Below are 57,671 nucleotides of genomic sequence, written 5' to 3'. Positions count from 1 at the left end.
TCGGTCTGCTGGGCGATCTGCGCCGCGCCCTGGACGCCGGCGACGTCGAACTGCACTACCAGCCCAAGGTCGGTTTCGACGGGCATGTCGCCGGGCTGGAGGCACTGGTCCGCTGGGTGCACCCGGACCGGGGGAGAGTGCCACCGGACGAGTTCATCGCCATCGCCGAGTCCTCGGGGCTGATGCCGCGGCTGACGGAGTACGTCCTGGAGACCGCCCTCGCCCAAGTGGCGCGCTGGCGCGCGATGGGCCTGGAGGTCCCGGTCGCCGTCAACGTCTCGCCGCGCGATGTGCACTCGCCGGGCTTCGCCGGAGCCGTCGCGGCCCGGCTCGCCCGGCACGGCGTCCCACCGGGCGCGCTCCAACTGGAGATAACCGAGCACGTCCTGCTGGAGGACCCGCAGCGGGCCGCCGACACACTCGCCGGACTGACCGCCCACGGGGTGAAGATGTCCCTGGACGACTTCGGCACCGGGTACTCCTCCCTCGTCCATCTGCGGCGCCTCCCGGTCAGCGAACTCAAGATCGACCGCTCCTTCGTCGCGCGGCTGGCGGTCGACAACGAGGACGCCGAGATCGTCCGCTGCACCCTCGACCTGGCCCACTCCCTCGGCCTCCTGGTCGTCGCCGAGGGCGTCGAGGACGACGAGACCTGGGAGCGGCTGCGCGACCTGGGCTGCGACGCCGTACAGGGCTGGCTGGTGGCGGCCGCGATGCCACCGGACGAAACCACGGCCTGGCTACGGGCCCGCGGTGAGCACGGCTGGCACCGCGCATCGGAGACGGCCGCCCTGGCGGCGGAGAAGGCAGCCAACAGCCCTTCGGGACAGGTCTTGAACTGACCCGGCCACCGGCCGTCCCGTGTCCCCGCTCCGATCAGTCAGACCAGCCGGACCAGCCGGACCAGCCGGACCAGCCCGATCGGTCCGATGAGCCCGATCAGTCCGAACGAGCTCCGCAGCCCGATCCGGCAGCACAGCCCGGTCAGCCCGCACCGCTCGGTCAGCCCGGACGAGCCGTCCGGCCCGATCAGGCGCCCGCGGCGCCGGCCGGCGTGTCCGGCGCGCCCGTCAACCACGCCGCGCCCGCCCCGTCCGACGCGCCGGACGACGGCCCCGCCGTGCCGTCCGCTCCCCTCGCACCCGCCGCGCCGGCCCCGTCCGCGCTCCCGGAGGCCGTACCGCAGGACGCCGAGCCGCCGTCCGCCGGTCCGCCGCCGTCCGCCGGTCCGCCGCCGGCCGCTCCGCAGGTGTAGCCGGGCCCGGCGGCGGCCCGTCCGCCGGTGCCCCGGCCGCCCGTCCGTACCACCGGGCGGGGTGCCGGCCAACGGGTGACGGGTCACGGGTGACGGATGACGGATGACGACGGCCGGGGACGGGTGGCGGCCGCGCGGAGCCGGAGGTCCGCAGTCCGTCCCGCGAGGGCGGACCCGGCGGCCGTTTCCGGGCCCGCCCCGAGGCCGTTTCCGGGTCCGTCCCGGGGCGGCTTCCGGGCCCGGCCCCGTAACGGTTTCGCGGGAGCTCTCGCCTACGCCATAGGATTGGGCCGAAAAGTTCATCGGGAACCCATCCGATTCATCGAGAACCCACTCCGCCAAGAACACCAGAGGATCGCTGCATGCCTGGCATCACGCGCGAGGAGGTCGCTCACCTCGCCCGGCTGGCACGTCTGGAGCTGAAGGACGAAGAGCTCGACCACTTCGCCGGACAGCTCGACGACATCATCGGCGCGGTCGCCCGCGTCTCCGAGGTCGCCGACCAAGACGTACCGCCGACCTCCCACCCGCTGCCCCTGACCAATGTCATGCGGGCGGACGAGGTCCGTCCGTCGCTGACCCCCGAGCAGGCGCTCTCCGGCGCCCCGGCCCAGGAGCAGCAGCGTTTCAAGGTGCCGCAGATCCTGGGGGAGGAGTGACCGACATGGCTGACCTGATCAAGCTCACCGCCGCCGAGATCGCCGCGAAGATCGCCTCCGGCGAGGTCACGGCCGTCGAGGTGACCGAGGCCCACCTGGCCCGCATCGAGGCCGTCGACGAGAAGGTGCACGCCTTCCTGCACGTCGACCGCGAGGGCGCGCTCGCCCAGGCCCGTGCCGTGGACGAGAAGAAGGCCCGCGGCGAGAAGCTCGGCCCGCTGGCCGGCGTCCCGCTCGCGCTCAAGGACATCTTCACGACGGAGGGCATGCCCACCACCGTCGGCTCGAAGATCCTGGAGGGCTGGATTCCGCCCTACGACGCGACGCTGACCAAGCGGCTCAAGGCCGCCGACGTCGTCATTCTCGGCAAGACCAACATGGACGAGTTCGCCATGGGGTCCTCGACGGAGAACAGCGCCTACGGCCCGACCGGCAACCCCTGGGACCTCACCCGTATCCCCGGCGGCTCCGGCGGCGGCTCCTCGGCCGCCCTCGCGGCGTACGAGGCCCCGCTCGCCATCGGCACGGACACCGGCGGTTCCATCCGCCAGCCCGCCGCCGTCACCGGCACCGTCGGCGTCAAGCCCACCTACGGCGCGGTCTCCCGCTACGGCATGGTCGCCTTCTCGTCCTCGCTGGACCAGGGCGGGCCGTGCGCCCGTACGGTCCTGGACGCGGCGCTGCTGCACGAGGCCATCGCCGGCCACGACGAGCTGGACTCCACCTCCATCGACGCGCCGGTCCCGGCCGTCGTCGAGGCGGCCCGCAACGGCGATGTGCGCGGGATGCGCATCGGCGTCGTGAAGGAGTTCGCGGGCGAGGGCTACCAGGCCGGCGTCATGCAGCGGTTCAACGAGTCCGTCGAGGTGCTGCGCGAGCTGGGCGCCGAGATCGTCGAGATCTCCTGCCCGTCCTTCGACAAGGCGCTGGCGGCGTACTACCTGATCGCGCCGTCCGAGTGCTCCTCCAACCTGGCCCGCTTCGACGCCATGCGCTACGGCCTGCGGGTCGGCGACGACGGTACGAAGTCCGCCGAGGACGTCACGGCCCTGACCCGTGAGGCCGGTTTCGGCGACGAGGTCAAGCGCCGCATCATCCTCGGTACGTACGCGCTCAGCTCCGGCTACTACGACGCGTACTACGGCTCCGCGCAGAAGGTGCGGACGCTGATCACCCGCGACTTCGAGAAGGCGTTCGAGCAGGTCGAGGTGCTCATCTCGCCGACCACGCCGACCACCGCCTTCCCGATCGGCGAGCGCGCCGACGACCCGATGGCGATGTACCTCGCCGACCTGTGCACGATCCCCACCAACCTGGCAGGCAACGCAGCCATGTCGCTGCCCTGTGGACTGGCTCCCGAGGACGGGCTGCCGGTGGGTCTGCAGATCATCGCCCCTGCCATGGCCGACGACCGGCTCTACAAGGTCGGTGCCGCGGTCGAGGCCGCGTTCACCGCCCGGTGGGGTCACCCGCTGCTTGAGGAGGCACCCGCACTATGAGTGGAAAGCTTGCCAAGGCGAAGAACTTCAAGAAGTCCAAGCCCGGCACGTATCTGTCCATCGGGACCACGCTGTTCGGCGCGGTGAGCGTCGTCAAGCAGGCGAAGAAGGCCAAGGGGGAGCACGACACGCTCCAGCTGGTCGACGCCATCGTCTCCGCCGCCGCCATCGCCACCGGCGTCGCCCTGCTCATCCGCGAACTGCGTCGTCTCAGCGACGACGACGTCCTCGCGGACTGATCGGCGCCGGATCTGAGAGGTTAGTTTTCCGTGACCGTCACTGAACTGGTGTCGTACGAGGACGCGTTGGCCACCTATGACCCCGTGATGGGTCTTGAGGTGCACGTCGAACTCGGCACCAAGACCAAGATGTTCTGCGGGTGTGCCACCACCCTGGGGGCCGACGCCAACTCGCAGACCTGCCCCACCTGCCTGGGCCTGCCCGGCTCGCTGCCGGTCGTCAACGCGATCGGCATCGAGTCCGCCATCAAGATCGGCCTGGCCCTGAACTGCTCGATCGCCGAGTGGTGCCGCTTCGCCCGGAAGAACTACTTCTATCCGGACATGCCGAAGAACTTCCAGACCTCCCAGTACGACGAGCCGATCGCCTTCGATGGCTACCTCGACGTACAGCTGGAGGACGGGGAGGTCTTCCGGGTGCAGATCGAGCGCGCCCACATGGAGGAGGACACCGGCAAGTCCACGCACGTCGGCGGCGCGACGGGCCGTATCCACGGCGCCTCGCACTCGCTGCTGGACTACAACCGCGCCGGTATCCCGCTCATCGAGATCGTCACCAAGCCGATCGAGGGCGCGGGCGAGCGGGCCCCCGAGGTCGCCAAGGCGTACGTCGCCGAGCTGCGCGAGCTGATCAAGGCGCTGAACGTCTCCGAGGCCCGGATGGAGATGGGCCAGATGCGCTGCGACGTGAACCTGTCGCTGCGGCCCAAGGGCGTCGAGAAGTTCGGCACCCGCTCGGAGACCAAGAACGTCAACTCGCTCCGCTCCGTGGAGCGCGCGGCCCGTTTCGAGATCCAGCGCCACGCGGCGGTGCTCTCCGCCGGCGGCACGATCATCCAGGAGACCCGGCACTTCCACGAGGAGGACGGCTCCACCACGGCCGGCCGCATCAAGGACAACGCCGAGGACTACCGCTACTTCCCCGAGCCGGACCTGGTGCCGGTGGCCCCCGCGCGCGAGTGGGTCGAGGAACTGCGGGCGGCCCTGCCCGAGCTGCCGCGCGTCCGCCGCAACCGGCTGCGCGAGGAGTGGGGCATCTCCGCGCACGACATGCAGTCGATCCTCAACGCGGGCGCGGTCGACCTGATCACCGCCACTGTCGACGCCGGCGCGGACTCCGCCTCGGCCCGTAAGTGGTGGATGGGCGAGCTGGCCCGCCGCGCCAACGAGGACGGCGTGGAGCCGGCCGCCCTGCCGATCACCCCCGAGCAGGTCGCCCGGATCACCGTGCTCGTCGCCGAGGGCTCCCTCAACGACAAGCTGGCCCGCCAGACCATCGAGGGCGTGCTCGCGGGCGAGGGCGACCCGGACACCGTCGTCGACAAGCGCGGTCTGAAGGTCGTCTCCGACGAGGGCGCGCTCGGCACGGCCGTCGACGAGGCCATCGAGGCCAACGCGGCCATCGCCGACAAGATCCGCGGCGGCAAGGTCGCGGCGGCCGGTGCGCTGGTCGGCGCGGTCATGAAGGCGACGCGCGGCCAGGCGGACGCGGCGCGGGTGCGTGAGCTGATCCTGGAGAAGCTGGGCGTCGAGGGCTGACGACCGGCAGGCGCAGGTACGCCGTTGTTGATGCGGTCCCCGGGCTTCCGGGGGCCGCATCGCGGCTTTCCGGGGTCCGGGCGGGGGGCTTTCGCACCCTGCGCACCCCGGCGAGGGCGGTCTTCGCGGTCGGCATCCGGCAGGGTGCTCTTCCGGGGGATGCCCCCGGTCGGAAGCGCGAGGGGCCTTGCTCGCCGGGTGCCCGGGTACCGGATACTGGGGCCATGCAGACACTTTCCCTGGACGCGCAGGCCCGTGAGCACCTGGAACGCGCGGCGGCGGCCTCCTCCGGCCGCAGTGCCGCAACCGTCTACGGCGGTTCGGAGCACACGCTGCGCCAGACCATTCTCGCGCTGACCGCCGGTTCCGAACTCGCGGAGCACGACAACCCCGGTGACGCGACCCTGCTGGTCCTGCGCGGACACGTACGGCTCACCAGTGGCGAAAGTGCCTGGGAGGGCCGGACCGGCGACCTGATCGCCATTCCGCCCGCCCGCCACAGCCTCCACGCGATCGAGGACGCGGCGGTTCTGCTCACCATCGCCAAGCGCGGCTGACCGGCGCATACGAGCAGGCGTCGGCGCACCGCGCGGGAGCCGACGCCGCGATGAGGCGACACCGCTGCTCCGCCAGGTACGTCCGCGGCGGAATCCGCGCCGAACGTTGACGGGCCCCGCCGCACGACGGGGCCCGTCAGTCTGTGCGGCCCGGTGCGGGTGGTGCGGCGCTCGGGAGGGGGCGCGGTGCGGCGCGGGTGTGGTGGAGGCCCGGCACGTCCTCGTGCACCGGGCCGGCCCGCGCGGCCTGCCGTGCCAGGTGAGACGGTCGTCCCTCCGGCGCGACGCGGCCGTTCCAGGACCGGAGCCGGCCGCGGTTGCCGCCTTCGCCGCCTCGGAGCGGTCAGGCCACCGCAGCGCGCATACAAGCATGTCAAGGATTGTTGACTGGATTTGCTCTCGGCAACAAATGCTGCCAATGTCGCGTCATGTCAAGGATTCACGATCCGGCACGGGCTTCCCGCACACTCACCGAGGACGAGTACGAGCGGGCGTACGGCCGTCTCACCACCGCGACCCGGCGGCAGGGTGGTTGGCTCGGTACCGACGCCGCACACGAGGCCCTGACGGAAGCGCTGGCCGCCGTCGGCCTGGCCGTCCCGGCTCCCGAGCCCGGACCGGACACGTGTGCCGCGCCGCGGACGGCCGACACCGTGACATGGCTGCTGACCGGCGACGAGGGGGCCCGGCACGGCGGGTTCGTCCTCGGCCGCCTCGCCGACGGCACGGTGCCCACCCACCGCTCGGGGCGCGCGCTGTACGAGCGTCAGTTCGCCGACTCCCCCACGGGACAGGGCGGTACATGGGCCGGTCCCGCGAATGGCGCCCCCGCCGAGGCGCCCGCCGCTCTCCTCCCCGCGTGCGCGTGCGGATGGCGTGGTCCGGATCTGCCCTACGACCCCGCGGGCGGCTTGTGCGGGAGCGGTACGTGCCACGACGGGCAGGCCGTCGGCGCCCACCGGGTGTGGAAGGCGCATGCGACGGCCGCCCTGTCCGCCGCGGTCCCCGACGGCTGTCGCGACCGCCTGGCCGCCCTGACCGCGGCGCTCGGCGAACTCGCCGACGAGCGGCCCCGGGCCGCCCTCGCCGTCGCTCGCCAGTTGCGGGAGATCGCGGGGCTGATCGAGCCGCTGGCCGTGGCCGAGGCGCTCGCCCACAGCGTCCCGTGGGAGACCATCGGCACCGACCTGGGGCAGACGAAGCAGGCCGTCAACCGCCGCTACACCAACCCTTCACGCACACTGTCCGCCCGTGTGGCACAGCTCGCCGGCACCGACGTGGAGACGCTGCTGGCCACCGCCCGCAACCGGGTCCCCGGCGCCCGGCCCGCGGGGATCGACTGGGCCTCCGCCGCCCGCCGCGTGGTGGACACCGACTCCGGCCGGGCGGAATGACGGCTTCGCGCACCCTGGCCGAGCCGCGTACGAGCACCTGTCGCGGTGGACGCGCGAGGCGGTCCCGGGCTCGGTGACCATCGGGCGACGCGTGCTGCGCGTGCACGACGAACGGGCCGTGGCGGCAGGGCGCGTATGACCACGGCCGCCAGGCCGCTGCCGCGGCTTGGCGGCCGGTGTCCGGGCCAGGAGTTCGCAGCCGGGGAGGGCGACCTGCCCCGCCGCCTGCGACCCGCCCCGCCGCCCACGGCGCGTCACCCGGACCCGGCCCAGGTGACCGCCGTCGAGTATCCGGCCGCTCTCCCGTCCGGTGCCTCCGTTCCCCAGGGCCGTTCGGGGGCGTTCCCGGCCCGTTCAGGAATGCCGGGCCCCCGGCCGGTGCTGACGGAAGAAGATCAAGCACAGCGTCACGACGCACCCGCCGGACACCGCAAGTGGAGGAACGATGCTGGATGACACTCTCGCCGCACGACTGGGCCGGGTCGGGGTGTGGCACGGCGGACTCGGCGCGGCGCCGACCGCCGTCGCCCGCGAGGCGGCGCAGGAGATCGAGGAACTCGGCTACGGCGCCCTCTGGTTCGGCGAAGGCCCCGCCTCCAAGGAGGCCCTGAGCCACGCCGGTCTCCTCCTGGCCGCGACCCGCCGCCTCCCCGTCGCCACCGGCATCGCCAACATCTGGGTACGGGACGCCACGGCCATGAACGCCGGGGCCAACACGCTGGCCGAGGCGTATCCGGGCCGTTTCGTCCTCGGCCTGGGTGCCAGTCACGCCCCGCTGGTCGACGGCCGCGGCCATGCCTACGCGAAGCCGCTCGCCGCGATGCGTACCTATCTCGACGGGATGGACGCGGCGGCGTACGAGGCGCCGCTGCCGGACGGTCCGCCCGCCCGGGTGCTGGCCGCGCTCGGCCCCAAGATGCTGGAGCTCTCCGCGACCCGGGCCGCCGGCGCGCACTCGTACTTCGTGACGCCCGAGCACACCGCACAGGCCCGCGAGGTCCTCGGCGACGGCCCGCTCCTCGCCCCCGAACAGGCCGTCCTCCTGGAGAGCGACCCCGCGGCGGCCCGCGCACTGGCCCGCGACCACATGGGTGTCTACCTGGCCCTGCCCAACTACGTGAACAACCTGCGCCGACTCGGTTTCGAGGACGACGACTTCACGGGCGGCGGGAGCGACCGGCTGGTCGACGCGATCGTGGCGTGGGGCGACGCGGACGCGATCCGCGCACGGATCCGCGCCCACCACGACGCCGGCGCCGACCACGTGGCGATCCAGCCGCTCGCGCCGCACCGGGGCCTGGGCCTCGACCAACTGCGGGAGCTGGCCCCCGTGTTGCTCGCCGGGTGAGCCCGGGGCCGGGCGCCGTGAGCGGCCCGGCCCCTGAGCCCACCCTCTGAGCTGGTAAATCGCCGGCGAATTCGACTACGTTGCCGCCATCTCACCCGCTGCGCACGAGGGAGCGACAGGGATGATCCGGCAGCAGAAGACGTTCCGCGCCATCGAGGTCGGCGACGGTGGCGACGGGCGATGGGCCGCTCAGGCGCCGGCCCTCGCCCAGGCCGCGGAGGGGTGGGTGAGTAAGGAGGGGCGGACGCCGGAGGGCGCGGCCGGGGCGCGGGAGCTGTTCGAGAGGCATATGCCGGAGCTGGTTCCGGTGCTCGACCGGCTCGCCGGGCAGCTGGACTCGCCCCGGGGCGAGACGCTCCTCACCTTCGCGGCGCTGCGGCCGTTCTTCTCCAGCTGTACCCAGGCCGGCGCCGCGGGCGTCCTGGTGCGGAACTACGACTTCCGTCCCGACGAGTGCGAAGGCACCCTCGTGTCCTCCTGCTTCCTGCGCCCCGTGATCGGGATGCAGGAGCTGGGGTGGGGGCTGCTGGACGGGATGAACGACGCGGGGCTCGCGGTCTCGCTCACCTTCGGCGGGCGGTTCGTCCACGGGCCGGGCTTCTCCGTCCTCCTCGTGCTGCGCTACCTGCTGGAGACCTGCGCCACCGTGGACGAGGCGCTCGGCAGGCTGCGGTCGGTACCCGTCGCCATCCCGCAGAACGTCACCCTCGTCGATCCCGGCCGGGCCGTGACGGTCTTCGTGGGGCCCGACATCCCGCCGACCGTGGCACCGGACGCCTGCGCCGCCAACCACCAGCATCTGCCGGTGGCCGAGGGGCACGAGCGGGCGACCCGGACCCAGGAACGGCTGGTCGCCGTCCGTACGGCGGGCCCGGATGTCGCGGCGATGCTGCGGCCGCCGCTGTATCAGCTCGCGTACGACGAGGGGCTGGGCACCGTCTACACGGCCGACTACCGGCCGGCGGAGGGCCGGGTGACCTGCCACTGGCCCGGCGAGAGCTGGACGCAGTCCTTCGCCGACTTCGTTCCGGGGACACGCACCGTGACGCTCGGCCGGGGCGCGTAGCCGCGGGCCGCCGCCGCGACGACCGCCGGCCGGCGCCGGCTGCCGCCGGGGCCGGCGAACCGGAGTCCGCTGTTCCCATAGATGTCACCCCGATACCTATCGCCCGTCACGGCGCTCTACTACCGTCCCCGTCGCACCATCTCAATGGGCTGCAAGATGACCATTGACTGACGACTGGGAGGTCGGACGTGGCACCGGAGGTATCTCGTAGGCGGGTACTGGCAGTTGGGGCGGCAGCGGCGGGAGTCGCGGCGACCGGATCGCTGCTGCCGCCGTCGTTGCAGCAGGCGATGGCGGCGGAGGCGGCGCGGCCCGCACACGGAAAGGGCGGGCTCCGGGACATCAGACATGTCGTCGTGCTGATGCAGGAGAACCGTTCCTTCGATCACTACTTCGGGATGCTGCGCGGCGTCCGCGGCTACGCCGACCGGAACGCGGTGGAGCTGCCCGGCGGCAAGAGCGTCTACGAGCAGCCGGGACCGCTCGGCGTCGGGACCGTCCTGCCGTTCTCGGTCCGCGAGGCCGCCGCGGCGCAGAAGAAGGACCTCCAGTACATCGGGGCGCTCGACCACGGCTGGGACGGCGGGTCCAAGGCGTGGAACGGCGGGTGGATGAACAACTGGGTCACCGCCAAGACCGCCGCCACGATGGCGCACTACGACCGGCAGGACGTCCCGCTGCACTACGAGCTGGCCGACACCTTCACCATCTGTGACGCCTACCACTCCTCCATCCACTCCTCCACCAGCCCCAACCGCAACCACCTCGTCAGCGGCTGGACCGGTTTCGAACCGGGCACCGGCAAGCGCGCGGTGGGCAATGACGCGTACGACGAGGACCGGCACCCCGGCTACGCCTGGACCACGTACCCCGAGCGGCTGGAGAAGGCCGGGCGCAGCTGGCGGGTCTACCAGGAGTGGGACAACTTCACCGACAACAACCTGGAGTTCTACGCGAGCTTCAAGGCGGTCGGGAAGAAGGCCCTCGCCAAGGTGGACGGCGTACAGAACATGACCGCCTTCTACGGGAAGGTGGCGAGCGCGAACGACGCCGAACGGAAGCGGTTGCAGGGGCTGCTGGACGAGGGGGTCAAGGCGCTGAGCCGCGCGGAGCGGAGCCTGTTCGAGCGGGCGCTGCGGCGCGGCGAACCGACCACGACGGCCACCGCCTTCGCCGCCGACGTCGCGAGCGGCAAGCTGCCCGAGGTCTCCTACATCGTCCCGTCGGCCGTGGACTCCGAGCACCCCGGCTCGTCCTCACCGGTCGCCAGCGCCACCATCGTCTACAAGGTGCTGGACGCGCTGGGCAAGAACCCGGACGTCTGGCGGCACACCGCGCTCTTCCTGACGTACGACGAGAACGACGGGTTCTTCGACCACGTACCGCCGCCGGTGCCGCCCGCCGGGACGGCCGGGGAGTTCTGGGACGGCCGGCCCACCGGCCTGGGCATGCGCGTCCCGATGATCGTCATCTCGCCGTGGACGGTCGGCGGCTACGCCTGCTCGCAGGTCTTCGACCACACCTCGATCACCCGCTTCCTGGAGAAGTGGACCGGGATCCGGGAGCCGAACATCAGCGCCTGGCGGCGGACCGTCTGCGGCGATCTGACCGGCGCCTTCGATTTCTCGCGCGGGCGCCGGCAGCCGTCGGTGGAGCGGCCCGGCGCGATACCGGCGTTCAGCGGGCGCTGGGCGCCGCGGCCGCCGGCCCGCCAGGCGCTGCCCCAGCAGGAGAGCGGCAGCCGGCCGGCCCGCCCGCTGCCGTACCAGCCGGACGCCGACGGCGGCTTCGATGCCAGGGCCTCGGTCTTCCGGCTGGCGGTGCGCAACGCGGGCAAGTCGGCGGCGCATCTGGCGCTGTATCCGTACGCCAAGGAGTACGAGGCTCCGCAGCACCGCGATGTGCTGGGGAAGTCGGAGTGGGACGTACCGGTCAAGGGTGGCGCGTACCGCTTCACGGTGACCGGGCCGAACGGGTTCCGGCGGGAGTTCGCGGGGACGGCGCAGGGCGCGGCGGCGGCCACCAAGGTGCGCACGCACCTGGAGGCCGGGCGGCGGGAGCTCCACCTGACGGTCGTCAACGGCGGCCGCACCGACCTCACCATCACGCTCAAACCGCTGGCGTACGCGGACACCGCGCCGCGCACGGTGCGGGTGCGGGCGGGCAGCACCCGCACCCTCGCGCATCCGACGGCCGGTGCGCACGGCTGGTACGACCTCGATCTCACGGCCGCCGAGGACCCCTCCTTCCACCGCCGCCTGATGGGGCACGTGGAGAACGGGCGGGAGTCGGTCACCGGCTGATACCGGGGTGAGTTCCGCAGCAGGGCCCCTTCGCGGGGAAGTCCGCGAAGGGGCCCGTGGATCTTTTCGGGCCGCCACGCGGTACGAGGCGCCGCGCCGTACGAGGCCCCATGCCGTACGGAGGGGGCCGCCGCGGCCGGAGGGCGGCCCTCCCGATGGCGGGAGGCGTACCGGACGGAGCCGGGGCGGGCCCGACCCGCCCCGGTACGTCCGGACTCGGCCCCATCCGCCTCGCCCGCGTGCCGTCCCGTCACCCGGCGGCTCTCATAGGTCTCTCAGACGCGGCCCCTACGGTCGCGGCCATGGGAACGAGCAGCACGAACAGGACCAGCGGCACGAGCACGACGACCGACGAACGGACCGGTGACGAGGCCGCGCCGGTCCGGGCGGCAACGGGGGACACGGGGGGCAAGGGAGACACGGGCCCGGAGACGGCGGCTGCGGCTGCGGAGACGACGGCCGAGCCCAAGGAGAGCGCTGAGCCCAAGGAGGGCGCCGAGGCGAAGGAGGGCGCCGGGGCCGAAGCGACCGGCAAGACCGCCCCCGCGGCGGACAAGGATGCCGCCGCCGCGGATGCCGCCGTCGCCGCCGAGGACGGCTCCGACGATCCCGAGGACCTGGACGACCTCGACGAGGACGCCGTCCCGGAACGCGCGGCCACCGGTGTCGCCGCGGGGGCGGGCGCCGTCGTCGCGGCGGGGCTGGGTCTCGCCTCCGTCACCGGCACCTGGCTCGGCACCCTGCTGGCCGAGCGGCAGACGCTGGTGGGCCAGATCAAGCTCCAGTCGGGCAAGGCCACCGACCAGATCGCCACCGTCTACGGCACCCCGTGGCACACCACCGCCCTCGTCAACGGCGTCTTCGCGCTGCTCGCCGTGCTCGTCGCCGCGGTGGCCCTGACCAACCCGCGCGCCACGTGGGTGCGAGCCGTGGCCTGGGGCGGTCTGGCGCTCGGCGTGCTGGGGCTGCTCATCTCCGTGGGCATGTATTTCGACCTGTTCGCGGCGCTGCCCAGCATCCCTAAGGGGGCCGGGGCCGGTTCCTGAGCACCCCGCGGGGGCCGGCGCCGGCGCCTAAGGAGCGCGGCGGCGCGGGCTCCGGTTTCTAAGGCCCGCGCGGGCGGGGGCTCGGGCACTCTCCCGATGTGGCGGACCCCCCTTGGCGAGGAGGCTGGGGGTATCTCGACGGACGGTCGAGGTACCAGTCACCGACGCCAGGGGAGAGACCATGTTCCACTCCGAGCTCCAGATCCGGGTCCGCCACGAGGAGCTGCGCCGCGAGGCCGACCACCAGCGCCTGGTGCGCCAGGCGGCCGAGGGGGCGCGCGCCGAGGAACGGGCCGTGGCCCGTTCCGGTGCGGACGAATCCGGAGGGCGGGTGAGCGGACGGCGGGGGCGGCGGGTGCGCGTACGCCGCGCCGCCGCCTGACCCCGGGAGATCCCGTGCCGCCCCACGCGCCGACCCGGACACCGGACCGGGCGCCCTCACGGACGCCGGTCCGCAGCCCGGCTCACGTCCCGGACGGTCAGCTGTCCGCTCTGCTGTCCACCCCGCCGTCCGCCCGGCCGCAGGTGCGCTCCGCACCCGGCCGGGCATTTCACGTGCCGGAACACGGTGCCGGATTGTCAGACCCCTGTGCGATGCTCGGCAGCGTGGAGACCAGGTCAGTCAGTCCCGTGTTCGTCGGCCGCGCGGCCGAGCTCGCCGCGCTGGGCGACGCGCTCGCGCACGTCGCCGTCTCCGGCGAGCCGCAGGCCCTGCTGATCGGGGGCGAGGCCGGTGTCGGCAAGACCCGGCTCATCGAGGAGTTCACCGGGACCGCCCGCGACCGGGGCGCGCTCGTCTCGCTCGGCGGCTGCATAGAGATCGGCTCCGAAGGCCTGCCCTTCGCCCCCTTCTCCGCGATCCTGCACAGCCTCAACTGGCACCTGCGCGACGAACTCGCCGCCGCCGTCGCCGGCCAGGAGGGGGAGCTCGCCCGCATCCTGCCCGAGCTCGGGGAGTTCGCCGGCGGGATGCACGACGAGGAGACCGGCCGCGCGCGCCTCTTCGAGCTGACCGCCCGCCTCCTGGAGCGGCTCGCCGCCCACCGCACCCTCGTCATCGTCATCGAGGACCTCCACTGGGCCGACCGCTCCACCCGCGAGCTGCTCGCCTACCTCCTGCGGGCGCTGCACGACGCCGGCATCCTCCTCGTCGCCACCTACCGCTCCGACGACATCCACCGCCGCCACCCGCTGCGCCCCTTCCTCGCCGAGATCGACCGGATGCGCACCGTCCGGCGCGTCGAGCTGGCCCGCTTCAACCGCGCCGAGGTCCGCTGCCAGATCGCCGGGATCAACGGCGCCGACCCCGCGGAAACCACCGTCGACCGGGTCTTCGAGCGCTCCGAGGGCAACGCCTTCTTCGTCGAGGAGCTGGCCCGCAGCATCGCCGACGGCTGTGTGTACGGCCTCAGCGACCCGCTGCGCGATCTGCTGCTGGTCCGCGTCGAGGCGCTGCCCGAGGATGCCCAGCGGGTGGTGCGCACGGCCGCCGAAGGCGGCTCCACCGTCGAACACGAACTCCTCGCCGCCGTCTGCCGGATGTCCGAGGACGACCTCATCGAGGCACTGCGGGCCGCCGTCGGCAGCAACACCCTCGTCCCCACCGAGGACGGCACGGGCTACCGCTTCCGGCACGCCCTGGTCCGCGAGGCCGTCGTCGACGATCTGCTGCCCGGCGAGCGCACCCGCCTCAACCGCCGGTACGCCGAGGCCCTGGAGGGCGACCCGGCACTGGTCCGCTCCGACGTCTGCGCCGCCCGCCTGGCGAGCTACTGGTACAACGCCCACGACGCCGCCAAGGCGCTGCCCGCCGTCCTCGCCGCCTCCGTCCAGGCCCGCCGCCGTCACGCCTACGCCGAACAGCTGCGGCTGCTGGACCGCGCCCTGGAGCTGTGGGACGACGCGCCCAAGGAGGTCCGCCGGACCATCCGCGCGGTCGACTGCGCCGAGGCGTATCCGGCCTGCGGCTCCGAGGACGACGCGCTGCGCTTCATGGACCTGCTCGCCGAGATCGCGGTGGCCGCCCGGCTCTCCGGCGACGGCGAGCGGGCCTTCACGATCACCAGGCGTGCCCTGCGGTCGCTGCGCGACAGCGATGAACCGCTGCGCACGGCGTGGTTCCTGCTGCAGCGCTCCCGGATCGTCCAGGGCACCGGCCGCGGGGACGGCTGGGCGGATCTGGGCGCCGCGCAGGAGCTGATGCGCGGTCTGCCGCCGTCCTCCGTGCACGCCGCCGTGATGGCGGGCGTCGCCAGCTGGGAGGTGCTGTACCGTCCGGGTCCCGGCACGTTCGCGACGGCCGAACGGGCCGTGGAGCTCGCCCGGTTGGTCGGCGACGAGGAAGCCGAGCTGAACTCCCGGGTGACCCTGGCGGGCCTGCGGGTCGACGCCGGGGACGTCGACGACGGCCTCGCCGCGTTCCGCGCGGCGCTGGACCGCGCCGTCGACCGCGGCTACTACGCCGTCATCGGCCGCGGTCATATCAACCTCCCGTCCGCCCTCGAAGGCGTCGGCCGCTCCCGCGAGGCCGTCGAGGTGACCGAGCAGGGCGTCGAACTGACCACCCACTACGGCCTCATGGACAGCACCAGCTGGGTGACGGGCAACCGCGCCGAATCGCTCCAGTCGCTCGGCCGCTGGGAGGAAGCCGCCCAGGCCGCCGCCGAGGCCCGCCGCCTCGCCCGGAGCCCCCGGTCGATCGCGCTGGCCGCCAACCGCCTCACCGGCCTCGCCCTGGACAAGGGCGAGCCGGCCACCGCCGAGCGGGAACTGACCGTCGCCAGGGAGCACTACGGCGCCCACGACCCGCAGCCGCAGCACACCATCCCCATGGCGCGGCACGCCCTGCGGATCGCCGCGGACCAAGGCCGCGTCCTCGACGCCCGCTCCATCCTCCAGCAGACCCTGGACGCCGGGTTCCCGCCCGGCACCCAGCGCTACGCCTGGCCGCTGCTGTGGTCGGCCACCGCCGCCGAGTCGGACGCCCGCGGTCTGCCCGCCGCCGAGCCGGGCCGCGCCGCGATCCTCGACCGCGTCCGGGCCGCCGCCAAGAGACTGCCCCGCCTCACCCCGGTATGGGAGGCGTACGGCCGCGCGGTCGACGCCGAACTCCGGCGCGCCGAGGGCCATGGGGTACCGGACGCCTGGGCCGGGGTGGTCGCCGCCTTCGAGCCGCTCGACCGCCCACGCGAACTCGCCTGGGCCTGCTACCGCTGGGCCGAAGCGCTGCTGCACGGCAGCGAGCGGGCGAGCGCCGGGCTCGACGGCCGCACCCCCCGGGAGGCAGCCGTGCTGCTCCTGGCCCAGGCGCACACCGCCGCCACCCGGATGGGCGCCCGCCCGCTGGCCGAAGAGCTCGAACTCCTCGCCCAGCGCGCCCGCATACCGCTCCCGGGCCGCGCCGCGGCCCCCGCACCGGAGCCGGCCCGCGACGGCGCCCGGGACGCAGCGACAGCCGGCGCCGTGCCCGCCGAATCGCTCGGCCTGACGCCCCGTGAACGCGATGTCCTGCGGCTGGTCGCGGACGGCCGCAGCAACCGCCAGATAGCCGACGCCCTGTTCATCTCACCGAAGACCGCCAGCGTCCACGTCTCCAACATCCTCGCCAAGCTCGGTGTCTCGGGCCGCGGCGAGGCGGCGGCGCTCGCCCACCGGCTGCGGCTCTTCAGCGAGCCGGCGGCGAGCTGAGCCCGGCCGGGCCCGGCATCAGGGGGTGCCGCCCGGATCCCGCGGGCCCCGCCGGTCCGGGATCTTGACGACGACCTTGCCCGACGAGAGATCTATCGGCCCCTTGCCGGGATCGCCGTTGCCCACCTCGTCCAGGACGAGCGCCATCTTCTGCCGCTCCTCCTCGGTGTGCTTGCTGCCGGGTGCGAACAGCTCTTCCACGACGTTGAACACCGTGCCCCCTGTCGACGTGTCCCGCTCCGTGGCCCCGAGTGTAGGCAGCCCGCCACAAAAAGGGTCAGGTCACCTTCAGCCGCAGAATCCGGTCATCCCCCTTGCGCGGGGTACCGCGCCCGTCGGTGTTGCTGGTGACCAGCCACAACCCGCCGTCGTCGGTCGCCACGACGGTCCGCAGCCGCCCGTACTCGCCCTTGAGGAACTCCTGCGGGGCCGCCGCCGGTTTCGTACCGTTCAGCGGGATCCGCCACAGCCGCTCACCGCGCAGCGCCGCCATCCACAGCGAGCCCTTGGCGTACGCGAGACCGCTGGGGGAGGCGTCCGCGGGCTTCCACTGGACCACCGGATCGGTGAACCCGGAACGGGCCGCGCCGCCGTCGCCCTTGCCCTCCACTTCGGGCCAGCCGTAGTTCCGGCCCGACTCGATGAGGTTGAGCTCGTCCCACTTGTCCTGCCCGAACTCCGAGGCCCACAGCCGGTTGTCGCCGTCCCAGGCCAGCCCCTCCACATTGCGGTGGCCGTAGGTGTACACCACCGAATCCGCCTCGGGGTTGCCGTACGCCGGGGCGCCGTCCGGCGTCATCCGCAGGATCTTGCCGGCGAGGGACGTCTTGTCCTGGGCGAGACTCTTGTCGCCGGTCTCGCCCGTACCGGCGTAGAGCATCTTGTCCGGGCCGAACGCGATCCGCCCGCCGTTGTGGATCTGCCCCTTGGGAATGCCCCGGAGGATCGTGTGCGGCGCACCCAGCTGATTGCGGGCCGGCCGCTTCTCGTTGTAGATCATGCGCGCGATGCGGTTGTCGGACTCGGTGGTGAAGTACGCGTACACCTGGTGGTCCGTGCCGAACTTCGAGGACACCGCGAGCCCCAGCAGACCGCCCTCGCCGGCCGCCGCCACGCCCGGCACCGAGCCCAGTTCGGTCCGTTTCCCGCCGTCGGCCGCGATGCGGAAGATCTTTCCGGTGTCGCGGGAGCCGACCAGCAGATCGCCGCCCGGCAGCGGGGCGAGGCCCCACGGCGAGTTCAGTCCGGTGGCCAGGGTCCCGGTCACCTGGACGGACCCCTTGGCGGGCGGCGCGGACGCCGGGCTCGGGTGCGCGGAGGCGGCGGCGCCGGACCCCGGGCGCTGGGCCGTCGCGGCGCCGGAGCCGCCCTCCGCGGCCGGTCCGCCGCCGGGGGAACAGCCCGCGGCCAGCAGCAGCGAGACGGCGGCCAACACGGTCGGCAGGGAGCGGCGTTGCACGGCAGGGTCCTCTCGTCGGCAGGCGTGCACAAGGACACCACATCACCTGCCCGTCCGCCGGGCCCGCCGCCTCCCGGGCGAGCCGGTACGGGAACGGGGGAGCGGCCGGGCGCGCCGTACGGGGCGGCGGACCGGCCGGGGCCTCAGGGCCTGTCGTGTCGTCACCTTCCCGTCCGCCCCGCGGGCACGCACGCTCGCCGCACCGGGCGAAAGCCCCGGTACTCCAGTACAAGGACTTCCGCCCGGCACGCCGAGAAGCACGCACCGGACGCCGCGGGGCCGCCCTTCGGGCGACGACGGGAAGGTGACGACAGGCCCTAGTACCAGGACTCCCGGGCCGGCGGCAGCGCGGCGATCTCGGCCAGCTCCTCGCGGCTCAGCACCAGCTCCGCGGCGCGGGCGTTCTGCACGGCCCAGCCCTCCTTCTTGGTCCCCGGCACCGGGACGACATGGCGGCCCTGCGCCAGTACCCACGCCAGTGCCACCTGCCCCGGCGTCGCGCCGTGCCGGGCGCCGATCCGCCGCAGCCCCGCCACCACCGGCTGGTTGGCCGCCATCATCTCGGCGGTGAACCGGGGGTGGCGGGCCCGGATGTCCTCCCGTTCGAAGCCCTGCCCCGGGGTGAGGGTGCCGGTCAGGAAGCCGTTGCCCAGCGGCATCGCCGCCAGGAAGCCGACACCGCGCGATTCACACCACGGGAGCAGCGCCTCCAGCGCCTGCACCGACCACACCGACAGCTCGGCCTGCACACTGCTGACCGGGAACACCTGCTGAATACGCTCCAGTTGACGCAGCGTGCCGTCGTGCAGCCGGGACCGGGGGACGGCGTGCGCGCCACCGGCCGCCTGGCGCTCCCGGCGGGCCGCCCGGGTCGGCCGTACCGCCCGCGCGTCCACCGCGCACAGCCCCAGCGACCGCACCTTTCCGGCCGCCACCAGCTCCGCCATCGCCCCCCAGGTCTCCTCGATGGGCACCTCGGGATCGGGCCGGTGCAGCTGGTAGAGGTCGATGCAGTCGGTCTGGAGGCGTCGCAGCGAGGCGTCGCAGGCCCGCTTCACATAGCCGGGCCGCCCGTTGGCGACGATGTGCTGGTCGCCGACGAGCAGTCCGCACTTGGTCGAGACGAAGGCGTCCGCACGCCGCTCCTTCAGCGCCCGCCCCACCAGCAGCTCGTTGGTGAACGGTCCGTACATGTCGGCGGTGTCCAGCAGACTGCACCCCCGGTCGAGCGCGGCGTGCACGGTCCGCAGTGAACTCTCCCCGTTCCGCTGCGACTCGGTGTACCCCCAGTTCATCGGCATACAGCCGAGCCCGATAGCACCCACTTCGAGGGCTGCCGCACCGATTGTCCTGCGCTCCACCTGGTCGTGCCTCCGTCCCTCGCCCCCGGTCAAGGGCCAGACCAAACTAACGTCTGAACGGAATGCTGTTTCGCATAGCCTCTGGCCATGGCTTCCGCAGACCAGCACCCCGGTGCCCACGACGTATGGCTCCCGATTCCGCCCGACGAGATCGAGGGCCTGCCCGACGGTCTCGACTATGTCCACTGGGACGCCGGCCCGGACTTTCCGGCCGACCCCGCCCGGTGTGTCTTCTACGCCGTCCCCTACATGAAGGACCCGGCCACCGTCCTGCGGCCGCTGCCCCTGATGAGCCGGGTGCGGGTGGTGCAGACGCTGACCGCCGGGACCGAGCACATGCTGCCCGCGCTGCCCGGTCTGCCGGCCGGTGCCCGGCTGTGCAACGCCCGCGGACTGCACGACGCCAGCACCGCCGAGCTCGCGCTCACCCTGACGCTGGCCGCACTGCGCGGCATCCCCGGCTTCGTCCGGGGGCAGGACCAAGGGGAATGGCGGCCGAGCGTGCGTCCGGCGCTCGCCGACAAGTCGGTCCTCATCGTGGGTTACGGGTCGATCGGCAGTGCCATCGAAGACCGGCTCACGCCCTTTGAGTGCGCGCGGGTGGCGCGCATCGCGCGCACCGCGCGTGAAACAGTGCGCGGTCCTGTGCATCCACTCTCTGCCCTGTCCGCCCTCCTGCCCGACGCGGACGTGATCGTACTGGCCACTCCGCTCACCGAGGACACCCGTGGCCTGGTAGGACGCGATTTCCTGGCGCGTATGAAAGACGGCGCACTCCTCGTGAACGTCGCCCGCGGCGCGATCGTCGACACCGAGGCGCTGCTCGTCGAATTGACGTCCGGCCGGCTGCGCGCGGCGCTCGACGTCACCGATCCGGAACCCCTGCCCGCCGCTCATCCGTTGTGGCACGCTCCCGGCGTGCTCATCACTCCACATGTCGGTGGCCCCAGCTCTGCCTTCCTGCCCCGCGCGAAGCGGCTTCTGCGGGACCAGTTGACGCTTTTCGCGGCCGGCGAACCCGTGCGGCACGTGGTCGCCACCGCCGGCTGACACCGTTGTGGATCGCTCTACGGGTCCGTACGAATGCACTGGGTATCCATAATCCGGGTGTCAGTCACGCTGCGTAGAGACACTATGTCGCTGAGTGACGGAACTGGTGTATCGTCCCGAGCGGGGACGGCACCGGGGTGAATGCGGCGCGGTGCGAAGGACCGGAACCGAGGGGGGCGACGGGCGATGTACAGCCGACGGACCATCCGCGAGAGGCGCGATCCACGAGCGCCCGCGGGGAAGCTGCTGAAGTCCCGGGTGCGCGGGCCGCGGGGATGTCGCGCACGGTTCAACGGGAGAGTGCGGTGAGCGCCCCGGGGGCGGTGCTCGCCAGGCCGCCGGTGCAGTCCGGAGGCCCGCCGAGCGTGGTGCCCCAGATCCTCCTGTCCGGTGTCTGCGGCGGCTACGCCATCGGCGCCGCCCTCGACTGGGGATCACCCGAAGTGGCCGTGTTCATGGGCGACTTCGGACTCAGCCTCGCCGCCCTGGTGGCGGCCGTCTCCTGTGGTCTGTACGCCCGCAGGTCCCAGAGCCGGTTCCGGCCCGCCTGGATCCTGTTCGCGGTCTCCTCCGCGATGGCCGGCCTCGGCAACGCCATATGGGGCTGGTACGAGGTCGTTCAGGGGGCCAGGGTGCCCAGCCCCTCGCTCGCCGACTTCTGCTTCCTGCTGTTCGCACCGCCCGCCATCGTCGGCCTGCTGGTGCTCGCCAAGCGTCCGGTGACCAGGGCCGGATGGGTCTGCCTGGGCCTGGATGCCTGGCTGATCGGCGGCTCGCTGCTCACCCTCTCCTGGAGCCTCGCGCTCGCGCACACCACCCATTTCCAGGGCCGCACGGTGGCCCAGGGCGCGCTGGCGCTGGCCTATCCGCTGCTGGACATCGTGCTGGTGAGCATGGTGCTCGCGCTGCATTTCAAGCGCTCCTCGGTGCAGCGCTCCGCCGTCAACACCGCCGTCGTCGCACTGGCGCTGACGGTCCTGTGCGACGCGCTGTTCAGTTCGCCGCTGCTGCGCGAGCACTACCGCTCCGGGCAGATCCTGGACGCCGGCTGGTTCGCCGGGTCGATACTCCTCGCCTACGCACCGTGGGTCGCCCGGCGCTCGGCCGGCGAAGCCGCCGGCGGGGGCCTCCCGCGCGCCGCGCGCTGCCCCCAGCCTCCGATCAGCCGCCCCATCGCGGGCTCGCTGGCCATGCTGACGCCGTATCTCGCCGCCGCCGTCTGCACCCTGGGCATCCTCACCAACGTCCTGGACGGGCGGCGGATCGACCGCGTGGTGCTCTTCACCGGCTGCACGGTCGTCCTTGCGCTCGTCGTCCGCCAGGGCATCATGCTGCTCGACAACATCAGCCTCACCCAGGAGCTGGCCCAGAAGGAGAACCACTTCAGGTCCCTGGTCCAGGGGTCCAGCGACGTCATCATGATCGCCGCCCCGACCGGTGTGCTCCGCTATGTGAGCCCCGCCGCCTCGGGCGTCTACGGCCGTGACGCGGAGGAGCTGGTCGGCTCCGAACTGGCCTCGCTGATCCACCCGGAGGACCTCGGACGGGTGGTGCACGAGGTGCGCAGGTTCCTCGCCGCCGCGCCCGAGGCCGAACCGACCATGCGCATCGAATGCCGCTTCCGTGCCGGTAAGCAGCGGGCCGGCGGCGACGGCTGGCTGAACGTCGAGTCCACGGTCAACCGCCACCACGGCGGCCTGATCTTCAACTCCCGCGATGTCACCGAACGCGTCCGGCTCCAGGCCCAGCTCCAGCACAACGCCTCGCACGACGCGCTCACCGACCTGCCCAACCGCGCCCTGTTCACCGAACGGGTCAGCAAGGCCGTCACCGGCCGCCGCGCCAGCGACCACGACACCGCCGTGCTCTACATCGACCTGGACGGCTTCAAGCAGGTCAACGACACCATCGGGCACCAGGCGGGGGACGAGCTGCTGGTGCAGGCCGCCCGCCGGCTCGGTGACTCGGTGCGCTCCGGGGACATAGCGGCGCGGCTGGGCGGCGACGAGTTCGCCGCGCTCATCACGGGCGACGGCACCCGCGACCCCGCCGCCCGCGAGTTCCGCGTCCACGAGATCGCCGACCGGCTGCGCATCAAGCTCTCCGAGCCCTACCGCATCGACGGCCGGGACGTCCGCGTCGCGGCCAGCATCGGGGTCGCCTTCGCCGATCCGGGCATCACCCCGGCGGGACTGCTGCGCAACGCCGACCTCGCGATGTACCGCGCCAAGAAGGCCGGCAAGGGCCGCGTGGAGATGTACGCCCCGCAGATGCAGGCCGAGGTCGTACACCGCGCCGAACTCGCCACGAAACTCCGTACGGCCCTGCACGACGGCGAGTTCACGCTGCTGCACCAGCCGGTGGTGGAGCTGGCCGGCGGCCGGGTCGCCGCCGTCGCCGCACAGGCCCGCTGGCGCTCCACCCAGGGCATCCTCTTCACCCCCGCCGAGTTCCTGCGGGTCGGCGAGCGCGGCCGGCTCACCGAGGAGGGCGATCGCACCGCGGAGCTGGGCCGCTGGCAGCTGGAGGAGGCCGTCGCGCAGGCCGCGGCGCGGCACCGGGCCGGGCATCCGGTCCCGGTCGTCGTCCGGGTCTCCGCCCGTCGGCTGCTGGACCGCGGGCTGCCCGCCAAGAGCGTCGAGGCCCTGCTCGCCCGGCACGGTCTGCCCTCGGGCGGGCTCATCCTGGAGCTGACCGACGCCGATCCGCGGATGCCGCTGGAGGAGCTGGAGGGCCGGCTGGTCGCGCTGCGGCGGCTGGGCGTACGGATCGGGCTGGACGGCTTCGGGGGCGGGCACGCCGCCGTCGGCGCGCTGCGCCGGCTCCCCATCGACTTCCTGCGGCTGGACCGCGGCCTGGTCGACGGTGTCGCGGAGTCCGTCCGGCTGCACAAGATCACCGCCGGGATGCTGCGGATCGCCGCCGACCTCGGCCTGCAGTGCGTCGCGGACGGCGTCGAGCTGCCCGAGCAGGTCCACGCGCTGCGCGCCATGGGCTGTACGCACGGCCAGGGGCCGGTCTTCTCCGGGCCGCTCGACGAACCGCGGCTGCGGTGCGCGCTGACGCTCGGCGGGTATCCGCTGCCGGACCGTGCGGACCTGCCGGGTGCGGGCCGCGAGGCCGTCCTCACCGGGGGCGGTCTGCCGGTGCGGCGCGGCGGGGCGGCCGGTCCGGACGCGCTCGTCCCTCCGCCATTGCGCTCAAATAGTGAGACGCCCGTCCCACCCACTTGACACTCCCGGCGCGCCGGGGGGAGGGTCTGTTTCATGCGCACCCGAATTCTCGTACTTGGAAAGCGCGTCGGCTGAAGCTGGGCCCCTGACACACCCCAGCGAACCGCACCGACGCGCTCCCCTCGCTTGCCTCACGGCACGAGGGGTTTTTTGTTGCACAGCTACCTCACAAATCCCGTCAAAACCCTCAGCTCCGAGAAGAGACGCAGATGACCGAGCAGGCCGGGGCCCACCATCCGCAGCCGCGGGCCCGTCACTCCGGCGGTACGCAGCAGCCCGCCACCGTCGAGCACGTCACGGGCGCGCAGTCCCTCATCCGTTCGCTGGAGGAGGTCGGGGCCGACACCGTGTTCGGCATTCCCGGCGGTGCGATCCTCCCCGCGTACGACCCGATGATGGACTCGTCGAGGGTCCGGCACGTCCTGGTGCGCCATGAGCAGGGCGCCGGGCACGCCGCCACGGGATACGCGCAGGCCACCGGCAAGGTCGGCGTGTGCATGGCGACCTCGGGTCCGGGGGCCACCAACCTCGTCACGCCGATCGCCGACGCCCATATGGACTCCGTCCCGCTGGTCGCGATCACCGGTCAGGTCGCCTCCCACACCATCGGCACGGACGCCTTCCAGGAGGCGGACATCTGCGGCATCACGATGCCGATCACCAAGCACAACTTCCTGATCACCGACGCGGCCGAGATCCCGCGCACGATCGCCGAGGCGTTCCACATCGCCTCCACCGGCCGCCCGGGGCCCGTCCTGGTGGACATCGCCAAGGACGCCCTCCAGGCGAAGACCACCTTCGCCTGGCCGCCGCACACCGAACTTCCCGGCTACCGTCCGGTGACCAAGCCGCACGCCAAGCAGATCCGCGAGGCCGCCCGGCTGATCGTCGAGTCGAAGCGCCCGGTGCTCTACGTCGGCGGCGGGGTGCTGAAGGCCGGCGCCACCGCCGAGCTGAAGGTGCTGGCGGAGCTGACCGGCGCCCCGGTCACCACGACCCTGATGGCCCTGGGCGCGTTCCCCGACAGCCACCCGCAGCACGTCGGCATGCCCGGTATGCACGGCGCCGTCACGGCCGTCACCGCCCTCCAGAAGTCGGACCTGCTGATCACCCTCGGCGCCCGCTTCGACGACCGCGTCACCGGCAAGCTGGACTCCTTCGCGCCGTACGCCAAGGTCGTGCACGCGGACATCGACCCGGCGGAGATCGGCAAGAACCGGATGGCGGATGTGCCGATCGTCGGCGACGCCCGCGAGGTCATCGCGGATCTGATCGTCGCCGTCCAGGCCGAGCACGCGGCCGGGCACAAGGGCGACCACAGCGCCTGGTGGCGGGACCTCGACCGCTGGCGCGAGACCTACCCGCTGGGCTACGACCTGCCCGAAGACGGCAGCCTCTCCCCGCAGCAGGTCATCGAGCGGATCGGCCGGCTCGCCCCCGCCGACACCATCTACGCCGCGGGCGTCGGCCAGCACCAGATGTGGGCCGCCCACTTCATCCACTACGAGCAGCCCTCGACCTGGCTGAACTCCGGTGGCGCCGGCACGATGGGCTACGCCGTGCCGGCCGCGATGGGCGCCAAGGCCGGCCGGCCGGACCGCACGGTCTGGGCGATCGACGGCGACGGCTGCTTCCAGATGACCAACCAGGAGCTGGTCACCTGCGCGCTGAACAACATCCCGATCAAGGTCGCGATCATCAACAACGGCGCGCTGGGCATGGTCCGCCAGTGGCAGACCCTCTTCTACAACCAGCGCTACTCCAACACCGTGCTGCACAGCGGCCCCGAGGACGGCGTCGCGGTGGACGGCAAGGGCAGCGGCGGCACCCGCGTCCCGGACTTCGTGAAGCTGGCCGAGGCGATGGGCTGCGTCGCGATGCGCTGCGAGGACCCGGCCGACCTGGACGCCGTCATCGCGCAGGCCAACGCCATCAACGACCGCCCGGTCGTGGTCGACTTCATCGTCCACGAGGACGCGCAGGTCTGGCCGATGGTCGCCGCCGGCACCTCCAACGACGAGGTCATGGCCGCCCGGGGCGTGCGTCCCGACTTCGGCGACAACGAAGACGACTGAGCCCAGGACGTCACGGACGCACGGAAGAAGAGAGAAGACCGACCATGTCCAAGCACACCCTCTCCGTCCTGGTGGAGAACACCCCCGGCATCCTGGCCCGGATCGCCGCCCTGTTCTCCCGCCGCGGCTTCAACATCGACTCCCTCGCGGTCGGCGTCACCGAGCACGCCGACATCTCCCGCATCACCATCGTGGTGAGCGTCGAGTCGCTCCCCCTCGAACAGGTCACCAAGCAGCTCAACAAGCTCGTCAACGTCCTGAAGATCGTCGAGCTGGAGCCCGGCTCCGCGATCCAGCGCGAACTGGTCCTCGCCAAGGTCCGCGCCGACAACGAGACCCGCTCGCAGGTCGTCGAGATCGTGCAGCTCTTCCGCGCCAAGACCGTGGACGTCTCCCCGGAGGCCGTCACCATCGAAGCCACCGGATCCAGCGACAAGCTGGAGGCGATGCTCAAGATGCTGGAGCCGTTCGGCATCAAGGAGTTGGTGCAGTCCGGCACCATCGCCATCGGCCGCGGCGCCCGGTCCATCACCGACCGCTCGCTGCGCGCACTGGACCGTACGGCCTGATCCCGCGCGGTCCCCGGACCGCGCGCCGTACCCGCCCGGTACGGCACCGCCCCCGCCGCTCGCATCGCGAGACTCGCGGACCCGCCCCGCCCCGCCCGACGTACTGTGTGGGCAACCAGCTAGATCCAAGGAGATACCCGAAGTGGCCGAGCTGTTCTACGACGACGATGCCGACCTGTCCCTCATCCAGAACCGCAAGGTCGCGGTCATCGGCTACGGAAGCCAGGGCCACGCCCACGCGCTGTCCCTGCGCGACTCGGGCGTCGACGTGCGCGTCGGTCTGCACGAGGGCTCCACGTCCAAGGCCAAGGCCGAGGAGCAGGGCCTGCGCGTGGTGACCCCCGCCGAGGCGGCCGCCGAGGCCGACGTCATCATGATCCTGGTGCCGGACCCGATCCAGGCCAAGGTCTACGAGGAGTCCATCAAGGACAACCTCAAGGACGGCGACGCGCTGTTCTTCGGCCACGGCCTCAACATCCGCTACGGCTTCATCAAGGCTCCGGCCGGCGTGGACGTCTGCATGGTCGCCCCCAAGGGCCCCGGCCACCTCGTGCGCCGCCAGTACGAGGAAGGCCGCGGCGTGCCCTGCATCGCGGCCGTCGAGCAGGACGCCTCCGGTACGGCGTTCGCGCTGACCCTCTCGTACGCCAAGGCCATCGGCGGCACCCGCGCCGGCGTCATCAAGACCACCTTCACCGAGGAGACCGAGACCGACCTGTTCGGTGAGCAGGCCGTTCTGTGCGGTGGCGCCTCGGCGCTGGTCAAGGCCGGTTTCGAGACCCTGGTCGAGGCGGGCTACCAGCCCGAGATCGCCTACTTCGAGTGCCTCCACGAGCTGAAGCTGATCGTGGACCTCATGTACGAGGGCGGCCTGGAGAAGATGCGCTGGTCGGTCTCCGAGACCGCCGAGTGGGGCGACTACATCACCGGCCCGCGGATCGTGAACGAGAACACCAAGGCCGAGATGAAGAAGGTGCTCGCCGAGATCCAGGACGGCACCTTCGCCAACAACTGGATGGCGGAGTACAACGCCGGTCTGCCGAAGTACAACGAGTACAAGAAGGCCGACGAGGACCACCTCCTGGAGACCACGGGCAAGAAGCTGCGCAAGCTGATGAGCTGGGTCGACGACGAGGCGTAAGCCCGTGGGGCAAGGGGGTCGCGACGCCGGTCGCGACCCCCTCGTCCGTGCGGCGCGGCCCGGCCGCCCAGCCGGCGGGACCGCTTTGGCCACCGCGTCGAAGTGCGCATAGGTGACCTTTCCGCTTTGGCTCCCGGCGCGCCGCGAACCGCCACTACACTGCCAACCACAAGCGCGTCAGGCTCACAACGTCGTGCGTCTTCCACGCGGCTGCCCCCTTCACCGCCTTCGGCCGTCGGGACGGCCGTCCGCGAAGGACTAGTGAGGATGAAGACCACGTGAGCCCGAAACCTGTCGTACTGATCGCCGAAGAACTGTCGCCCGCCACCGTCGACGCGCTGGGGCCGGACTTCGAGATCCGGCACTGCAACGGCGCGGACCGCGCCGAACTGCTCCCCGCCATCGCCGATGTCGACGCCGTCCTCGTGCGCAGCGCGACGAAGGTCGACGCCGAGGCCATCGCCGCCGCGAAGAAGCTGCGGGTCGTCGCCCGCGCCGGGGTGGGCCTGGACAATGTCGACGTCTCCGCCGCCACCAAGGCCGGTGTGATGGTCGTCAACGCGCCGACCTCCAACATCGTCACCGCCGCCGAGCTCGCCTGCGGTCTGCTGGTCGCCACCGCCCGCAACATCCCGCAGGCCAACACCGCGCTCAAGAACGGCGAGTGGAAGCGGAGCAAGTACACCGGCGTCGAGCTCAGCGAGAAGACCCTCGGCGTGGTCGGCCTCGGCCGGATCGGCGTGCTGGTCGCCCAGCGCATGTCGGCCTTCGGCATGAAGATCGTCGCCTACGACCCCTATGTGCAGCCGGCCCGCGCCGCGCAGATGGGCGTCAAGCTCCTCACCCTGGACGAACTGCTGGAGGTCGCGGACTTCATCACCGTCCACCTCCCCAAGACGCCCGAGACGGTCGGCCTGATCGGCGACGACGCGCTGCACAAGGTCAAGCCGACGGTCCGGATCGTGAACGCCGCGCGCGGCGGGATCGTGGACGAGGCGGCGCTGGCCACCGCGCTCCAGGAGGGCCGGGTGGCCGGCGCGGGCCTGGACGTCTACTCCTCCGAGCCCTGCACCGACTCCCCGCTCTTCGCGTTCGACCAGGTCGTCGCCACTCCGCACCTCGGTGCCTCGACGGGCGAGGCGCAGGAGAAGGCCGGTATCTCGGTCGCCCGGTCGGTGCGGCTCGCGCTCGCCGGTGAGCTGGTGCCGGACGCGGTCAACGTCCAGGGCGGAGTGATCGCCGAGGACGTCAAGCCGGGGCTGCCGCTGGCCGAGCGGCTGGGCCGGATCTTCACCGCGCTGGCCGGCGAGGTCGCGCTGCGGCTCGATGTCGAGGTGTACGGCGAGATCACCCAGTACGACGTCAAGGTGCTCGAACTCTCCGCGCTCAAGGGCGTGTTCGAGGATGTCGTGGCCGAGACGGTGTCGTACGTCAACGCCCCGCTCTTCGCACAGGAGCGCGGTGTCGAGGTGCGGCTGACGACCAGCAGCGAGTCGCCCGAGCACCGCAATGTGGTGACCGTGCGTGGCACCCTCGCGGGCGGCGCCGAGATCTCGATCTCCGGCACCCTGGCCGGCAACAAGAACATCCAGAAGATCGTCGCGGTCGGTGAGCACTCCATCGACCTCGCGCTCGCCGACCACATGGTCTTCCTGCGCTACGGCGACCGCCCCGGTGTCGTCGGCACCGTCGGCCGGATCCTGGGCGAGGCGGGCATCAACATCGGCAACATGCAGGTCTCGCGGGCCGACGTCGGTGGCGAGGCGCTGGTCGCCCTCACCGTCGACGACACGATCCCGCCGGGCGTGCTGGCCGAGATCGGCGAGGAGATCGGCGCGACCTCCGTGCGCGCGGTCGACCTCAGCGGCTGACCGGCGGACGGCCGGACCGTAGGGCGCACCGGGCCCGGACTCCCGCTTCGGCGGGGTCCGGGCCCGGTCGCGTTCGCGGGGTGTGCGTGCTGTGCGGGCACCGCAGGGGTGCGTACGGTCCGCCGTGCCGTACGGCGGTGCCCCGGGTGCGCCGGCTATGCCTGATGTGTCAACTATTCACCCGAATGGAGTATCGGGTGCCGAAGGCGCGGGGCCGCTCACCACGGTCCCGGTGCCGCCGCGGCCCGGTACGCCTGGTCTCCCCGACTCGCAGCGCGGGTGTTCGCGACGCGCAATGGGAAGTGCGCGTGCCCCTGCCGGCGCGTGCGGAAGGAGACGAGACGCCATGAATGCACCCCTGGGTGACAACCCTCAGGCTCTGACCGGGTTGACCGTGGTCGACGCGGCGGGCGCCAAGGTGGGCGTGGTCCAGCAGGTCTACCGGGACGATGCCACCAACGCCCCCGAGTGGATCACCGTACGTACCGGGCTGTTCGGAATGAAGGAGACGTTCGTGCCGCTCGCCGGGGCCCGGCAGCAGGGCGGCGAACTGCATGTGCCGCACACCAAGGAAACGATCAAGGATGCTCCGCGGATCGACGCCGACGGCCATCTCGAACCGCTGGAGGAGGACGAGCTCTACCGTCACTACGGGCTGACCCGTCCGGGTGCCGCGACCCGGATGACGACCGGTACGGCGGGCTCCGGCAGGGCCGCGGGCACCGCTGCGGCCGGTACCGCCGCGGCCGCTGCGGCGGGCCGCCCGACGGGCGACACCGCGCGGCAGACCCGGATGCCGGACGCCGGCCGGCAGCAGGCGACGGGCGGCCGCCCGGAGCCCAGGACCCGCGCGGAGCGGCAGCCGGCGGGCGCCGGAGCCGGTGCGATGGCCATGTCCCGCGGCCGGGACGAGGAGGACACCGCGCGTACCAAGGAGCAGATCCCCGAGATCCTCCTCTCCGAGGAGCAGTTGCAGATCGCCACCGAGGAGCGCGTCAGCGGCCGGGCCCATCTGCGCAAGCACGTGGTCACCGAGGACGTGCACCGGACGGTCCCGGTGAGCCACGAGGAGGTGCGCCTGGTCCGGGAGAAGATCACCGACGACGAGCGCGCACTGGGCCGGACCGCCCCGCGGATCGGCGACGGCCAGGTCGAGGTCGTCCTGCACGAGGAGCGGGCGGTGGTCAGCAAGCGGACCGTGCCCGTCGAGCGGGTGCGGCTGGAGACCGAGCGGGTCACCGAGCAGCGGCAGGTCGACGCCGAAGTCCGCAAGGAGGAGCTGGAGTTCGACGACGGCCGGGGATTCAAGGGCGACCGGAAGGGACCGGGGCCGGAGCGGCGCCGGTGACGGTGCGGTAAGAGTGCGGGTAAGCCCGGGTAAGCGCAGATGAGGCCGCCGAGGGGCGTGCGGCGTCCCGGCCGGCTGCCCCCTCTCACAGCCGCGCCGCCTTCAGCGCCATGTGCAGGAGCAGCCGGTCCTCGCCCTCGTCGAGGTCGAGGCCGGTCAGTTTCTCCACCCGGCCGAGCCGGTAGTAGAGCGTCTGGCGGTGGATGCCCAGGACCTGGGCGGTACGGCTCGCCTGGCCGGCGCAGTCGAGGAACGCCTCGGCGGTACGGACCAGTTCGGCGTGGGCGGGGGCCAGCAGGGGGCGGACGGCCGGGTCGGTGCCGGTGTCCGGCAGGGTGGTGAGCAGGCGGTAGGCGCCGATGGTGTCCCACTGGGCGATCCGGCCGAGGCGGGGTTCGGCGCGGGCCGCGCGGGCTGCGTCCAGCGCCTCGTGCCAGGCGGCCGGCAGCTCCGTCAACTCTCTTGTCCCGGTGCCTATTCCGGCGGTGGCGACCGGTCCGGCGGCGTGGGCCGGGCCGTGCGGCGCCCGCGGCGGCCGCCCCGCGCCGCCGCCCGTGACGGACGGACCGGCACCCGCCCGGGGGGAGCGCAGCAGGTGCTCGGCCGCCGTGTGCGCGGGGCCGAGCGAACCGGCCGAGCGGAGCCGGACGAGGGCGGCCAGGGACGGGGGCGCGGGCGGTGCGGGATGCGGGCGGACGGGCGGCAGGGGCGCGCCGCCGTCCCGGGCGGCGGTGGCAGGGCCGGGTGCCGCAGCGCCGTCGGGCGGGCCGCCGCCACCGGGCAGCGCACAGGCCGCGAGGAGTCCGGGCAGGCTCGGCAGCGGCACCGCGTCGGCGTCCGTGGTGTCCCAGGGCAGCACCGCGACGAGGGTGAGCGGGCCGCCCGGTGTGAAGCGCAGGGTCTCCCGCAGCGCGACCCGCAGCGCGGCCGCCGCGGCCGGCCGGTCCGCGGGCCCGCAGAGCAGCAACTCCCGCAGCAGATCGCCCAGTTCGGATCCGGCGCGGGCCTCGTCCGCCAGCAGTGCGCCGATCCGGTCGGCGGTCTCCATCGCCTGCGCTATCCGGGGGTCGGGCGGTTCGCCGTGGCCGCCCAGCGCGAGGTCGGTCAGATGCCCGTCGTCCAGCAGCCAGACATAGCCGTGCGCGATCCCGCGGTGGCGTACGGGCAGGCAGATCCGGCCTCGGAAGACGCCTGCCGCCGGGTCCGGGGGGATGCGCAGCGCCGCCTTGGCGCGGGCGATGCCGAACGCCTCGAACCAGGCCCGTACCGCCGCCGAGGACCGGCGCTGGAGGATCGACCGGGTGCGGACCGGGTCCATGACCTCGTCGTCGTCGCCCTCGTGCGCGCCGAACGCGATCAGCCCGAAGTCGCGGTCCTCCAGGGTCGCCGGTGCCCCGAGCGCCGCCGAGATCTCGTCCACGAGCTGCTGGTAGTCGCCCCGCATCCGTCGCCCGGCCCCTCTTCCGTCGCCACTGCCACCACGGCCGTGGACCGTGGTCGCTCGCGTTACTTCCGTAACGCCTTCCTTCACCATTCTCATACAAGTGTCTGAGATCCCGGCCACGAAGGTGTGGCAGCTGTCGATGGCCGGAAGATGGCGCGATCCTTAAGTTTCAGGTGGCTCATCTTGCCGCCGCGCCCGCCCATCCGGCGCCCGCCCGGCATTTGTCATCCTGAATCGTGGAGGTGCCCCCATGCTGGGTCCCGTGCTCCTCGCCGCAGCGCGCAGCGACAGCATCCGCCGTGTCGTCGCGTCCGCTCCGGTCACCCGTCCCGTGGTGGACCGTTTCATCGCCGGTGAGCGGCTGGACGAGTCCATGGCGGCGGTGCGGTCGCTGGCCGCGCGCGGTATGGAGGTCACCCTCGACCACCTCGGCGAGGACATCACCGATCCGGCCGAGGCGCTGCGCAACCGCGACGCCTACCTCCAGCTGGCCGAGGCCCTCAAGGAGCAGCGGCTCGGCGCCAGGGCCGAGATGTCGGTCAAGCTCTCCGCCTTCGGGCAGGCGCTGTCCGGCGGCCACGAGCTGGCGCTGAAGAACGTCACGCCGGTGGTCGAGGCCGCCGCCGAGGCCGGTACGACGGTGACCCTCGACATGGAGGACCACACCACGGCCGACTCCACCCTCGCCATCCTCGCCGAGCTGCGCACGCGCTTTCCCCAGACGGGCGCCGTGGTGCAGTCCTATCTCTTCCGCACCGAGGACGACTGCCACACGCTCGCCGGTGAGGGCTCCCGGGTCCGGCTGGTCAAGGGCGCGTACAAGGAGCCCGCGACCGTCGCCTTCCAGGACAAGCGGGAGGTCGACAAGGCGTATGTCCGCTGCCTGAAGATCCTGATGGCCGGGAAGGGCTACCCCATGATCGGGTCGCACGACCCGCGGATGGTCGCCATCGGCCAGGAGCTCGCGCACCGCTACGGCCGTAAACCGGCCGAGTTCGAATTCCAGATGCTGTACGGCATCCGCGAGGCCGAGCAGGAGCGGCTGGTCACCGAGGGCCACCGGATGCGCGTGTACATCCCGTACGGCACCGACTGGTACGGATACTTCATGCGGCGCCTCGCCGAGCGCCCCGCCAACCTGGGGTTCTTCCTGCGGTCGCTGGCCGGCCGGGGCTGACGGCCCGGGGCGCACGGGCCGCCGGCCCCACGGCGGCCGGCGCGGGTGGATGCTGGAAGCCCGGGATGATGCCCGGACGGCACCCTCCGCGCCCGCCCACCACCCGCGGCCGCGGCCGCCGCTTCACCACGTACGACAACCGACGATTGAAGGAGACACGGCCACCATGGACGCTGTGACCCAGGTCCCCGTGCCGGTTAACGAGCCGGTCCACACCTACGCACCGGGCTCGCCGGAGCGCACCCGCCTGGAGGCCAAGCTCAAGGAGCTGGCCGACAACCCGATCGACCTGCCGATGACCATCGGCGGCGAGCGGCGGCTGGGCGGCGGCGAGCGCTTCGACGTCGTGCAGCCCCACCGCCACGCCGCCAAGCTCGGCACCTACGGCAACGCCACGGTCCAGGACGCCCAGGACGCGGTGGACGCCGCGCTGGCCGCCGCCCCGGCCTGGCGCGCGATGTCCTTCGACGACCGTGCCGCGATCATCCTCAAGGCCGCCGACCTGCTCTCCGGCCCCTGGCGCGAGACCCTGGCCGCCGCCACCATGCTCGGCCAGTCCAAGACCGTGCAGCAGGCCGAGATCGACACCCCCTGCGAACTCGTCGACTTCTGGCGCTTCAATGTGCACTTCGCGCGCCAGATCCTGGCCGAGCAGCCCCCGGTGAACTCGCCCGGTGTGTGGAACCGCTCGGACCACCGGCCCCTCGAAGGCTTCGTCTACGCGATCACGCCCTTCAACTTCACCGCCATCGCCGGCAACCTGCCGACCGCGCCCGCGCTGATGGGCAATGTCGTCGTCTGGAAGCCGTCCCCGACCCAGACGCTGGCCGCCGTGCTGCTGATGCAGCTGCTGGAGGAGGCCGGGCTGCCCAAGGGCGTCATCAACCTCGTCACCGGCGACGGCAAGGACGTCTCCGAGGTGGCCCTGAACCACCCCGAGCTGGCGGGCATCCACTTCACCGGTTCGACCAAGACCTTCCAGTACCTGTGGAAGACGGTCGGCACCAACATCGAGAAGTACAAGACCTACCCGCGGCTGGTCGGCGAGACCGGCGGCAAGGACTTCATCGTCGCCCACCCCACGGCCGACCGCGCCGTGCTGAAGACCGCCATGACCCGTGGCGCCTTCGAGTTCCAGGGCCAGAAGTGCTCCGCCGCCTCGCGCGCCTACGTCCCGGCGTCGCTGTGGAACTCCGGGTTCAAGGAGGAGTTCGCGGCCGAGGTCGACGGGCTGACCATGGGCGACCCGGCCGACCTGACGAACTTCATGTCCGCCGTCATCGACGACCGCTCCTTCGCCAAGAACAAGGCGGCCATCGAGCGCGCCAAGGCCGACCCGACCGTCGAGGTGGTGGCCGGCGGCACGTACGACGACAGCGAGGGCTTCTTCGTCCGCCCGACGGTCCTGGTCTCCACCGACCCGGAGAACGAGATCTTCAAGGACGAGTACTTCGGCCCGATCCTGGGTGTGTACGTCTACGAGGATGCCGAGTACGACGCGATGCTGGAGCAGATGGAGTCGGCGTCGGCCTACGGCCTGACCGGCTGCGTCATCGCCCAGGACCGCGCCGCGGCCGCCGCGACGGCCGAGAAGCTGCGCTTCGCGGCGGGCAACTTCTACATCAACGACAAGCCCACCGGCGCCGTCGTCGGCCAGCAGCCCTTCGGCGGCGGCCGCGCCTCCGGCACCAACGACAAGGCCGGTGCCAAGCAGAACCTGATGCGCTGGACCTCCACCCGCTCCATCAAGGAGACGCTGGTCCCGCCGACGGACTACCGCTACCCGCACATGGGCTGACCGCCCCCCCGCGGACGGGCCGCCGCCCGCCGCCCGCACCACACGGACCGCCCCTGGCTCACCGACTGGGGGCGGTTTGTCGTGCGTGTGGGCGAAGCCGGGCAGCGCAGGAACCCGCGCCGTGACGGCCTCCGGGCCCGCCTCGGCGGGCAGCCAAACACAGGCGGTGGTGCGGAGGGGCGGGGTCAGCGGCGGGGTGCGGCGGGGCGGGGCGGGCCGGTGAGGGACTTGGTGATCGTGAAGCCCTTCGCGGGGCCCTCGGGGAGGGTGATCTCCGTGCCGTACGGCACCCGGATCTCGGCGGCGTAGGCCGCTTCGCCGGGGTCCGGGGAGGTGAGCACGGTCACGGTGCCGTGGCCGTCGTGGTCGTCGATGAGGACGTAGACGGGGATACCGGCGCGGGCGTAGGCACGGCGTTTGCGGATGCGGTCGCGCTGGGTGTTGTCGTGACCGGGGGAGACGACTTCCGCGATCAGTGCCACGGCGGACGCCTTGATGCCGATGCCGTCCTCGGTGACCTGGTCCTCTCCCTCCTCAGCCGCGAGGAAGACGTCGGGAATCCAGACCTGGCGGCCGTCCACGATGTTGATGTCCTGATAGGCGGCGTATTCACCGTCGTGCAGGAAGGCGTCCAGGGCGCGGCGGAGCCGGTTGGCGACCTGACCGTGCGCGTAGCGACCAGTGGGTGACACCTCGATGAACCCCTCGACGATCTCGGCGTGGAAGCCCTCGGGGAGTTCCATTGCTTTCCACGCCTGCCACAGGACCTCGTCCAGATGTGGTTCGGGCGAGGTCTCGGGCATCTCGGGCGCCTCATGGGCGAGAGCGGTCATGGCGCAGCACCTCCTCCTCAAGTTTGGGCGGACTCGGCCTGGTGGCACAAGCGATGCCGTCAAGCTACGGCGGCGTCACCCATATGGCCCGCGGAACCGCCCGGGTTCACAAGGTCGTACGACCACGGGCGCCGGCTGTTGACGGGCGGGGCCGGCCGGTCGGGAAGCTGCTGGTCGGTGGGGAGGGTGGGCCGGGGGAGGGGTGGGGCGTGGTGTCCGTCTCAGATAGTAGGAAGCCCAAGTAATTGTGCAGACATCACGGCGGGGCTGGCCTAGCGTTGTAGGAGCCGAACGTATCGCTCCATCGAGCGACGGCGGATGCGGCCCGGTGCGTGAGCGCAGGTGATCCCTGTCGCGCCAAGGCCCCCGCCCCTTCCGGCCGTTCCTGGATGCGCCGCGGAACGACGCATCCCTCATCTCGGGGCTTTGGCATTGGAGACGTGCATCATGGCTGAGACCGCCACCGTCCGCAGGACCCGTCACTCCGCCCGGCAGACCGGCGAAGCCGACCGCAGGAACGCCGCGGCCGCCCTCCAGCGGGCGCTCGACCGCCGCGACAACGGCGGCTCCACCGGGCACTGACCGGGGCGGCCGGGCGCGGCCGCCGCACACCCGGGGCGCAGGGAGACACCCCCGCGCCCGCGAGTACGACTCTCCACACCGTGTCCCATAGAGGCGGCCGTCTCGACGGGACGCGATGGCTGTGCCGTGCATGTATATACGGGGGTGAGCCGGACGGGCCCCTGCGGTGAGCGCGGGGCACGAGTGAGGGAAGTGCAGCGAGATGAAGGCAGTCCAGTACCGCGAGATCGGCGGAGCACCGCAGGTCGTCACCGTCCCCGACCCCGAAGCGGGCCCCGGGCAGGTGCTGTTGAAGGTGACCGCGGCCGGGGTGTGCCACTCCGATATCGCGGTGATGGACATGCCCGCCGAGGCGCTCCGCTTCCCGCTGCCGCTCACCCTCGGTCACGAGGGCGTCGGCACGGTCGCCGCGCTCGGCGCCGGGGTGACCGGTCTCGCGGTCGGCGACGCGGTCGCGGTCTACGGTCCGTGGGGCTGCGGCGCCTGCCCCAAGTGCGCCGACGGCAAGGAGAACTACTGTCTGCGCGCCGCCGAGCTGGGCATCTTCCCGCCCGGCCTCGGCGCCCCCGGGGCGATGGCCGAGTATCTGGTCGTCGACGACCCCCGGCATCTGGTGCCGCTCGGCGGGCTCGACCCGGTCGCGGCGGTGCCGCTGACCGATGCCGGGCTGACGCCGTATCACGCCATCAAGCGCTCGCTGCCCAAGCTGGTGCCCGGTGCGGCCGTGGTCGTCATCGGGACCGGCGGTCTCGGGCATGTGGCGATCCAGTTGCTGCGCGCCATGACCGCGGTCCGCGTCATCGCCCTGGACGTGACGGAGGAGAAGCTGGCGCTGGCCCGCGAGGTCGGCGCCCATGAAGTGGTGCTCTCGGACGAGCGGGCGGCCGCCGCGGTCCGGGAGCTGACCGGCGGCACCGGCGCACAGCTGGTCCTGGACTTCGTGGGCGCCCCGCCGACCGTCGCCACGGCCGGTGCGGTGGCCGCCGTCGAGGCGGATGTCACCATCGTCGGCCTCGGTGGCGGCCGGCTGCCCGTCGGCTTCGGCTCGCCGGCGTACGAGGTCTCGGTCTCCGCGCCGTACTGGGGCAGCCGGTCCGAGCTCGCCGAGGTGCTGGCGCTGGCCCGGACCGGGGCGCTGGAGGTGCATGTCGAGACGTACACCATCGATGACGCGCCGCTGGCGTACGAGCGGCTGCACGCCGGGAAGATCAACGGCCGGGCCGTGATCCTTCCGAACGGCTGACGCCGCGTCGGGCGGCGCGATCGAGGCCGGTGGCAGGGCCGGCAGGCGCCGGGGGAGCCGGGGCCGGGCCGTGGGAGCCGGCCTGTGGCGAGTGGTGGTGTCCGATGCCGGGGTGCCGAGTGGGGTGTGAGGGCCCGGAGGTGCAACCGGTGGACTGCCGGAGATCGTCGTGTGGAGGAAGTGTGTCCGACACGAGGAGGCAGAAGACCGTGACATCGATCAGGGAGGCGCGCCCGTCGCGCCGTGGAGTGCTCGCCGGCGGTCTCGGGGTGGCGCTGGCCGCCGTGCCCATGATGGCGTCCACCGCGTGCGCTTCCGAGCCGCGGGAGGCGGCGGCGCGGCAGCCGCGGGACGACGCGGCGCGGCAGTTGCGGGACCTGGAGCGGGAGCACGGCGCCCGGCTGGGCGTGTTCGGCTGGAACACGGTGACGGGCGCGAGCGTCAGCCACCGGGGGGACGAGCGCTTCCCGATGTGCTCGACGTCCAAGACGCCCGCCGTCGGGGCCGTCCTGCGGGACCTCGACCACGACGGGACGTTCCTGTCGAAGATCATTCACTACACGGAGCGGGACATCGAGCGGTCCGGCGGCGCCCCCGTCACCGGGCGGCCCGAGAACCTCGCCCAGGGGATGAGCGTCGCGGACCTGTGCGGCGCGGCCATCTCGTACAGCGACAACACCGCGGTCAATCTGCTGCTGGCCGAACTCGGCGGACCGACGGCCGTCACCCGTTTCTGCCGGTCCATCAAGGACCCCGTGACCCGGCTCGACCGGTGGGAGCCGGAGCTGAACTCGGCGGAACCGGGGCGGGTGACCGACACCACCAGCCCCCGCGCCATCGGCAAGACCTATGCGCGCCTCGCCCTGGGGAACGCGCTGGCGGCGGCGGACCGGAAGCTGCTGACCGGGTGGCTGCTGGCCAACACGACCGGTGACAAACGGCTGCGCGCCGGCCTGCCCGGCAACTGGCGCGTCGCCGACAAGACCGGCACCGGCAGCTACGGCACCGCCAACGACGTGGGCATCGCCTGGCCGCCCGGCCAGGGGCCGATCGTGCTGTCCGTCCTGACCACCCGGCCCGACGCCGACGCCGAGGCGGACGATCTGCTGATCGCCCGCGCCGCCACCGTTCTGGCCACCGCCCTCGCCTGACATCCGGCGGGCCGGAGGGTGCGGTGACACCCTCCGGCCGTGCGCGCGGCTAGTGACCGCGCCCGCGGGTGACCTCGAAGTGGTCGATGCGCTCGCCGGATTCGGCGAGCGCGGTGACCTTCATCCGCGGACGGTGCCCCGGCTCGACCTCGACGGCGAGGAACGAGTAGCCGGTGTAACGCACCCGGGACCACTCCACCGTCTCCTTCTCCTTCACCTTGCCCTTGGCCCAGTGGTAGGTGTCGACGTGGTCGAGGTCCTTGACATGGCCCTCGTAGCTGTCCGGCACCGGGAAGCTGTACAGCGACTTGCCCGCGCCGCCCGCGGTGACGTACACGATGCCCTCGCGCGAGGAGTCGACGCTCTCGCCGACCGGCATCCGCTTGCTCACCCGGCCGCCCTTGAGGGCGTCGGTCCGCTCGTAGACGTGGTTGTGGCCGTTGACGACCAGGTCCACCTGGTGCTTCTCGAACAGCGGCAGCCATGCGTCGCGCACCCCGCCCTCCGAGGCGTGCGAACTCGTGGTGGAGAACGCGCAGTGGTGGAAGAAGACCACGATGAAGTCGATACCGCGGGCGGCCCGCAGCTCGGCCAGCCTGCGGTCCAGCCAGCGGGTCTGCCTGCCGCCGGTGTAGCCCTGGTTGGCGGGGATCTCGTACGAGACGTCGTTGGCGTCCAGGGCGACGACCGCGACATTGCCGTAGGTGAAGGAGTAGACGCCGGGGGCGTTGCGGGCGTCCGGGCCGTTGCCCGGCAGCGTCCAGCGGGCCGACTGGCCGCCGTAGCCGTGGGGGGAGTACCAGGCTTCCATGTCGTGGTTGCCGGTCGTCACCATCCACGGCACGGACTTGGCCACCGACTCGGTCTGGGCCAGGAACTGGTCCCACACCCGCGCGTCATAGGTGTCGTGCTCGGAGCCCTGGCCGTCCGGGTCCGCGTAGCAGATGTCGCCCGCGTGCAGGTGGAAGGAGGGGTTCTGGCCCAGGATCAGCTGGTCGTTGGCGAGCGCGTGGTAGCTGACGCCCTGGTCGCCGAAGGCGGTGAAGACGAACTTCTCGGCGCGCGCCGGAGCGGTACGGAAGGTGCCGACGGTCGAGAAGTGCCGGGGGTCGGCCGGGTCGAAACCGTCGTGCCCGACGCCGTAGTAGTAGGTGGTGCCCGGCCGCAGCCCGTCCAGCGCGGCGTGCAGGTAGTACTGCTGCACGGCCGGCAGCTTCGCGGAGAGCGAGGGGGTGTGCAGATCGCGCACCTCCGCCTGGATCTTGCGCCCCAGGTCCCACGGCTTGAGGCCCACCCGCAGATACGGCCGCCGGACCGCGAGCGGCACCTGCCAGGCGACGCGCATCTGGGTCCTGGGGTCGGCGCCGAAGGCCAGGTGCCGGCCGAAGGGGGCGACCAGCGCGCCGTCCACGGCGGTCGCGGCGTGCGAGGTCAGCAGCGTGGGGGCGGCGGGGGCGGCGGCCTGTGCCGTACCGGCCAGCAGACCGGTGCCCGCGACGACTCCCGCGGTGGCGGCCGAGCTGCGCAGCAGACCGCGGCGGGTGAGCTTGGTGCGGAGGTACTCGTGCTGCTCGGGCATGGTCATCCGGGCGGCGAGCCGCTCCGGGATACCGACACGGGGGGTGTGCGAAGGCAGGGGGCCGTCCCCCCGGGGGTTTTCAGTCATGTTGCCGAATCTCGCAGGGTGAGGGGGCCACGGTGGGGCGTGCGGGTGAACGGTAGTTGACCGGAGGGTCATCTGTCCGTATGCCGGACGCGGCGTGTCAAAAAATGGGACGAAGCGTAGGGTCCCACCATGTCTCGCAGCATTCGCCTCGCAGTGATCCCCGGTGACGGTATCGGCCAGGAAGTCGTGGCACAGGGCCTCAAGGTCCTGACCGCGGTCCTCCCGCAGGACGTCAAGCTGGAAACCAAGGAATACGACCTCGGTGCCAAGCGCTGGCACGCGACCGGCGACACGCTGCCGGACGCGGAGCTGGCCGCGCTCAAGCAGCACGACGCCATCCTGCTCGGCGCGATCGGCGACCCCTCCGTGCCGTCCGGTGTGCTGGAGCGCAATCTGCTGCTCAAGCTCCGCTTCGCCTTCGACCACTACGTCAACCTGCGTCCGTCGAAGCTCTTCCCGAACACGGCCACCCCGCTCGCCGGCCGCCCCGAGATCGACTTCATCGTCGTCCGCGAGGGCACCGAGGGCCCGTACACCGGCAACGGCGGCAGCCTGCGCACCGGCACCCCCGCCGAGGTGGCCACCGAGGTCAGCGTCAACACCGCCTACGGTGTGGAGCGGGTGGTACGGGACGCGTACGAGCGGGCCAACGCCCGCCCCCGCAAGAAGCTGACGCTGGTCCACAAGAACAACGTCCTGGTGTACGCCGGCCACCTGTGGAAGAACATCTTCGACCGGGTCGGCCAGGAGTACCCCGAGGTCACCACCGACTATCTGCACGTCGACGCCGCGACGATCTTCTTCGTCACCCAGCCCGAGCGGTTCGACGTGATCGTCACCGACAACCTCTTCGGCGACATCCTCACTGACCTCGCCGCGGCCGTCACCGGCGGCATCGGCCTCGCCGCCTCCGGGAACATCAACCCGACCGGTGAGTTCCCCTCGATGTTCGAGCCGGTGCACGGCTCGGCGCCGGACATCGCGGGCACCGGCAAGGCCGACCCGACGGCGACGGTCCTCTCCGTCTCGCTGCTCCTGCGCCACCTCGGCTTCGAGGCGCAGGCCGTCCGCATCGAGGAGGCCGTCGCGGCCGATCTGACCGAGCGGGGCGACGCGGTCCGCAGCACGGACGAGATCGGCGACGCGCTCGCCGCCCGCGTGGCGGACTGAGCCCCGCGGCGCGACGCCGCCGGCGGCCGGCAGGCACCGCGCGCGCAGTACGTACAGCACACCCAGCACGTACAGCACACACAGCGCCGGGCCGGTCACGGTCCCGGCGCTGTGGCCGTCTTCCCGGCTGTTTCCCCGCTGGTTCCCGGCCGTGCCGCCGCCCGGCGGGGTGCGACCATCGGATCCGGGCCGCGCACACGGTTCCGGGCGCGAAGAGCCACGAGCGATAATCGAACGTGGGGTCGCCGCCCGCGAGCCGACCTGGACGTCCCGGTAGCACCCGGAATGTCCGGGCGTCGTGAGCGCGGCCGCCATGACCGCACCGGTGCCGCACCTCCGGGGGACGAGCCCCGGACCCCCGGCCGGAGGGCTGGGCCGGTGACCCGCGGTACCGGAAGACGCAGTGAAGGACACGCATTCATGACGACGCCCACGATCGAGCTCAAGCCCTCCTCGCACCCGCTGTCCGACGCGGAGCGGGAGCAGATCCTGGCCCGCCCCGGTTTCGGCCGCCACTTCACCGACCACATGGTGACGGTCAAGTGGACCGAGGGCCGGGGCTGGCACGACGCCCAGCTCGTGCCGTACGCGCCGCTCTCCATCGACCCGGCGAACATGACGCTGCACTACGCGCAGACGATCTTCGAGGGGCTGAAGGCGTACCGCCAGCCCGACGGCACCGTCGCCACCTTCCGGCCGGACGCCAACGCCCGCCGTTTCCAGTACTCCGCGCGGCGCCTGGGGATGCCCGAGCTGCCCGTCGAGACCTTCATCGCGGCCTGCGACGCGCTGGTCACGCAGGACAAGGCGTGGGTGCCGGCCAGTGGCGAGGAGTCGCTCTACCTGCGCCCCTTCATGTTCGCCACCGAGGTCGGCCTGGGCGTCAAGCCGGCCAACGAGTACCTCTTCATCGTCATCGCCTCGCCGGCCGGCGCGTACTTCCCCGGCGGGGTGAAGCCGGTCTCGGTGTGGCTGTCGGAGGAGTACGTCCGGGCCACCCCCGGCGGCACCGGCGCGGCCAAGACCGGCGGCAACTACGCCGCGTCCCTGGTCGCCCAGGCCCAGGCCGCCGAGCGCGGCTGCGACCAGGTGGTCTGGCTGGACGCGATCGAGCGCCGCTGGATCGAGGAGATGGGCGGGATGAACCTGTACTTCGTGTACGGCAACCGCGTCGTCACCCCCGAGCTGACCGGTTCGCTGCTGCCCGGTATCACCCGTGACTCGCTGCTGACCATCGCCGCCGACCTGGGCTACGAGGTCGCCGAGGGCCGGATCTCGGTCGAGGACTGGAAGGCCGCGGCCGAGGACGGCTCGCTGACCGAGGTGTTCGCCTGCGGCACCGCCGCGGTCATCACGCCGGTCGGCTCGGTGAAGTCCACCCGCGCCGACTGGACGGTCGGCGACGGGCAGCCGGGCGAGGTCACCATGAAGCTCCGCAAGGCGCTGCTGGACATCCAGACCGGCGCCGGCAGTGACACCCACGGGTGGATGCACCCGCTGGGCTAGGACCCGGTTTCGCGGTATCCCCCGAGGCCCGTGGCCTCACCTGGGGCCGTCCGGCGCGCACCTGGTGCGCACCGGACGGCCCTTTGCGTTGGCGGGGTGCGACCGGGGGCGGCTGTACCCGCCCGGCATCCTCGGAGAGGGTAGTCATAGAGCGGCGCTCAATCACCTCTCTCCCGGGCGACTCCTTTTATCTCCCTGTGGCGCAGATCAATCCCCCTTCCCCCTCGTCCACGGCCGGGTGTCGAGTTAGAGTGACGCTCAAATCGATCGTGGAGGTGTGGCGAATGCGGCTGACCCCGACGGAACGCGACCGGCTGCTGCTGTTCGGCGCCGCCGAGCTGGCGCGGGCGCGCCGGGCCCGCGGACTGCGGCTCAACGTGCCCGAGGCGACCGCGCTGATCGCGGACACCGTCTGCGAGGCGGCGCGTGACGGGCGGCGGCTCGCCGAGGCCATCGCGGCGGCCCGCGGGGTGCTGGGCCCGGACGACGTACTGCCCGGCGTCGCCGACATCGTCACCGAGGTGCAGGTGGAGGCGGTCTTCGACGACGGCTCCCGGCTCGCGGTGGTCGGCGACCCGATCCGCCACGGCGCGGCGCCGGACGACGGCGACGCGGCCGGGCGGCCCGCGCCCGGTGCCGTGCTCCCGGGGCCGGCCGGTCCCGAGGCCGAGCCCGCGCTCCTGCTGAGCGTGCGCAACACCGCGACCGTCCCGGTCAGCGTCACCTCCCACTTCCACTTCTTCGAGGCCAACCCGCGGCTGGACTTCGACCGCGGCGCCGCGTACGGCATGCGGCTGTGCGTACCGGCCGGCTCCTCGGTGCGGTTCGATCCCGGCGGCACGGTGGAGGTCGGCCTGGTGCCGATCGGCGGTGCGCGGGTGGCGATCGGCTTCGCCGGTCTCGTCGACGGCCCGCTGGACGCGCCGGGCGCGAAGGCGGAGGCGCTGCGGCGGGCGGCCGCCTGCGGCTATCTGGGAGCGGAGGAGCGGGCATGAGCGGTATCGATCCCCACGAGTACGCGTCGGTCCACGGGCCGCGCGCCGGCGACCGGGTCGTCCTCGGCGACTCGGGGCTGGTCGTCCGCGTCGAGTCCGACGCGCAGCGGCACGGCGACGAGTTCCTGGCCGGTTTCGGCAAGACCGCCCGCGACGGGCTGCACCTCAAGGCCGCCGCGGTCCGCGACACCTGCGACATCGTGATCAGCAACGTCCTGGTCATCGACGCCGTCCAGGGCATCCGCAAGGTGTCCGTCGGCATCCGCGAGGGCCGGATCCACGCCATCGGCCGGGCCGGTAACCCCGACACCCTCGACGGCGTCGATGTCGTCGTCGGCACCGGGACGACGATCGTCTCGGGCGAGGGCCTGATCGCCACCGCGGGTGCCGTCGACACCCATGTCCACCTGCTCTCGCCGCGCGTCATGGAAGCCTCGCTCGCCTCCGGCGTGACCACCGTCATCGGCCAGGAGTTCGGCCCGGTGTGGGGCGTCGGCGTCAACTCCCCCTGGGCGCTCGGCCACGCCTTCAGCGCCTTCGACGCCTGGCCGGTCAACATCGGCTTCCTCGGCCGCGGCTCCTCCTCCGGGGACGCGCCGCTGGTCGAGGCGCTGGCCGAGGGCGGCGCCTGCGGCTTCAAGGTGCACGAGGACATGGGCGCGCACGCCCGCGCACTGGACACCGCCCTGCGGGTCGCCGAGGAACACGACGTCCAGGTCGCCCTGCACAGCGACGGGCTGAACGAATCCCTCTCCGTCGAGGACACCCTGCGGGTGCTGGACGGCCGGACCGTCCACGCCTTCCACATCGAGGGCTGCGGCGGCGGACACGTCCCCAACGTCCTCAAGATGGCCGGGGTCCGCAACGTCATCGGCTCCTCCACCAACCCCACCCTCCCCTTCGGGCGGGACGCGGTCGCCGAGCACTACGGCATGATCGTCTCCGTCCACGATCTGAAGACCGACCTGCCGGGCGACGCCGCGATGGCCCGCGACCGCATCCGGGCCGGGACGATGGGCGCCGAGGACGTGCTGCACGACCTCGGGGCGATCGGCATCACCTCGTCCGACGCGCAGGGGATGGGCCGGGCGGGCGAGACGGTGCGGCGCACCTTCGCGATGGCCGGGAAGATGAAGGCGGAGCTGGGTCCGCTGGCGGGGGACGGCGCGCACGACGACAACGCGCGGGTACTGCGCTACGTCGCCAAACTCACCATCAACCCCGCCATCGCGCACGGCCTGTCCCACGAGATCGGTTCGATCGAGGTCGGCAAGATGGCCGACATCGTGCTGTGGCGGCCGGAGTTCTTCGGCGCCAAACCGCAGCTGGTGCTGAAGTCCGGCTTCCCGGCGTACGGCGTGACCGGCGATCCGAACGCCGCCACCGACACCTGCGAACCCCTGGTGCTCGGCCCGCAGTTCGGGGCGTACGGCGCGGCCCCCGCGGAGCTCTCCGTCGCCTTCGTCGCGCGCGCCGCGGCCGAACAGGGCGGCGACGGCCTGCCGACGCGCCGCCGCCGGGTCGCCGTCCGCGGCACCCGCGGCATCGGCCCCGCCGACCTCGTCCACAACTCCCGGATCGGGCAGGTCCAGGTCGACGGGGGCAGCGGTCTGGTCACCCTCGACGGCGACCCGATGCGCTCCGCACCCGCCGACACCGTCTCGCTCTCCCGGCTGTACTTCCTGTGACGGTGCCGCCCGGTCCCGTCCAGCCGCCCGCCCGCCGTCCCCGCCACCGCACAATCGTGAGGACCCCCGTATGAACACCCCCGCCGCCGACGGTTTCCGCATGCCCCCCGAATGGGCCCGGCACGCGCGTACCTGGATGGCCTGGCCCGGCGCCAACCACACGTTCGGCGAGGAGGGCGGCGAGACGCTGGCCGGGGCCCGCCGCGCCTGGGCCGCGGTCGCTCGCGCGGTCCGCCGCTTCGAACCGGTCACCGTCGTCGCCGGACCGGGGCAGACCGCGGCCGCCCGCGCGCTCCTCGGCGCGGACATCGACCTCGTCGAACGGCCCCTGAACGACGCCTGGATGCGCGATATCGGCCCCACCTTCCTCACCGACGCGACGGGCCGGCTCGCCGCCACGGACTGGGTGTTCAACGGCTGGGGCGCGCAGAGCTGGGCCCGCTGGGAGCACGACGCCGGGATAGCCGCCCACGTCAGCGAGCTGGCCGGGGCCCGCCGCTACGCCTCCGGGCTGGTCAACGAGGGCGGCGGCATCCATGTAGACGGCGAGGGCACCGTGCTGCTCACCGAGACCGTGCAGCTCGACCCGGACCGCAACCCCGGCCGCACCGCCGCGGAGGTCGAGGCCGAGATCCACGCCCAGCTGGGCACCACCAAGGCGATCTGGCTGCCGCGCGGACTCACCGCCGACTACGGGGAGTTCGGCACCCGCGGCCATGTCGACATCGTCGCCGCGTTCGCCCGCCCCGGCACCGTCCTCGTGCACACCCAGCCCGACCCCGGCCACCCCGACCACGCGGTCGGCGCCGAGACGGCGGCGCTGCTGCGCGCCGCCACGGACGCCCGCGGCCGGCGGCTGGAGGTCGTGGAGGTCCCCGCGCCCACCGTCACCGAGGCGGACGGCGAACCGGTCGACTACTCCTACATCAACCACTACCTCTGCAACGACGGTGTGGTGCTCTGCGCCTTCGACGACCCGCGCGACGAGCACGCGGCCGGGATCTTCCGCCGGCTCTTCCCCGGCCGGACGGTGACCCTGGTCGACGCCCGTACGATCTTCGCTGCGGGTGGCGGAATCCACTGCATCACCCAGCAGCAGCCCGAGGTCTGATCCCGCAGGCCCCGCCGACCCCGGAGGTCACCGTGCCCGGTCCCGCCCGCACTCCCCGGCGGCGGCTCGCCCGGCCCCGCGAGCAGGTCCTCGCCGCGGCGATGGCCACCATCGCCGCGGCGGGGCTGGAACGGCTGACCATGGCCGGGCTGGGCCGCGAGGTCGGCATGAGCAGCGGCCACATCCTCTACTACTTCGGCACCAAGGACGAGCTGCTGCTCCAGACCCTCCAGTGGAGCGAGGAGCAGCTCGGCGCCGAGCGCCGGGCCGCCCTCGCCCGCCGCGTCCCGGCCCGCGAACGGCTGGACGCGCTGGTCGGCCTCTACCTCCCCGAGGGCCACCGCGACCCGCGCTGGACCCTGTGGCTGGAGGTCTGGAACCGCTCGCGGAGCGCCGACGACGCGGCCCGCGAGCGCCAGCTCGACCTGGAACTCGCCTGGCACCGCGATCTGGTGGCCCTCCTCGCCGAGGGCGCCTCCCGCGGCGAGTTCCGCCCCGTGGACGCGGAACGCCTCGCCACCCGCATCCGGGCCCTGCTCGACGGCTTCGGCACCCATCTCGTCGTCGGCCTGCCCGGTACGGACCGCGGGCAGGTCCTGGCGCATGTGCGGGAGTTCCTGGACGAGTCGCTGGCGGTACCGGAGAGCTGACCGCCGCCTGCCCCGGTCGGGCCCCCTCGCCCGCCCGCCTGCGCTCCGCCCATGACCGCAAGGCACGTAAATACGCGCGATCGTTGCCGCTGTGGCTCTTGCCGCGGGCCCCGCCGTCCGCGACCGTGAGCGGCTATGGGACGAGAGCAGTGGAAGAAGATATGGGTCGGCTCGGCCGGCAACATGGTCGAGTGGTTCGACTGGTTCGTGTACGCCAGCTTCGCGGTCTACTTCGCGGACTCGTTCTTCCCGAAGGGGAACGACACCGCGAACCTCATGAACACCATGGGGATCTTCGCCGTCGGGTTCTTCATGCGCCCGGTGGGCGGCTGGGTGCTCGGCCGGGTCGGCGACCGCCGGGGCCGCAAGGCCGCGCTCACCCTGACCGTCACCCTGATGTCCGCCTCGGCGATCCTGATCGCCATCGCGCCCACCTACGGTGTCGCGGGCTACGGCGGCGTGGCGGTCCTGCTCGTCGCCCGGATGCTGCAAGGACTCTCCGTCGGCGGGGAGTACGCGGCCAGCGCGACCTACCTCACCGAGGCGTCCGCGCCCGGCCGGCGCGGTTTCGCCTCCAGCTTCCAGTACGTGTCCATGACCGCGGGGCAGCTGCTCGGCCTCGGTCTGCAGATCGTGCTCCAGCGGACCATGTCCGAGGACGCGCTGCACAGCTGGGCCTGGCGCATCCCGTTCATCATCGGCGCGCTCGGCGCCGCGGTCGTCTTCTACCTGCGTCGCAACATGCTGGAGACCGAGGTCTACGCCGAGGACGACGGCGCCCACGCCGACCCGGCCCGCGGCACGATCAAGGCGCTGCTGGCCCATAAGCGCGAGGCGTTCCTGGTCATGGCGCTGACCATGGGCGGCACCGTCGCGTACTACACGTACACGACCTACCTCACCAAGTACCTCTCCCAGAGCGCCGGGATGGACAAGCCGACCGCCTCGCTGGTCAGCTTCTGCGCGCTGTTCCTCTTCATGTGCCTCCAGCCGCTGGCCGGCCGGCTCTCCGACCGGATCGGCCGCCGTCCGCTGCTGATCACCTTCGCGGTCGGCTCGACGTTCCTGACCGTGCCGATCATGACGCTGCTCCAGCACGCCGGCAGCTTCTGGCCGGCCCTCGGGCTCTCGGTGCTGGCGCTGGTCATCGTCACCGGCTACACCTCGATCAACGCCTGTGTGAAGGCCGAGCTCTTCCCGACCGGTATCCGCGCGCTGGGCGTCGCGCTGCCGTACGCCATCGCCAACGCGCTGTTCGGCGGCACGGCGGAGTACGTCGCGCTCTGGTTCAAACAGGGCGGCATCGAGTCCGGCTACTACTGGTACGTGGCCGGCTGCGCCGCCGTCTCGCTGCTCGTCTACATCACGATGCGCGAGACCCGCACCATCGATCTGCACCGGGTCGGCAAGGGGGACGGGGACCACGACGGCGGACGGGGCGCCACGGCCGGCGCCGCGGCACCCGGCGGGGCGCGGGCCTGAGGCACCACGACCCGGTCCGGCCGGCGGTCCGGCGGCGGCTCCCGTGGGCCGTCGCCGGGCGGCCGCGCCGGGCGGTCCGCCGCCGGACGCCGCCGCCCGCATCGTGAGACTCGCTGTCCCGCACCGCGCCGCCGTGCCAGACTGCCCCCGTGCTCTCGTTCGCCATGATTATTGGCAGCAGGCGCGCCGGTCCGCAGTGACCGCCCCGTACGAACCGAGTACGGCGCGGCCACCGTCGTCCCAGACCCGCGCGCAGACCTCTCGCACCCGCGAGGGGTTTTTTCGTTTCCGGCCCACCCGTCGCCGGCGGCGGAGCGCGAGGGATCATGGAGGGACGGTGGAGCCGGTCATTCCGGTAGACCGAGATCCCGACAGGAGCCAGACCAGCATGACGGACGCACTCCCCTCCGAACCCGCCCAGGCCCCGCCCAGCCCGGCCCAGGGCCCGGTGTCCGACGACTTCCACGTGTTCGACACGACGCTGCGCGACGGCGCGCAGCGCGAGGGCATCAATCTGACCGTCGCCGACAAGCTGACCATCGCCCGGCACCTGGACGACTTCGGGGTGGGCTTCATCGAGGGCGGCTGGCCCGGCGCCAACCCCCGGGACACCGAGTTCTTCGCACGGGCCCGCGCGGAGACCGTCTTCCGCCACGCCCAGCTGGTCGCCTTCGGTGCCACCCGCAAGGCGGGCGTCCGGGTCGAGGACGATCCGCAGGTCGCCGCGCTCCTGGAATCGCAGGCCCCGGTGGTCACGCTGGTCGCCAAGTCCCATGTCCGGCATGTGGAACTGGCGCTGCGCACCACACCGGAGGAGAACCTCGCGATGGTGCGGGACACCGTCGCCCACCTCCGCGACCACGGCCGCCGGGTGTTCCTGGACTGCGAGCACTTCTTCGACGGCTATGTGCGGGACCCGGACTACGCCAAGCAGGTCGTACGGACCGCGAGCGAGGCCGGAGCCGATGTCGTGGTGCTCTGCGACACCAACGGCGGCATGCTTCCCGCGCAGGTCACCGCGGTGGTGCGGACCGTGCTCGCGGACACCGGGGCGCGGCTGGGCATCCACGCGCAGGACGACACGGGCTGCGCCGTGGCCAACACCCTGGCCGCGGTCGACGCGGGCGCCACCCACGTCCAGTGCACCGCGAACGGCTACGGCGAGCGGGTCGGCAACGCCAACCTCTTCCCGGTCGTCGCCGCCCTGGAGCTCAAGTACGACCGCCGGGTGCTGCCCGCGGGCAAGCTCGCCGAGACCACCCGGATCTCGCACGCCATCGCCGAGGTCGTCAACCTCACGCCCTCCACCCACCAGCCCTACGTCGGCGTCTCCGCCTTCGCGCACAAGGCGGGGCTGCACGCCTCCGCCATCAAGATCGACCCGGACCTCTACCAGCACATCGACCCGGCGCAGGTCGGCAACACCATGCGGATGCTGGTCTCCGACATGGCGGGCCGCGCCTCCATCGAGCTGAAGGGCAAGGAACTCGGCATCGACCTCGGCGGCGACCGCGCGCTGGTCGGCCGGGTCGTCGAGCGGGTCAAGGAGCGCGAGCTGGCGGGCTACACCTACGAGGCCGCGGACGCCTCGTTCGAACTGCTGCTGCGCGCCGAGCTCCAGCGGGCCGCGGCGGGGGAGCCGCGCCGCTACTTCCGCGTCGAGTCCTGGCGGGCGATCGTCGAGGACCGGCCGGACGGTACGCACGCCAACGAGGCGACCGTGAAGCTGTGGGCCAAGGGCGAGCGGATCGTCACCACCGCCGAGGGCAACGGCCCGGTCAACGCGCTGGACCGGGCGCTGCGCATCGGCCTGGAGCGGATCTACCCGCAGCTCGCCAAGATCGAGCTGGTGGACTACAAGGTCCGCATCCTGGAGGGCCGCCAGGGCACCGGCTCCATCACCCGCGTCCTGGTCTCCACCACCGACGGCCACGGCGAATGGTCCACGGTCGGCGTCGCGGAGAACGTCATCGCCGCCTCCTGGCAGGCGCTGGACGACGCCTACGCGTACGGGCTGCTGCGGGCCGGGGTGGAGCCGCGGGAGTAACCCGGAGCCGGCGAGGCCGCGGGCCCCACGGCGACAGCCGGCAGGCCCCACGGCGAAGGCCGCGGCCCCGCGTACGGCCCCCGGGGGAGGGGCCGGCGCGGGGCCGCGGGGTTTTCGGGGGGCGGTGCGCCCGCAGGGTCAGGACGCCTGCGGGGCCGCCTTGACCGCGGAGATGTCGAAGGTGAGCTTGACCTTGTCGCTGACCATCACACCGCCGGCCTCCAGCGCGGCGTTCCAGGTCAGGCCCCACGCGGAGCGCAGGATCTCGGCGCTGCCCTCGAAGCCGACCCGCTCGGCGCCGTAGACGTCGGTGGCCGAGCCGTTGAACTCCAGGTCGATGCTGAGCGGCCGGGTGACGTCCTTGATGGTCAGGTCGCCGGTGATGCGGTAGCGGTCGTCGGCCACCTGCTCGGCGGCGGTGGAGCGGAAGGCCATCAGCGGGAAGACCTCGGCGTCGAAGAAGTCGGCACCGCGCAGATGGGCGTCGCGGTCGGCGATGCCGGTGTCGACGCTGGCGATCGTGATGTCGAGGGCGGCGGTGGAGCGGGCCGGGTCGGTGCCGTCCAGGTGGAGCGTGCCCTGGTGCTCCCCGAACGCGCCGCGGACATTGGTGACCATCGCGTGCCGGACGGTGAAGCCGATGCTGCTGTGCGCCGGGTCGATGGTGTAGTCGCCGGTCAGCGCGGCCAGTGCGGGGTCCGCCGGGAGGGTGGCGGTGGCGGTGCGGGCGGCGGTCTCGGTGCGCTTGCGGGTGAACAGAGCCATGGCTCCTCCTCAAAGACGGTTTGTTTAACCTTCAACGAGATGAACCATAGCGAGATCTAGTTCAATGTTCAACCTTGCAGTTTCCTTGTCGTTTCCTCGCCGTCCTCCGGTGCTCCTTTCGCCGGTCATGCCGTGGATCGCCACAACATCGCGGCGGCGTCGTTTGTCGGGCCCATACAGACGGTGGACGTCCTGTCCACCCGTACGGAGGCCCCCGCGCAGGCCGCGTACAGGACGCTTCTGTGCTGCCTGCCCACCAAAACGCACCTGACGTTGTACGAAACCGACATCGGTACGAGGCGCCCTGCCCACGTACCGTCGATACATGACCACTGTCGAAGAGGTGCCCGCCGGCGCGAACGACGCCCGCGGGCGCGTTGCCGAGCTGCACGCCATCCGCGAGCAGGCCCGGCGAGGCCCCAGCGAGCGTGCCACCGAAGCTCAGCGCGCCAAGGGCAAGCTGACCGCGCGGGAGCGCATCGAGCTGCTGCTGGACGAGGGTTCGTTCAACGAGGTGGAGCCGCTGCGGCGGCACCGGGCGGTCGGCTTCGGCCTGGAGGCGAAGAAGCCCTACACCGACGGCGTGATCACCGGCTGGGGCACCGTCCACGGCCGGACCGTGTTCGTCTACGCGCACGACTTCCGGATCTTCGGCGGTGCGCTGGGCGAGGCGCACGCCACCAAGATCCACAAGATCATGGACATGGCCCTCCAGGCCGGTGCGCCGCTCGTCTCGCTCAACGACGGCGCGGGCGCCCGTATCCAGGAGGGCGTCTCGGCGCTCGCCGGCTACGGCGGCATCTTCCAGCGCAACACCAGGGCGTCCGGCGTCATCCCGCAGATCTCGGTGATGCTCGGTCCGTGCGCGGGCGGCGCCGCCTACAGCCCGGCGCTGACGGACTTCGTCTTCATGGTCCGCGAGACCTCGCAGATGTTCATCACCGGACCCGACGTGGTCCGCGCGGTGACCGGTGAGGAGATCACCCAGAACGGCCTGGGCGGCGCGGATGTGCACGCCGAGACCTCCGGCGTCGCGCACTTCGCCTACGACGACGAGACCACCTGCCTCGAAGAGGTCCGCTACCTCCTCTCCCTCCTGCCGGCCAACAACCGGGAGAACCCCCCGACGGTGGCCTGCGAGGACCCCGCCGACCGCTCCGGCGACGCGCTGCTCGACCTCGTCCCGGCCGACGGCAACCGCCCGTACGACATGCGCAAGGTCATCGAGGAGATCGTCGACGACGGCGAACACCTCGAAGTCCACGAGCGCTGGGCGACCAACATCATCTGCGCGCTGGCCCGCCTGGACGGCCGGGTGGTGGGCATCGTCGCCAACCAGCCGCAGTCGCTGGCCGGTGTGCTGGACATCGAGGCGTCCGAGAAGGCCGCCCGCTTCGTCCAGATGTGCGACGCCTTCAACATCCCGATCATCACCCTCCTGGACGTCCCCGGCTTCCTGCCCGGCGTCGACCAGGAGCACGGCGGCATCATCCGCCACGGCGCCAAGCTGCTGTACGCGTACTGCAACGCCACCGTGCCGCGCATCTCCGTCGTCCTGCGCAAGGCGTACGGCGGCGCGTACATCGTCATGGACTCCCAGTCCATCGGCGCCGACCTGACCTACGCCTGGCCCACCAACGAGATCGCCGTGATGGGCGCCGAGGGCGCGGCCAACGTCATCTTCCGCAAGCAGATCGCCGACGCGGACGACCCCGAGGCGATGCGGGTGCGCATGGTCAAGGAGTACAAGTCCGAGCTGATGCATCCGTACTACGCGGCCGAGCGCGGTCTGGTCGACGACGTCATCGACCCCGCCGAGACCCGCCAGACGCTGATCCGCTCCCTGGACATGCTGCGCACCAAGCACGCGGACCTGCCCGCCCGCAAACACGGCAACCCCCCGCAGTAACCGCGCCCGCACCGGTACCGCGCCCACCGCCGACGACGGAGAAGAACTCACGTGAACCCTGCCGACCGCACCACCACGTCCCGCACCGACCCCATCCGCGTGGAGAAGGGCCGGGCCAGCGAGGAAGAGCTCGCCGCCCTGACCGCCGTTCTCCTGGCCCGCGCCGCCCACCGGCCGGCCGCCACCCCGGCCCACCCGCACGCCACCGCCGCCCGCTGGCGCCGTCTGGAGCGTCAGTACGGCTTCCACGGCGCGACCAGCTGGCAGCGCTGAGCCGCTCCGCGGCCGCTTCCGTAACGGGTGCCCCGACGGGGCCGGCCGCGGACGCGCACTCCACCCGGGTGCGCGTCCGCGGCCGGCCCCGTCCGTGGTTCTCCCGGGCCCCGTAAACGCTCGGCGCCGCGGCCGAATCAAGGCGTAGGTTCGCCCCAACCCTGCGGGGGACGGCTGGTCAGCCGAAGATCCCCGTGCTGGCATTCGCTCGTCATTCCCTCCTTCCTGGCGCCGCCCCGGCGGACCCCAGGACGACCGGAAGGAAGAGCCCATGCTCAGCCCCCTGAGTGCCGGTGCCGCGGTGGCATCGCTGCTGTTCGCCGGAGCGGCGTCCCCCACCGCACCGGCGCGGGGCGGTACGGAACCGCCGGCCGGTCAGATCACCATCGACGTCGCGACCGTCAACGGTTCGGGCTGCCGGCCGGGCAGCGCCGCGGTGGCCATCGCGCCGGACAACACGGCCTTCACGGTCACCTACAGCGAATACCTCGCCCAGGCCGGAAAGGACACCAAACCGACCGACTCCCGCAAGAACTGCCAGATCGCGCTGAACGTCCACGTCCCCCAGGGCTTCACCTACGCCGTCGCCAAGGCCGACTACCGCGGCTACGCCGCCCTCAAGCCCGGCGCCAACGGCCTGGAGCAGGCGAGCTACTACTTCCAGGGCGACTCCGACACGGGCCGCAAGAGCCACACCTTCACCGGTCCGGCCGACGCCAACTGGCAGACGTCGGACGAGACCGATGTCAGCGCGCTGGTCTACGCCCCCTGCGGCGAGGAGCGCTACTTCAACATCAACACCGAACTGCGGGTGAACGCCGGCACCTCGGACCCCAACACGACCAGCTACATGGCCATGGACTCCACCGACGGCAGCATCAACACGACCTACCACTTCGCGTGGAAGCAGTGCCCGGCCACACGCTGACCGGCTCCCGGGCGGTGCCCGCGGACCCGGCCGGGCCGTAGGCACCGCCCTCCCGGCGCCCCGAGGGGCCCGCGGCGGCGCGGGCCCCTCGGGGCGCCGCGGGGCGTCCGCGTCGGCCGGCGGACGGCGCCCTCGCGCGCCTCGCGGGAGCGCGCCGCCGTTGGAGCGATTGCGGCCGGAGGGGAGGAAGCAAAGCGCTGGGCGGCGGGGTACGGGTGGTGGAATGCCGGGGCGGTCCGGTGACGGCAGTGGTGACGGAGGCGGCGGTGGCGGCGGTTTCGTGCGGGAGAAGTGCGATCCCACAGGGATGAGACAAAGGAGTGCGCGCTGATGACCACCATCCCCGCCGGTCTCGGACACCACGCCGAGACCTTCCGTGAGGACTGGCTGGAAGGACTGGCCGACGCCTACGCGCGCACGGTCCGCCGGGTACCGGACGCCTGCGGCGTCATCAGCCGCCACGCGCCCCGCCCCGGCAAGGTCGCGGTCGTCATCGGCGGCGGCTCCGGCCACTACCCGGCCTTCGCCGGTCTGGTCGGCCCCGGTCTCGCCGACGCCGCCGCGATCGGCGACGTCTTCGCCAGCCCCAGCGCCGAACAGGTCTACCGCACCGCACGGGCCGCGGACGGCGGCGCCGGCATCCTGCTGGCCTGCGGCAACTACGCGGGCGATGTCATGCACTTCGGCCTCGCCGCCCGCCGGCTGGCCGCCGCGGGCATCGACACCCGTACGGTGCTGATCACCGACGATGTCGCCAGCGGCCCGCCGCCGGTCGACGGCCGGCAGATCGACCCGTCCCGCGACCGACGCGGCGTGGCCGGCGACTTCTTCGTCTTCAAGGCGGCCGGCGCGGCCGCCGAGCGCGGTGACGACCTCGCGGGCGTCACCCGCATCGCCGCCCACGCCAACGCCATGACCCGCACCTTCGGCGCCGCCTTCGCCGGCTGCACCCTCCCCGGCGCCGCCGCGCCGCTCTTCACCGTCAACGCGGGCACCACCGAGCTGGGCATGGGCATCCACGGTGAGCCGGGCCTGCGCACGACCCGGAACCTGACCGCCGCCGAACTGGCCGACGAACTGGTGGACAACCTGCTGCCCGAACTGCCGGACCTGCCGCCCGGCGGCGACGGCCGGGTCGCGGTCCTCCTCAACGGCCTGGGCCGGACCAAGTACGAGGAGATGTTCGTCGTCTACCGGCAGGTCAACCGGCGCCTGCGGGAGGCCGGACTGCGCCCCTACCGGCCCGAGGTCGGCGAGTTCGTCACCTCCTTCGACACCGCCGGTGTCTCGCTGTCGCTGATGGTCCTCGACGACGAACTGACCGGGCTGTACGACGCCCCGTGCGACACCCCGGCCTTCCGCAGCCTGCCGGGCGCCCATCCGGCCGGGAGCGACGACCGGACGGACGCACCGGCGGCCGCGGCGGTGACGGCGGTCACGGTGGTGACGGCGGCGCCGGATACGCAGCCGGCCACGGCCGCGGCCAACGGGTCCACGGCCGACCGCGCCACCGCCGTCGACCTGCCCGCGACCGCCGCGCTCCAAGCCGCGTTCGACCTGGTCGCCGCGCACGAGGCGGAACTGGGCCGGCTGGACGCGGTCGCCGGCGACGGCGACCACGGCATCGGCATCGTCCGCGGGCTGCGCGCCGCCGTCGCGGCCGCCCGCGCCGCCGAGCCGGGCCCGGCCGGCGACCCGCGCTCGGCCGGCGCCGCCCTGCTCACCGCGGGCCTCGCCCTCGCCGACGCGTCGGGCGGCGCCTCGGGCGCCCTGTACGGCGCCCTGCTGGCCGAGACCGGCGCCGTCCTGGCCCGCACCGCGAGCGGCGGCGCCACCGCGGACGGCACGGGCCCGGTCTGTGACACCGAACTGTTCGCCGACGCCGCGGACGCCGCTCAGCGGGCCATCGGCGAACTCGGCGGCGCGCGGGTGGGGGAGAAGACGATGCTGGACGCCCTCGACCCGTTCCGCCGCGAACTGCGCACCCGCGCGGGGGAGGAGCTGGCCAAGGCGTGGCGGGCCGCCGCCGAGGCCGCCACCCGGGCCGCCGCCGACACCGCGGAACTCACCCCGGCCCGCGGCCGGGCGGCCCGGATGGGCGCGCTGGGCCACGGCCATCCGGACGCCGGAGCCGTCTCCCTCGCCCTGATCCTCACCGCCGTCGGCGACACCCTGCGCTGAGCCCCGCGGGACGTACCGCAACCCCGCCCCGCACACGGCGAAGGCCCCCGCACCTGGCAGGTGTGCGGGGGCCTTCCGTCGTACGGCGCGCGCCGGGAACCGGAACCGTCCGGAGCCGGACTAGCGCAGCCGGGCCATCAGCGCGTGCTCCACGAGCGTGATGAGTGCGCTCTTGGCCTCGGAGCGGTGTCGTGCGTCGGTGATGATGATCGGCGCGTCCGGTCCGATCTGCAGTGCTTCGCGGACCTCGTCCGGTGTGTACGGCTGATGGCCGTCGAAGCCGTTGAGGGCGATGACGAAGGGGAGTCCGCTGTTCTCGAAGTAGTCGACGGCGGGGAAGCAGTCGGCGAGGCGGCGGGTGTCGACGAGGACG

Annotated in this window: 45 protein-coding genes and 1 pseudogene (1 of these 46 running past the window's edge); 37 read left to right on the top strand and 9 right to left on the bottom strand. The window is 72.5% G+C overall.

Features of this window, described 5'->3' with window-relative positions; all coding sequences use genetic code 11:
- On the top strand, positions 1–842 hold the end of the coding sequence (locus IH09_RS12850; protein ID WP_052856332.1) for a putative bifunctional diguanylate cyclase/phosphodiesterase. The gene continues 1,267 nt to the left of window position 1, outside the view; the window shows 842 of its 2,109 coding nt (coding positions 1,268–2,109); its start codon lies off the left edge, out of view; its stop codon occupies positions 840–842.
- Positions 843–880: 38 nt separating this feature from the next.
- On the opposite strand, the gene IH09_RS39000 is transcribed toward IH09_RS12850, so the two are convergent.
- On the bottom strand, positions 881–1,078 hold the full coding sequence (locus IH09_RS39000) for a hypothetical protein (protein WP_190233276.1): 198 nt from the start codon (positions 1,076–1,078) through the stop codon (positions 881–883).
- 539 nt (positions 1,079–1,617) lie between these two features.
- On the opposite strand from IH09_RS39000, the gene gatC reads away from it, so the two are divergent.
- The 12 genes from gatC to IH09_RS12785 all read left to right on the top strand — a co-directional run bounded on the left by gatC (position 1,618) and on the right by IH09_RS12785 (position 16,592).
- The gene (gatC, locus tag IH09_RS12840) at positions 1,618–1,914 is read left to right on the top strand and encodes an Asp-tRNA(Asn)/Glu-tRNA(Gln) amidotransferase subunit GatC (protein WP_030258164.1); all 297 of its coding nucleotides are present in this window, start codon (positions 1,618–1,620) and stop codon (positions 1,912–1,914) included.
- Between the two features lie 5 nt (positions 1,915–1,919).
- The gene (gene gatA, locus IH09_RS12835) at positions 1,920–3,413 is read left to right on the top strand and encodes an Asp-tRNA(Asn)/Glu-tRNA(Gln) amidotransferase subunit GatA (protein WP_052856330.1); all 1,494 of its coding nucleotides are present in this window, start codon (positions 1,920–1,922) and stop codon (positions 3,411–3,413) included.
- Positions 3,410–3,652, top strand: coding sequence for a hypothetical protein (locus IH09_RS12830; protein ID WP_052856329.1), 243 nt, complete (start codon positions 3,410–3,412; stop codon positions 3,650–3,652). The genes gatA and IH09_RS12830 overlap by 4 nt, the downstream gene beginning before the upstream one ends.
- A 30-nt stretch (positions 3,653–3,682) precedes the next feature.
- Positions 3,683–5,191, top strand: a complete 1,509-nt coding sequence (gene gatB / locus IH09_RS12825) for an Asp-tRNA(Asn)/Glu-tRNA(Gln) amidotransferase subunit GatB (RefSeq protein ID WP_052856328.1) — start codon at positions 3,683–3,685, stop codon at positions 5,189–5,191.
- A 224-nt stretch (positions 5,192–5,415) separates the two neighbouring features.
- Positions 5,416–5,748 carry a cupin domain-containing protein gene (locus IH09_RS12820; RefSeq protein ID WP_052856327.1) on the top strand — a complete coding sequence of 111 codons (333 nt, stop codon included), beginning with the start codon at positions 5,416–5,418 and terminating at the stop codon, positions 5,746–5,748.
- Positions 5,749–6,176: 428 nt separating this feature from the next.
- Complete coding sequence (locus IH09_RS12815; protein ID WP_052856326.1) at positions 6,177–7,142, top strand: hypothetical protein; 966 nt, start codon at positions 6,177–6,179, stop codon at positions 7,140–7,142.
- Positions 7,143–7,587: 445 nt separating this feature from the next.
- Complete coding sequence (locus IH09_RS12810) at positions 7,588–8,490, top strand: LLM class F420-dependent oxidoreductase (protein ID WP_052856325.1); 903 nt, start codon at positions 7,588–7,590, stop codon at positions 8,488–8,490.
- 121 nt (positions 8,491–8,611) lie between these two features.
- Positions 8,612–9,556 carry a C45 family autoproteolytic acyltransferase/hydolase gene (locus IH09_RS12805; RefSeq protein ID WP_052856324.1) on the top strand — a complete coding sequence of 315 codons (945 nt, stop codon included), beginning with the start codon at positions 8,612–8,614 and terminating at the stop codon, positions 9,554–9,556.
- A gap of 188 nt (positions 9,557–9,744) precedes the next feature.
- Positions 9,745–11,859, top strand: a complete 2,115-nt coding sequence (locus IH09_RS12800; protein ID WP_052856323.1) for a phosphocholine-specific phospholipase C — start codon at positions 9,745–9,747, stop codon at positions 11,857–11,859.
- Between the two features lie 302 nt (positions 11,860–12,161).
- Positions 12,162–12,905, top strand: a complete 744-nt coding sequence (locus tag IH09_RS12795) for a hypothetical protein (RefSeq protein WP_052856322.1) — start codon at positions 12,162–12,164, stop codon at positions 12,903–12,905.
- Positions 12,906–13,086: 181 nt separating this feature from the next.
- Entirely contained in the window at positions 13,087–13,287 is a 201-nt protein-coding gene (locus tag IH09_RS12790) for a hypothetical protein (protein ID WP_052856321.1), read from the top strand.
- A gap of 212 nt (positions 13,288–13,499) precedes the next feature.
- Entirely contained in the window at positions 13,500–16,592 is a 3,093-nt protein-coding gene (locus tag IH09_RS12785) for a helix-turn-helix transcriptional regulator (protein ID WP_052856320.1), read from the top strand.
- An 18-nt stretch (positions 16,593–16,610) separates the two neighbouring features.
- On the opposite strand, the gene IH09_RS12780 is transcribed toward IH09_RS12785, so the two are convergent.
- From IH09_RS12780 to IH09_RS12770, 3 genes are all read right to left on the bottom strand, one after another.
- Positions 16,611–16,805: a DUF6191 domain-containing protein gene (locus IH09_RS12780; protein ID WP_052856319.1), complete on the bottom strand. Its 195-nt coding sequence runs from the start codon at positions 16,803–16,805 to the stop codon at positions 16,611–16,613.
- 64 nt (positions 16,806–16,869) lie between these two features.
- A complete protein-coding gene (locus IH09_RS12775) occupies positions 16,870–18,051 on the bottom strand; it encodes a PQQ-dependent sugar dehydrogenase (RefSeq protein WP_052856318.1) in 1,182 nt (393 codons plus the stop codon).
- 317 nt (positions 18,052–18,368) lie between these two features.
- Entirely contained in the window at positions 18,369–19,412 is a 1,044-nt protein-coding gene (locus IH09_RS12770) for an aldo/keto reductase (RefSeq protein ID WP_172450600.1), read from the bottom strand.
- Between the two features lie 87 nt (positions 19,413–19,499).
- On the opposite strand from IH09_RS12770, the gene IH09_RS12765 reads away from it, so the two are divergent.
- From IH09_RS12765 to IH09_RS12735, 7 genes are all read left to right on the top strand, one after another.
- Positions 19,500–20,462 carry a 2-hydroxyacid dehydrogenase gene (locus tag IH09_RS12765; RefSeq protein WP_052856316.1) on the top strand — a complete coding sequence of 321 codons (963 nt, stop codon included), beginning with the start codon at positions 19,500–19,502 and terminating at the stop codon, positions 20,460–20,462.
- A gap of 305 nt (positions 20,463–20,767) precedes the next feature.
- Positions 20,768–23,695, top strand: coding sequence for a putative bifunctional diguanylate cyclase/phosphodiesterase (locus IH09_RS12760; protein ID WP_052856315.1), 2,928 nt, complete (start codon positions 20,768–20,770; stop codon positions 23,693–23,695).
- 209 nt (positions 23,696–23,904) lie between these two features.
- Positions 23,905–25,770 (top strand): acetolactate synthase large subunit, encoded by a 1,866-nt coding sequence (locus IH09_RS12755; protein WP_052856314.1) that lies wholly within the window; start codon positions 23,905–23,907, stop codon positions 25,768–25,770.
- Positions 25,771–25,814: 44 nt separating this feature from the next.
- Entirely contained in the window at positions 25,815–26,339 is a 525-nt protein-coding gene (gene ilvN, locus IH09_RS12750; protein WP_052856313.1) for an acetolactate synthase small subunit, read from the top strand.
- A 142-nt stretch (positions 26,340–26,481) separates the two neighbouring features.
- Entirely contained in the window at positions 26,482–27,480 is a 999-nt protein-coding gene (gene ilvC / locus IH09_RS12745; RefSeq protein ID WP_052856312.1) for a ketol-acid reductoisomerase, read from the top strand.
- A gap of 278 nt (positions 27,481–27,758) precedes the next feature.
- A complete protein-coding gene (serA, locus tag IH09_RS12740; protein ID WP_052856311.1) occupies positions 27,759–29,351 on the top strand; it encodes a phosphoglycerate dehydrogenase in 1,593 nt (530 codons plus the stop codon).
- A gap of 346 nt (positions 29,352–29,697) precedes the next feature.
- Positions 29,698–30,699, top strand: a complete 1,002-nt coding sequence (locus IH09_RS12735) for a PRC and DUF2382 domain-containing protein (protein ID WP_052856310.1) — start codon at positions 29,698–29,700, stop codon at positions 30,697–30,699.
- Between the two features lie 85 nt (positions 30,700–30,784).
- Here the strand turns inward: IH09_RS12735 and IH09_RS12730 are convergent, their stop codons facing one another.
- Positions 30,785–32,143 carry a PucR family transcriptional regulator gene (locus IH09_RS12730; RefSeq protein ID WP_052856309.1) on the bottom strand — a complete coding sequence of 453 codons (1,359 nt, stop codon included), beginning with the start codon at positions 32,141–32,143 and terminating at the stop codon, positions 30,785–30,787.
- Positions 32,144–32,393: 250 nt separating this feature from the next.
- On the opposite strand from IH09_RS12730, the gene IH09_RS12725 reads away from it, so the two are divergent.
- Together IH09_RS12725 and pruA are read left to right on the top strand one after the other, a co-directional pair.
- Positions 32,394–33,320, top strand: coding sequence for a proline dehydrogenase family protein (locus IH09_RS12725; RefSeq protein WP_052856308.1), 927 nt, complete (start codon positions 32,394–32,396; stop codon positions 33,318–33,320).
- Positions 33,321–33,486: 166 nt separating this feature from the next.
- Entirely contained in the window at positions 33,487–35,118 is a 1,632-nt protein-coding gene (gene pruA / locus IH09_RS12720; RefSeq protein WP_052856307.1) for an L-glutamate gamma-semialdehyde dehydrogenase, read from the top strand.
- Positions 35,119–35,303: 185 nt separating this feature from the next.
- Here the strand turns inward: pruA and IH09_RS12715 are convergent, their stop codons facing one another.
- Positions 35,304–35,951: a Uma2 family endonuclease gene (locus tag IH09_RS12715; RefSeq protein WP_052856306.1), complete on the bottom strand. Its 648-nt coding sequence runs from the start codon at positions 35,949–35,951 to the stop codon at positions 35,304–35,306.
- Positions 35,952–36,398: 447 nt separating this feature from the next.
- Here IH09_RS12715 and IH09_RS39830 point away from each other — a divergent pair, with 447 nt between their 5' ends.
- The 3 genes from IH09_RS39830 to bla all read left to right on the top strand — a co-directional run bounded on the left by IH09_RS39830 (position 36,399) and on the right by bla (position 38,927).
- Positions 36,399–36,533, top strand: a complete 135-nt coding sequence (locus IH09_RS39830; protein WP_094793169.1) for a hypothetical protein — start codon at positions 36,399–36,401, stop codon at positions 36,531–36,533.
- A gap of 202 nt (positions 36,534–36,735) precedes the next feature.
- Positions 36,736–37,776 carry an NAD(P)-dependent alcohol dehydrogenase gene (locus tag IH09_RS12710; protein ID WP_052856305.1) on the top strand — a complete coding sequence of 347 codons (1,041 nt, stop codon included), beginning with the start codon at positions 36,736–36,738 and terminating at the stop codon, positions 37,774–37,776.
- Positions 37,777–37,985: 209 nt separating this feature from the next.
- A complete protein-coding gene (gene bla / locus IH09_RS12705; protein WP_244933909.1) occupies positions 37,986–38,927 on the top strand; it encodes a class A beta-lactamase in 942 nt (313 codons plus the stop codon).
- Positions 38,928–38,976: 49 nt separating this feature from the next.
- On the opposite strand, the gene IH09_RS12700 is transcribed toward bla, so the two are convergent.
- On the bottom strand, positions 38,977–40,593 hold the full coding sequence (locus IH09_RS12700) for a purple acid phosphatase family protein (RefSeq protein WP_190233274.1): 1,617 nt from the start codon (positions 40,591–40,593) through the stop codon (positions 38,977–38,979).
- Positions 40,594–40,722: 129 nt separating this feature from the next.
- Between IH09_RS12700 and IH09_RS12695 the strand changes: the two genes are divergently transcribed.
- From IH09_RS12695 to cimA, 8 genes are all read left to right on the top strand, one after another.
- Positions 40,723–41,763 (top strand): 3-isopropylmalate dehydrogenase, encoded by a 1,041-nt coding sequence (locus IH09_RS12695; protein WP_052856303.1) that lies wholly within the window; start codon positions 40,723–40,725, stop codon positions 41,761–41,763.
- A 420-nt stretch (positions 41,764–42,183) separates the two neighbouring features.
- Positions 42,184–43,269, top strand: a complete 1,086-nt coding sequence (locus tag IH09_RS12690) for a branched-chain amino acid aminotransferase (protein ID WP_052856302.1) — start codon at positions 42,184–42,186, stop codon at positions 43,267–43,269.
- Between the two features lie 284 nt (positions 43,270–43,553).
- On the top strand, positions 43,554–44,264 hold the full coding sequence (ureA, locus tag IH09_RS12685) for an urease subunit gamma (RefSeq protein ID WP_052856301.1): 711 nt from the start codon (positions 43,554–43,556) through the stop codon (positions 44,262–44,264).
- Positions 44,261–45,952, top strand: a complete 1,692-nt coding sequence (locus IH09_RS12680) for an urease subunit alpha (protein WP_052856300.1) — start codon at positions 44,261–44,263, stop codon at positions 45,950–45,952. Before ureA ends, IH09_RS12680 begins: the two co-directional genes overlap by 4 nt.
- A gap of 70 nt (positions 45,953–46,022) precedes the next feature.
- Positions 46,023–47,063, top strand: coding sequence for an agmatine deiminase family protein (locus IH09_RS12675; RefSeq protein WP_052856299.1), 1,041 nt, complete (start codon positions 46,023–46,025; stop codon positions 47,061–47,063).
- Between the two features lie 32 nt (positions 47,064–47,095).
- Positions 47,096–47,713 carry a TetR family transcriptional regulator C-terminal domain-containing protein gene (locus IH09_RS12670; RefSeq protein ID WP_052856298.1) on the top strand — a complete coding sequence of 206 codons (618 nt, stop codon included), beginning with the start codon at positions 47,096–47,098 and terminating at the stop codon, positions 47,711–47,713.
- 135 nt (positions 47,714–47,848) lie between these two features.
- Positions 47,849–49,195: an MFS transporter gene (locus IH09_RS12665; RefSeq protein WP_052856297.1), complete on the top strand. Its 1,347-nt coding sequence runs from the start codon at positions 47,849–47,851 to the stop codon at positions 49,193–49,195.
- A gap of 388 nt (positions 49,196–49,583) precedes the next feature.
- On the top strand, positions 49,584–51,242 hold the full coding sequence (gene cimA / locus IH09_RS12660) for a citramalate synthase (protein WP_205379684.1): 1,659 nt from the start codon (positions 49,584–49,586) through the stop codon (positions 51,240–51,242).
- A gap of 138 nt (positions 51,243–51,380) precedes the next feature.
- Here cimA and IH09_RS12655 read toward each other — a convergent pair whose 3' ends face one another.
- Positions 51,381–52,007: a YceI family protein gene (locus IH09_RS12655; protein ID WP_052856296.1), complete on the bottom strand. Its 627-nt coding sequence runs from the start codon at positions 52,005–52,007 to the stop codon at positions 51,381–51,383.
- A 325-nt stretch (positions 52,008–52,332) separates the two neighbouring features.
- Between IH09_RS12655 and IH09_RS12650 the strand changes: the two genes are divergently transcribed.
- The 4 genes from IH09_RS12650 (at position 52,333) to IH09_RS12635 (ending at position 57,298) form a co-directional block, all read left to right on the top strand.
- Positions 52,333–53,916 carry an acyl-CoA carboxylase subunit beta gene (locus IH09_RS12650; protein WP_052856295.1) on the top strand — a complete coding sequence of 528 codons (1,584 nt, stop codon included), beginning with the start codon at positions 52,333–52,335 and terminating at the stop codon, positions 53,914–53,916.
- A gap of 51 nt (positions 53,917–53,967) precedes the next feature.
- Positions 53,968–54,189, top strand: coding sequence for an acyl-CoA carboxylase epsilon subunit (locus tag IH09_RS12645; protein ID WP_052856294.1), 222 nt, complete (start codon positions 53,968–53,970; stop codon positions 54,187–54,189).
- 271 nt (positions 54,190–54,460) lie between these two features.
- Entirely contained in the window at positions 54,461–55,117 is a 657-nt protein-coding gene (locus IH09_RS12640) for a DUF4360 domain-containing protein (RefSeq protein ID WP_052856293.1), read from the top strand.
- 330 nt (positions 55,118–55,447) lie between these two features.
- On the top strand, positions 55,448–57,298 hold the full coding sequence (locus IH09_RS12635; RefSeq protein WP_052856292.1) for a dihydroxyacetone kinase family protein: 1,851 nt from the start codon (positions 55,448–55,450) through the stop codon (positions 57,296–57,298).
- A gap of 120 nt (positions 57,299–57,418) precedes the next feature.
- Here the strand turns inward: IH09_RS12635 and IH09_RS12630 are convergent.
- Positions 57,419–57,671, bottom strand: a pseudogene (locus IH09_RS12630) (ATP/GTP-binding protein); the annotation flags it as partial.

This window comes from Streptomyces celluloflavus (assembly GCA_000720995.1).
Classification (GTDB): domain Bacteria; phylum Actinomycetota; class Actinomycetes; order Streptomycetales; family Streptomycetaceae; genus Streptomyces; species Streptomyces celluloflavus.
The sequence above is the reverse complement of the archived record's forward strand: the minus strand, read 5'-3'. Positions and strand labels throughout refer to the sequence as shown.

Excerpts from the sequence above, each read along its gene's own strand:
- IH09_RS12820 (WP_052856327.1), top strand. The coding sequence starts at position 5,416 with ATGCAGACACTTTCCCTGGACGCGCAGGCCCGTGAGCACCTGGAACGC.
- IH09_RS12755 (WP_052856314.1), top strand. The coding sequence starts at position 23,905 with ATGACCGAGCAGGCCGGGGCCCACCATCCGCAGCCGCGGGCCCGTCAC.
- IH09_RS12730 (WP_052856309.1), bottom strand. The coding sequence starts at position 32,143 with ATGCGGGGCGACTACCAGCAGCTCGTGGACGAGATCTCGGCGGCGCTC.
- IH09_RS12700 (WP_190233274.1), bottom strand. The coding sequence starts at position 40,593 with ATGACTGAAAACCCCCGGGGGGACGGCCCCCTGCCTTCGCACACCCCC.
- IH09_RS12710 (WP_052856305.1), top strand. The coding sequence starts at position 36,736 with ATGAAGGCAGTCCAGTACCGCGAGATCGGCGGAGCACCGCAGGTCGTC.
- IH09_RS12735 (WP_052856310.1), top strand. The coding sequence starts at position 29,698 with ATGAATGCACCCCTGGGTGACAACCCTCAGGCTCTGACCGGGTTGACC.
- IH09_RS12810 (WP_052856325.1), top strand. The coding sequence starts at position 7,588 with ATGCTGGATGACACTCTCGCCGCACGACTGGGCCGGGTCGGGGTGTGG.
- ureA (WP_052856301.1), top strand. The coding sequence starts at position 43,554 with ATGCGGCTGACCCCGACGGAACGCGACCGGCTGCTGCTGTTCGGCGCC.
- IH09_RS12805 (WP_052856324.1), top strand. The coding sequence starts at position 8,612 with ATGATCCGGCAGCAGAAGACGTTCCGCGCCATCGAGGTCGGCGACGGT.
- IH09_RS12715 (WP_052856306.1), bottom strand. The coding sequence starts at position 35,951 with ATGACCGCTCTCGCCCATGAGGCGCCCGAGATGCCCGAGACCTCGCCC.
- pruA (WP_052856307.1), top strand. The coding sequence starts at position 33,487 with ATGGACGCTGTGACCCAGGTCCCCGTGCCGGTTAACGAGCCGGTCCAC.
- IH09_RS12830 (WP_052856329.1), top strand. The coding sequence starts at position 3,410 with ATGAGTGGAAAGCTTGCCAAGGCGAAGAACTTCAAGAAGTCCAAGCCC.
- gatC (WP_030258164.1), top strand. The coding sequence starts at position 1,618 with ATGCCTGGCATCACGCGCGAGGAGGTCGCTCACCTCGCCCGGCTGGCA.
- IH09_RS12725 (WP_052856308.1), top strand. The coding sequence starts at position 32,394 with ATGCTGGGTCCCGTGCTCCTCGCCGCAGCGCGCAGCGACAGCATCCGC.
- IH09_RS12675 (WP_052856299.1), top strand. The coding sequence starts at position 46,023 with ATGAACACCCCCGCCGCCGACGGTTTCCGCATGCCCCCCGAATGGGCC.
- IH09_RS12790 (WP_052856321.1), top strand. The coding sequence starts at position 13,087 with ATGTTCCACTCCGAGCTCCAGATCCGGGTCCGCCACGAGGAGCTGCGC.
- IH09_RS12640 (WP_052856293.1), top strand. The coding sequence starts at position 54,461 with ATGCTCAGCCCCCTGAGTGCCGGTGCCGCGGTGGCATCGCTGCTGTTC.
- IH09_RS12635 (WP_052856292.1), top strand. The coding sequence starts at position 55,448 with ATGACCACCATCCCCGCCGGTCTCGGACACCACGCCGAGACCTTCCGT.
- gatA (WP_052856330.1), top strand. The coding sequence starts at position 1,920 with ATGGCTGACCTGATCAAGCTCACCGCCGCCGAGATCGCCGCGAAGATC.
- IH09_RS12765 (WP_052856316.1), top strand. The coding sequence starts at position 19,500 with ATGGCTTCCGCAGACCAGCACCCCGGTGCCCACGACGTATGGCTCCCG.
- IH09_RS12665 (WP_052856297.1), top strand. The coding sequence starts at position 47,849 with ATGGGACGAGAGCAGTGGAAGAAGATATGGGTCGGCTCGGCCGGCAAC.
- IH09_RS39830 (WP_094793169.1), top strand. The coding sequence starts at position 36,399 with ATGGCTGAGACCGCCACCGTCCGCAGGACCCGTCACTCCGCCCGGCAG.
- IH09_RS12815 (WP_052856326.1), top strand. The coding sequence starts at position 6,177 with ATGTCAAGGATTCACGATCCGGCACGGGCTTCCCGCACACTCACCGAG.
- cimA (WP_205379684.1), top strand. The coding sequence starts at position 49,584 with ATGACGGACGCACTCCCCTCCGAACCCGCCCAGGCCCCGCCCAGCCCG.
- ilvN (WP_052856313.1), top strand. The coding sequence starts at position 25,815 with ATGTCCAAGCACACCCTCTCCGTCCTGGTGGAGAACACCCCCGGCATC.
- IH09_RS12650 (WP_052856295.1), top strand. The coding sequence starts at position 52,333 with ATGACCACTGTCGAAGAGGTGCCCGCCGGCGCGAACGACGCCCGCGGG.
- IH09_RS12695 (WP_052856303.1), top strand. The coding sequence starts at position 40,723 with ATGTCTCGCAGCATTCGCCTCGCAGTGATCCCCGGTGACGGTATCGGC.
- IH09_RS12785 (WP_052856320.1), top strand. The coding sequence starts at position 13,500 with ATGCTCGGCAGCGTGGAGACCAGGTCAGTCAGTCCCGTGTTCGTCGGC.
- IH09_RS12690 (WP_052856302.1), top strand. The coding sequence starts at position 42,184 with ATGACGACGCCCACGATCGAGCTCAAGCCCTCCTCGCACCCGCTGTCC.
- IH09_RS12795 (WP_052856322.1), top strand. The coding sequence starts at position 12,162 with ATGGGAACGAGCAGCACGAACAGGACCAGCGGCACGAGCACGACGACC.
- IH09_RS12680 (WP_052856300.1), top strand. The coding sequence starts at position 44,261 with ATGAGCGGTATCGATCCCCACGAGTACGCGTCGGTCCACGGGCCGCGC.
- IH09_RS12655 (WP_052856296.1), bottom strand. The coding sequence starts at position 52,007 with ATGGCTCTGTTCACCCGCAAGCGCACCGAGACCGCCGCCCGCACCGCC.